The sequence below is a fragment of the Ruegeria sp. HKCCA4633 genome, from assembly GCF_013034605.1.
GTDB lineage: Bacteria > Pseudomonadota > Alphaproteobacteria > Rhodobacterales > Rhodobacteraceae > Ruegeria.
Genome location: NZ_WQGJ01000001.1, coordinates 964,267 through 1,020,489, shown reverse-complemented (window position 1 = coordinate 1,020,489; position 56,223 = coordinate 964,267). Strand labels below are relative to the sequence as shown.

The 56,223-nt window shown below is 56.2% G+C and carries 54 protein-coding genes, 2 tRNA genes, 1 other RNA gene and 1 pseudogene (2 of these 58 cut by a window edge); 22 read left to right on the top strand and 36 right to left on the bottom strand.

Annotated features, from left to right (window positions below; genetic code table 11):
- Positions 1–1,715: the 3' portion of a TniQ family protein gene (locus GOV85_RS05075; protein ID WP_217358268.1), read on the top strand. 376 nt of this gene lie to the left of the window's left edge; only the last 1,715 of its 2,091 coding nucleotides appear in the window; its start codon lies off the left edge, out of view; it ends in the stop codon at positions 1,713–1,715.
- A 258-nt stretch (positions 1,716–1,973) separates the two neighbouring features.
- Here GOV85_RS05075 and GOV85_RS05070 read toward each other — a convergent pair whose 3' ends face one another.
- The 3 genes from GOV85_RS05070 to GOV85_RS05060 are packed head-to-tail and all read right to left on the bottom strand — an operon-like array spanning position 1,974 to position 4,982.
- Positions 1,974–3,782 carry a DUF2326 domain-containing protein gene (locus GOV85_RS05070; protein ID WP_171175626.1) on the bottom strand — a complete coding sequence of 603 codons (1,809 nt, stop codon included), beginning with the start codon at positions 3,780–3,782 and terminating at the stop codon, positions 1,974–1,976.
- On the bottom strand, positions 3,772–4,023 hold the full coding sequence (locus GOV85_RS05065; protein ID WP_170352251.1) for an ABC-three component system middle component 8: 252 nt from the start codon (positions 4,021–4,023) through the stop codon (positions 3,772–3,774). Before GOV85_RS05065 ends, GOV85_RS05070 begins: the two co-directional genes overlap by 11 nt.
- A 2-nt stretch (positions 4,024–4,025) precedes the next feature.
- A complete protein-coding gene (locus GOV85_RS05060; protein WP_170495111.1) occupies positions 4,026–4,982 on the bottom strand; it encodes an ABC-three component system protein in 957 nt (318 codons plus the stop codon).
- A 345-nt stretch (positions 4,983–5,327) separates the two neighbouring features.
- On the opposite strand from GOV85_RS05060, the gene GOV85_RS05055 reads away from it, so the two are divergent.
- Entirely contained in the window at positions 5,328–6,131 is an 804-nt protein-coding gene (locus GOV85_RS05055; RefSeq protein ID WP_170352253.1) for a DUF1194 domain-containing protein, read from the top strand.
- Between the two features lie 209 nt (positions 6,132–6,340).
- Here the strand turns inward: GOV85_RS05055 and GOV85_RS05050 are convergent.
- The 3 genes from GOV85_RS05050 to GOV85_RS05040 all read right to left on the bottom strand — a co-directional run bounded on the left by GOV85_RS05050 (position 6,341) and on the right by GOV85_RS05040 (position 8,047).
- Positions 6,341–6,415, bottom strand: a tRNA-Gln gene (locus GOV85_RS05050).
- A gap of 89 nt (positions 6,416–6,504) precedes the next feature.
- Positions 6,505–7,494, bottom strand: a complete 990-nt coding sequence (locus GOV85_RS05045) for an NADPH:quinone reductase (protein ID WP_171175624.1) — start codon at positions 7,492–7,494, stop codon at positions 6,505–6,507.
- A gap of 91 nt (positions 7,495–7,585) precedes the next feature.
- The gene (locus tag GOV85_RS05040; RefSeq protein WP_171176250.1) at positions 7,586–8,047 is read right to left on the bottom strand and encodes an SH3 domain-containing protein; all 462 of its coding nucleotides are present in this window, start codon (positions 8,045–8,047) and stop codon (positions 7,586–7,588) included.
- Positions 8,048–8,245: 198 nt separating this feature from the next.
- Between GOV85_RS05040 and GOV85_RS05035 the strand changes: the two genes are divergently transcribed.
- The 6 genes from GOV85_RS05035 (at position 8,246) to GOV85_RS05010 (ending at position 16,051) form a co-directional block, all read left to right on the top strand.
- Positions 8,246–9,232: a D-glycerate dehydrogenase gene (locus tag GOV85_RS05035; RefSeq protein ID WP_171176248.1), complete on the top strand. Its 987-nt coding sequence runs from the start codon at positions 8,246–8,248 to the stop codon at positions 9,230–9,232.
- 20 nt (positions 9,233–9,252) lie between these two features.
- On the top strand, positions 9,253–9,636 hold the full coding sequence (locus GOV85_RS05030; protein WP_171175622.1) for a GFA family protein: 384 nt from the start codon (positions 9,253–9,255) through the stop codon (positions 9,634–9,636).
- 111 nt (positions 9,637–9,747) lie between these two features.
- Positions 9,748–11,535: a gamma-glutamyltransferase gene (gene ggt, locus GOV85_RS05025; protein ID WP_171175620.1), complete on the top strand. Its 1,788-nt coding sequence runs from the start codon at positions 9,748–9,750 to the stop codon at positions 11,533–11,535.
- Between the two features lie 91 nt (positions 11,536–11,626).
- On the top strand, positions 11,627–13,036 hold the full coding sequence (locus tag GOV85_RS05020; protein ID WP_171175618.1) for an FAD-binding oxidoreductase: 1,410 nt from the start codon (positions 11,627–11,629) through the stop codon (positions 13,034–13,036).
- Between the two features lie 86 nt (positions 13,037–13,122).
- Positions 13,123–13,401: a hypothetical protein gene (locus GOV85_RS05015; protein ID WP_171175615.1), complete on the top strand. Its 279-nt coding sequence runs from the start codon at positions 13,123–13,125 to the stop codon at positions 13,399–13,401.
- Positions 13,402–13,543: 142 nt separating this feature from the next.
- The gene (locus tag GOV85_RS05010) at positions 13,544–16,051 is read left to right on the top strand and encodes an FAD-dependent oxidoreductase (RefSeq protein ID WP_171175612.1); all 2,508 of its coding nucleotides are present in this window, start codon (positions 13,544–13,546) and stop codon (positions 16,049–16,051) included.
- Between the two features lie 34 nt (positions 16,052–16,085).
- On the opposite strand, the gene GOV85_RS05005 is transcribed toward GOV85_RS05010, so the two are convergent.
- The 3 genes from GOV85_RS05005 to GOV85_RS04995 all read right to left on the bottom strand — a co-directional run bounded on the left by GOV85_RS05005 (position 16,086) and on the right by GOV85_RS04995 (position 18,214).
- On the bottom strand, positions 16,086–16,421 hold the full coding sequence (locus GOV85_RS05005) for a carboxymuconolactone decarboxylase family protein (RefSeq protein ID WP_171175610.1): 336 nt from the start codon (positions 16,419–16,421) through the stop codon (positions 16,086–16,088).
- Between the two features lie 69 nt (positions 16,422–16,490).
- Positions 16,491–17,144, bottom strand: a complete 654-nt coding sequence (locus GOV85_RS05000) for a DUF938 domain-containing protein (protein WP_171175608.1) — start codon at positions 17,142–17,144, stop codon at positions 16,491–16,493.
- Positions 17,141–18,214, bottom strand: coding sequence for an FAD-binding oxidoreductase (locus GOV85_RS04995; protein WP_171175606.1), 1,074 nt, complete (start codon positions 18,212–18,214; stop codon positions 17,141–17,143). The genes GOV85_RS05000 and GOV85_RS04995 overlap by 4 nt, the downstream gene beginning before the upstream one ends.
- Positions 18,215–18,399: 185 nt before the next feature.
- Between GOV85_RS04995 and GOV85_RS04990 the strand changes: the two genes are divergently transcribed.
- Together GOV85_RS04990 and GOV85_RS04985 are read left to right on the top strand one after the other, a co-directional pair.
- Positions 18,400–18,804 carry a hypothetical protein gene (locus GOV85_RS04990; protein WP_216599108.1) on the top strand — a complete coding sequence of 135 codons (405 nt, stop codon included), beginning with the start codon at positions 18,400–18,402 and terminating at the stop codon, positions 18,802–18,804.
- A complete protein-coding gene (locus GOV85_RS04985; protein WP_171175602.1) occupies positions 18,801–20,033 on the top strand; it encodes an HlyD family secretion protein in 1,233 nt (410 codons plus the stop codon). Before GOV85_RS04990 ends, GOV85_RS04985 begins: the two co-directional genes overlap by 4 nt.
- Positions 20,034–20,091: 58 nt before the next feature.
- Here GOV85_RS04985 and GOV85_RS04980 read toward each other — a convergent pair whose 3' ends face one another.
- The 7 genes from GOV85_RS04980 to GOV85_RS04950 all read right to left on the bottom strand — a co-directional run bounded on the left by GOV85_RS04980 (position 20,092) and on the right by GOV85_RS04950 (position 27,943).
- Entirely contained in the window at positions 20,092–21,237 is a 1,146-nt protein-coding gene (locus GOV85_RS04980; protein WP_171175600.1) for an iron-containing alcohol dehydrogenase, read from the bottom strand.
- A 67-nt stretch (positions 21,238–21,304) separates the two neighbouring features.
- On the bottom strand, positions 21,305–22,687 hold the full coding sequence (locus tag GOV85_RS04975; protein WP_171175598.1) for an aldehyde dehydrogenase family protein: 1,383 nt from the start codon (positions 22,685–22,687) through the stop codon (positions 21,305–21,307).
- A gap of 90 nt (positions 22,688–22,777) precedes the next feature.
- The gene (locus GOV85_RS04970) at positions 22,778–24,139 is read right to left on the bottom strand and encodes a glutamine synthetase family protein (protein WP_171175597.1); all 1,362 of its coding nucleotides are present in this window, start codon (positions 24,137–24,139) and stop codon (positions 22,778–22,780) included.
- Between the two features lie 60 nt (positions 24,140–24,199).
- Complete coding sequence (locus GOV85_RS04965; RefSeq protein WP_171175595.1) at positions 24,200–25,237, bottom strand: TRAP transporter substrate-binding protein; 1,038 nt, start codon at positions 25,235–25,237, stop codon at positions 24,200–24,202.
- 57 nt (positions 25,238–25,294) lie between these two features.
- Positions 25,295–26,620, bottom strand: coding sequence for a TRAP transporter large permease subunit (locus GOV85_RS04960; RefSeq protein WP_171175593.1), 1,326 nt, complete (start codon positions 26,618–26,620; stop codon positions 25,295–25,297).
- Positions 26,620–27,141, bottom strand: coding sequence for a TRAP transporter small permease subunit (locus GOV85_RS04955; protein ID WP_171175590.1), 522 nt, complete (start codon positions 27,139–27,141; stop codon positions 26,620–26,622). The genes GOV85_RS04960 and GOV85_RS04955 overlap by 1 nt, the downstream gene beginning before the upstream one ends.
- Positions 27,142–27,157: 16 nt before the next feature.
- Complete coding sequence (locus GOV85_RS04950) at positions 27,158–27,943, bottom strand: N-formylglutamate amidohydrolase (RefSeq protein WP_245223221.1); 786 nt, start codon at positions 27,941–27,943, stop codon at positions 27,158–27,160.
- A 103-nt stretch (positions 27,944–28,046) separates the two neighbouring features.
- Between GOV85_RS04950 and GOV85_RS04945 the strand changes: the two genes are divergently transcribed.
- The 5 genes from GOV85_RS04945 to GOV85_RS04925 all read left to right on the top strand — a co-directional run bounded on the left by GOV85_RS04945 (position 28,047) and on the right by GOV85_RS04925 (position 34,033).
- Positions 28,047–28,919, top strand: coding sequence for a MurR/RpiR family transcriptional regulator (locus tag GOV85_RS04945; RefSeq protein ID WP_171175586.1), 873 nt, complete (start codon positions 28,047–28,049; stop codon positions 28,917–28,919).
- 105 nt (positions 28,920–29,024) lie between these two features.
- Positions 29,025–29,098 (top strand) — tRNA-Gly (locus GOV85_RS04940).
- A gap of 128 nt (positions 29,099–29,226) precedes the next feature.
- Positions 29,227–31,047 (top strand): ABC transporter transmembrane domain-containing protein, encoded by a 1,821-nt coding sequence (locus tag GOV85_RS04935; protein WP_171175584.1) that lies wholly within the window; start codon positions 29,227–29,229, stop codon positions 31,045–31,047.
- A gap of 160 nt (positions 31,048–31,207) precedes the next feature.
- Positions 31,208–33,097: an acyl-CoA synthetase gene (locus tag GOV85_RS04930; RefSeq protein WP_171175576.1), complete on the top strand. Its 1,890-nt coding sequence runs from the start codon at positions 31,208–31,210 to the stop codon at positions 33,095–33,097.
- Between the two features lie 12 nt (positions 33,098–33,109).
- Positions 33,110–34,033, top strand: a complete 924-nt coding sequence (locus GOV85_RS04925) for an alpha/beta hydrolase (RefSeq protein ID WP_171175574.1) — start codon at positions 33,110–33,112, stop codon at positions 34,031–34,033.
- 30 nt (positions 34,034–34,063) lie between these two features.
- On the opposite strand, the gene GOV85_RS04920 is transcribed toward GOV85_RS04925, so the two are convergent.
- The 16 genes and pseudogenes from GOV85_RS04920 to GOV85_RS04855 all read right to left on the bottom strand — a co-directional run bounded on the left by GOV85_RS04920 (position 34,064) and on the right by GOV85_RS04855 (position 49,155).
- Complete coding sequence (locus GOV85_RS04920; RefSeq protein ID WP_171175571.1) at positions 34,064–34,900, bottom strand: alkaline phosphatase family protein; 837 nt, start codon at positions 34,898–34,900, stop codon at positions 34,064–34,066.
- Between the two features lie 150 nt (positions 34,901–35,050).
- Positions 35,051–36,688, bottom strand: coding sequence for an ABC transporter ATP-binding protein (locus GOV85_RS04915; RefSeq protein WP_171175561.1), 1,638 nt, complete (start codon positions 36,686–36,688; stop codon positions 35,051–35,053).
- The gene (locus GOV85_RS04910) at positions 36,685–37,542 is read right to left on the bottom strand and encodes an ABC transporter permease (RefSeq protein ID WP_171175559.1); all 858 of its coding nucleotides are present in this window, start codon (positions 37,540–37,542) and stop codon (positions 36,685–36,687) included. The genes GOV85_RS04915 and GOV85_RS04910 overlap by 4 nt, the downstream gene beginning before the upstream one ends.
- Entirely contained in the window at positions 37,539–38,165 is a 627-nt protein-coding gene (locus GOV85_RS04905; protein WP_371809995.1) for an ABC transporter permease, read from the bottom strand. Before GOV85_RS04905 ends, GOV85_RS04910 begins: the two co-directional genes overlap by 4 nt.
- The gene (locus GOV85_RS21745) at positions 38,132–38,233 is read right to left on the bottom strand and encodes a hypothetical protein (RefSeq protein ID WP_371732307.1); all 102 of its coding nucleotides are present in this window, start codon (positions 38,231–38,233) and stop codon (positions 38,132–38,134) included. Before GOV85_RS21745 ends, GOV85_RS04905 begins: the two co-directional genes overlap by 34 nt.
- A gap of 37 nt (positions 38,234–38,270) precedes the next feature.
- Positions 38,271–38,495: pseudogene (locus GOV85_RS21740) on the bottom strand (ABC transporter permease); the annotation flags it as partial.
- Between the two features lie 12 nt (positions 38,496–38,507).
- A complete protein-coding gene (locus tag GOV85_RS04900) occupies positions 38,508–40,097 on the bottom strand; it encodes an ABC transporter substrate-binding protein (protein WP_171175554.1) in 1,590 nt (529 codons plus the stop codon).
- 244 nt (positions 40,098–40,341) lie between these two features.
- Complete coding sequence (locus tag GOV85_RS04895; RefSeq protein WP_171175553.1) at positions 40,342–41,445, bottom strand: DUF4147 domain-containing protein; 1,104 nt, start codon at positions 41,443–41,445, stop codon at positions 40,342–40,344.
- A complete protein-coding gene (gene dtd / locus GOV85_RS04890; protein WP_171175550.1) occupies positions 41,445–41,882 on the bottom strand; it encodes a D-aminoacyl-tRNA deacylase in 438 nt (145 codons plus the stop codon). Before dtd ends, GOV85_RS04895 begins: the two co-directional genes overlap by 1 nt.
- A gap of 43 nt (positions 41,883–41,925) precedes the next feature.
- Positions 41,926–42,594: a nitroreductase gene (locus GOV85_RS04885; protein ID WP_171175548.1), complete on the bottom strand. Its 669-nt coding sequence runs from the start codon at positions 42,592–42,594 to the stop codon at positions 41,926–41,928.
- Positions 42,595–42,671: 77 nt separating this feature from the next.
- Positions 42,672–43,778, bottom strand: coding sequence for a TFIIB-type zinc finger domain-containing protein (locus GOV85_RS04880; protein WP_171175546.1), 1,107 nt, complete (start codon positions 43,776–43,778; stop codon positions 42,672–42,674).
- Positions 43,779–43,824: 46 nt separating this feature from the next.
- Positions 43,825–44,973 carry an SPFH domain-containing protein gene (locus tag GOV85_RS04875; protein WP_171175544.1) on the bottom strand — a complete coding sequence of 383 codons (1,149 nt, stop codon included), beginning with the start codon at positions 44,971–44,973 and terminating at the stop codon, positions 43,825–43,827.
- A gap of 22 nt (positions 44,974–44,995) precedes the next feature.
- Positions 44,996–45,991: a DUF2927 domain-containing protein gene (locus tag GOV85_RS04870; RefSeq protein WP_171175542.1), complete on the bottom strand. Its 996-nt coding sequence runs from the start codon at positions 45,989–45,991 to the stop codon at positions 44,996–44,998.
- Positions 45,966–47,156, bottom strand: a complete 1,191-nt coding sequence (locus tag GOV85_RS04865; RefSeq protein ID WP_171175540.1) for a toxic anion resistance protein — start codon at positions 47,154–47,156, stop codon at positions 45,966–45,968. The genes GOV85_RS04870 and GOV85_RS04865 overlap by 26 nt, the downstream gene beginning before the upstream one ends.
- A gap of 30 nt (positions 47,157–47,186) precedes the next feature.
- Complete coding sequence (locus GOV85_RS04860) at positions 47,187–48,101, bottom strand: 5-bromo-4-chloroindolyl phosphate hydrolysis family protein (RefSeq protein WP_171175538.1); 915 nt, start codon at positions 48,099–48,101, stop codon at positions 47,187–47,189.
- Between the two features lie 175 nt (positions 48,102–48,276).
- Complete coding sequence (locus tag GOV85_RS04855) at positions 48,277–49,155, bottom strand: pseudouridine synthase (RefSeq protein ID WP_171175536.1); 879 nt, start codon at positions 49,153–49,155, stop codon at positions 48,277–48,279.
- Here GOV85_RS04855 and GOV85_RS04850 point away from each other — a divergent pair.
- A complete protein-coding gene (locus GOV85_RS04850; protein ID WP_171175534.1) occupies positions 49,154–49,618 on the top strand; it encodes a nucleoside deaminase in 465 nt (154 codons plus the stop codon). The two genes, GOV85_RS04855 and GOV85_RS04850, sit on opposite strands and share 2 nt — an antisense overlap.
- Before the next feature lie 8 nt (positions 49,619–49,626).
- Here the strand turns inward: GOV85_RS04850 and GOV85_RS04845 are convergent, their stop codons facing one another.
- On the bottom strand, positions 49,627–50,319 hold the full coding sequence (locus tag GOV85_RS04845) for a metal-dependent hydrolase (protein WP_171175532.1): 693 nt from the start codon (positions 50,317–50,319) through the stop codon (positions 49,627–49,629).
- Between the two features lie 60 nt (positions 50,320–50,379).
- On the opposite strand from GOV85_RS04845, the gene GOV85_RS04840 reads away from it, so the two are divergent.
- Positions 50,380–51,051 carry a ceramidase domain-containing protein gene (locus GOV85_RS04840; RefSeq protein ID WP_171175530.1) on the top strand — a complete coding sequence of 224 codons (672 nt, stop codon included), beginning with the start codon at positions 50,380–50,382 and terminating at the stop codon, positions 51,049–51,051.
- Positions 51,052–51,127: 76 nt separating this feature from the next.
- Here GOV85_RS04840 and GOV85_RS04835 read toward each other — a convergent pair whose 3' ends face one another.
- The gene (locus GOV85_RS04835; protein ID WP_171175528.1) at positions 51,128–51,691 is read right to left on the bottom strand and encodes a DUF4202 domain-containing protein; all 564 of its coding nucleotides are present in this window, start codon (positions 51,689–51,691) and stop codon (positions 51,128–51,130) included.
- Positions 51,692–51,843: 152 nt separating this feature from the next.
- Entirely contained in the window at positions 51,844–52,002 is a 159-nt protein-coding gene (locus GOV85_RS04830; protein ID WP_171092527.1) for a hypothetical protein, read from the bottom strand.
- 229 nt (positions 52,003–52,231) lie between these two features.
- Here GOV85_RS04830 and gatC point away from each other — a divergent pair, with 229 nt between their 5' ends.
- The 5 genes from gatC to rnpB all read left to right on the top strand — a co-directional run bounded on the left by gatC (position 52,232) and on the right by rnpB (position 55,937).
- Positions 52,232–52,519, top strand: a complete 288-nt coding sequence (gene gatC, locus GOV85_RS04825) for an Asp-tRNA(Asn)/Glu-tRNA(Gln) amidotransferase subunit GatC (protein WP_171092525.1) — start codon at positions 52,232–52,234, stop codon at positions 52,517–52,519.
- Between the two features lie 3 nt (positions 52,520–52,522).
- A complete protein-coding gene (gene gatA, locus GOV85_RS04820; RefSeq protein WP_171175526.1) occupies positions 52,523–54,010 on the top strand; it encodes an Asp-tRNA(Asn)/Glu-tRNA(Gln) amidotransferase subunit GatA in 1,488 nt (495 codons plus the stop codon).
- Between the two features lie 38 nt (positions 54,011–54,048).
- Positions 54,049–54,753 carry a hypothetical protein gene (locus tag GOV85_RS04815; RefSeq protein WP_171175525.1) on the top strand — a complete coding sequence of 235 codons (705 nt, stop codon included), beginning with the start codon at positions 54,049–54,051 and terminating at the stop codon, positions 54,751–54,753.
- Positions 54,737–55,420, top strand: a complete 684-nt coding sequence (locus GOV85_RS04810; protein ID WP_348540105.1) for an N-acetylmuramoyl-L-alanine amidase — start codon at positions 54,737–54,739, stop codon at positions 55,418–55,420. Before GOV85_RS04815 ends, GOV85_RS04810 begins: the two co-directional genes overlap by 17 nt.
- 123 nt (positions 55,421–55,543) lie before the next feature.
- Positions 55,544–55,937, top strand: an RNA gene (gene rnpB, locus GOV85_RS04805) — RNase P RNA component class A.
- A gap of 6 nt (positions 55,938–55,943) precedes the next feature.
- On the opposite strand, the gene GOV85_RS04800 is transcribed toward rnpB, so the two are convergent.
- Positions 55,944–56,223, bottom strand: partial view of a GYD domain-containing protein gene (locus GOV85_RS04800; RefSeq protein ID WP_171175521.1) — the 3' portion only. It continues 53 nt past the right edge of the window; the window shows 280 of its 333 coding nt (coding positions 54–333); the start codon falls outside the window, past its right edge; its stop codon occupies positions 55,944–55,946.

Below are 56,223 nucleotides of genomic sequence, written 5' to 3'. Positions count from 1 at the left end.
TTGCTTTGGACTACTTGACCACTTGCAGCGGGTTGACGGGAGCTGAGGTCGAAGAACTCGTTTCATGGACTGGAAAAGTTGCCGGTGACGTTAGGATGGTTTTTCGGGATGAAGTCCTCGGGTCTCGTTCACTTAGAAATCCGGTAATCCGAGGCTGCCCGCACTGTTTACGCGAAGACGCTGAGATTGAACAAATTAAACCTCTTGCTCACATGACCATGCGTGGGGATTGGCAGTTTCGGGAAGTTGATCTTTGTATTAAGCACTCACACCCGTTGGTTGAGCTTTGGGAACGCAATTCGCTAACTGAAAGATATGACCTTTCGACTCGTTTCTCGACGATTTTGGATGATATCCAAGAACGCCGGTTGGAGCGGCCTCGAGTCGAGATATCGCCCTACGATCATTGGCTCGATATCCGACTGCGAACCGGAGTCGATGACACGTGGCTGTCCGGCAATACTCTTCATGCCGCAACAACATTCTGCACGCTTCTTGGGACAGAGCTCTTACGGTTGGAAGACTCATCTGACTTGGACCAGTTTGCGCTGCTGCGGAGGGCCCGCGCTCTTGGGTTTCAGGCAGCAAGCCAAGGAGAGGCCAAGATCAATGGCGCATTAGATCAGCTTGCCAAGCTTGCAGAGGCTGCCAACGCCGGGCCACAGAAGGCCTTTGGCCGTATGTTTGTTGATTTTGGTCAAGCGCACTTGGAAAAAGTTGACTTCGCCCCATTCCGAAAAATTCTGCGGGACTGCATCATCCGCCACTGGCCGGTCGCTGCCGGAGAAACCGTATTGGGGATAGTACAACCAGAACGGAAACTGCATTCAATCATTACGGCTTCTCAAGAAACAGGCATCGGGCAATCGCTAATTGAGCAGTTTCTGGTTCACGCTGGCGCACTTGGTTCTGACGACGACAGGCCTGCGGCACGCAAGACTTTTGAAGCCGAAAAATATGCTGAATTGTTGGCTGAAATACCGGCGCTGGTGGGCCCAATCGCCATGCAACAAGCAATGGGTGCAACAAAAGGAGAGTTTGCATCGCTGGCTCAAAGTGAAATCCTAGTGCGACGGATTCCCAACGCAAAAGTAAAGTCACCTTGGCGCATTTCAGATGGTGTCGCATTGGTTGATGAACTCCACGAGCTCGCGATGTCAATCGAAGCAATTGACGAGAGCTGGGAGCGGATTCAAGACGCTAAAAACCGCACTAATCTGAGTTTAGCCGCTATCATCAAGCAGGTGCGAGTGCAGAAACTCCAACTAGGACGGCGGGTGGATCTTGAAGGCTACACCGCTTTTTGCGTTCTGAAAGAAGAAATCGACGCGATGAAGACCGAAGAGGTAGAGCGCACAGGCGGTCCAATGATGACTGCGGCTGCGTTTGGTCGTTCGGTTGGAATACGTACTCAGGGATGGTTTGAAAGGCTTTCTTCTGCCGGTCATACACCAGCAACTCGTAGGCCGCATCCAAAATACGGTGGTGACTGGATCTATGCCTCAATCGGAGACATTGAGGAGTTTCACAAACGCTTCGTGACTTCGAAGACAATTAGAGACGACTTTGGTCATTATAGGAGGTTTTTGCTAAAGAAATTGAATAGGTTTGCGCCAAACGGCGAGGACTATGGACCGCTCTTTCTGCGCGAGGATGTCGAAGCTCTGTTGCATCAAGATGGTTGGCTGGAGCCAAATTTTACACGAAATGGGTGAGAAGCCGGTGCTAAGTGAGTTTTGCTTGTTCGAGCGTAGTGCGCATGTTCCGGACTTTGCAAAGTTCGGTGGACGAACTGTGTGGCGTCCACTTTCCGATCAGCCGGTATCTGAGTTAACAAGCTGTGCCACTTAGAAGGCCCATACCAAGCATTCAACCTATCTCTGAAACGTTGCGACAAAGGGGTCATTCCGGATTAAGTTGGGGACACGGCATTATTAGATGTGAATGCGGTCGAAACGGTTACGTTTTATAATCTAGAATTCCGCTATTTTGAACAAACGGCCATCGCTACCATCGTCGTGCAGTCTGAGAATTACTTCTTCTTCTGAAAAACGAATAGGTTGGTCGTCTAGATTGCGAGGCAAATCAGTGTCGATCAACGTAAAAATGTACTGTAGCTTTCCCGAGCCGATCTGTTCTTTGATCACTTCCAGTAAATTGTTCTTTTTGCGATTGTCGAGGCCTTCGAAAACACCATCATGAAACACAAAACGGAAAAATGGCGCGTCTTCGTACACCTTCAAGAGCGCTAGGTCAAAGAGAACGCATATCAGCTTTTGGTAACTCGTGCCGTCCGATAAACTGGATGTTGTGGTCGAACTTCCTGGAAGCGACAATCCAATTTCATAATCGAAGTTATTCTGCTTGTTTACGCGGAAGTAGACAATACCATCGTGATTAAGCACTCGCTTGCAGTAGGCGTTGAAGTTATCTCTGAAGCGTTCAAAGAGGGGATTTGGCCTTTCGACCATTGCCTTCAACTCATCCGTTACTCTCCCGCGGTTTCTTTCAACTTCACGCAATTCTCTTGCAGCGGCTGCCACGAGCTCAAGTTTCCCTTTTTGCTCTTCGAGATAAACAAGGCGAGCTTTGTGTTCGGCCAACCCTTTTTGCAATTCTTTGAACTTTTCAAAGGTATCCGTTGCTTGCATGAACTTCAGGCGATGCGAACGCTCGGAATCTAGTTGACGCTTCCTCTCGGCAAGCTCACGTCTCTTTTCTTCGAGATTTTTTCGTTGTTTGCGAAGTGCGGCATTTCGCTCTCTGGTGATCTTCCGGTTAAACGCAACGAGTTGTTCGTAGTCATGAGAGAGCTGCTCTGGGAAGTGGATTTCCACCTCCTCGAAAATTGACCTAACATCGTTCAAGTCAAACTTGTCTTTGTGGGCAAGCGCTTCGTCGATCTGTTTGATATCAAATCTCAAGTTGTAAACGCTTGAAGAAATCTCGGCTATTTCCGCCTCAATCTCGTTAACGAGGTCACGGACCAGTTTTTGTTCTTCCTCGTCGAAGCTAAACGCATCTAATGCCGCTTCGCTTGAGTTAATATCTTGTACTAAAGAAGATATCTGCGCATTCAACTGAGGGAGTTCGTCCTCCATGAACTGAACTTCGCTCTGAAGATGTTCTAGTCTGGACTTCTTCTCAGTATGTTCTTCGTCAAGATTATACTTTTGCTGAACCAGCCCATCATCAAAGGCAAACAGTCTAGCAATGAATGGCTTCCAATACTGATCTTTGGACGAAGCGAATTTTTGAAGCTTTAGCTCATCATCCCAATCGCTTTGGGCACGTAGAAAATATGTAATTGCTTTCCTGTAGCTAAAGGGCTTCAAGACACGAAGATCGAGCCAGCTATCCAAAATAACTTCGGCGTCGCTTCTGCCCAGTTCAAAGTGGTCCCACCGATCTTCAGGCGCATCCACAAATGTTGAATCCGGTACGTCGTGTCGAACCAGTGAAATCAAGTTTGGGTCGTTCACTCCGCGACGCACAGTTGCGAACCCACCTGCATTTAGAGCAATCTCAATAAAAAACTCGAAGCCTTCAAAAAGGTTCTTGTTTTTCACAAAAAAGTGCCCTTGCCACATACCTTTCAACAGCAAGAAGTCGATCAGGTGCAGAAGTGTCGTTTTCCCAAGATTGTGGGAATCTCTTGCATGATCTGATGGATGACGGATCTCTCCTAGGACCACATTTAAGAATGTTGCGTCGTTTCCAAAATTGAAATCAATTGGTGTAAAAGCATCGTCGCGGTTACTATACAGTCGGCTAATTTGCATTGGAGACCCCAACAAGCTCGACCACATCGTTCTTAGAGTGGTAGTCCACACGCCCTAACAAAAAGAGAAAACGTAGAGCTGGTAGGAACATCAACTCACCATCTTCACCCACGCGACGAATGATCAACTTACGTAGAGCCTCAAAGGCGACGGCACCTTTACGTTTCAACTCCTTTAGGATCACAGCCGCGACACGTACCAGCGAGGTGTCAAGGTCTAAGTGTTTCTCTGCTGTCAACATGGTTAGGCCGCCAGTTCATCTTCGCTTTTGACGCCGATATCGCAGTTACAGTACATGTAGTGCAAGAGGATGCTGACCAACCTGCGCTTACCTTTCAAAGCTTCACGTTGGCTCTGCACTTTGTCGTACAAAAACGTAAAAACCCGGTCAAAATCCGCAAACTGATCTCGTTCTGCTATCAGCTTTTGTTTTAGCTCATCAGCAGCGTCATGGTAGAGCTCTCTGAATTCAGCGTTGCGTGGGTTCTTGAGAAAGCGCTCGATCTTGCCGAAATGGAGCATGGACTCTGCCTCTATGACCTGTTCGTAAAAATCTTTCGTCAATCCATTTATTGGGTTCTTCTTGGACTTGATCGAAATGGTGTCAAATGATTGCGCGCTGTCAAACGCCTCATCAATGTATGCATCCGAGTAAGAGTGGAGGGCAGAAATTACTTCAACTATGTCATCTGGTTGAAATGTGAAAGGCTGTACATCTCTGGAGTTTGGTAAAAGTTTCGCCAAGCTCGGCTTGCTTTCAAGCTCGAGGTTCAGGCGCTCTACACCAATGACATGTGCTGACTTCAATCCAAGAGCCATTAGCTCCTTATGGATTTTCCTTTCGGCCCCACCCGTTAGCTTCCGGTTGGCAAATAAAACATAGTGTTCACACATTTCATTGTTCACGAGCTTTTTGATGCGAGGGTATTCCTCTTTTTTCAGTGCTCTCTGAAATGACGTGTCCGAGTAGGAGGCGATTGGCGAAGCTGAGTGCTTCGCTTGCAGTACGAACTTTCCCTCCAATGGTAGGCTTTCGCTTGGGAATTTGTTTGCCGTACCTGTGAACTTGCCGTCTCTCCCACCGTCCGGGCCGGGTGCGAAAGGTGTTACGCCTTCGCCCAACCAATCAACTGATATTTTGACGCAAAGGTCTTCAAAATCATCGTCGCTGAGTTCGTATAGCCGGTAGTCTCTGCGCATAAATTGCCTGAATTTCAAGTATTCTGCTCAACTTTGACGTTAGGTGATGAGGAATCATGAAGTCAAACCATTTAACCATTTCAACTCATTGACCTCGATCTCATCATGAGTGCCCGCTCTACTCGTAGCCACCAACCGTTTTCAATCTCGTAGCGTATGACCGGTCCCGCTCTGCGTTAAGGTCGAGCATGTCCGCTTCGGGCTGAAAATAGTGACTTCGCTTAAGTGACATTCGTATCCTCAACGATTGAACCAAGCCGTCATGTTTTAGAGTTATTTGTCGCCAAAAGCTTGATCAACCACTTGAAGCTTGACTTAACAGCGCATCGCGCCATCCGTTAACTGATGCTACGTAACTTGCTCCTGACAATTGTCGCGATTGCCTCTCTCTCGGCAACTCCTGTCGCGTCTGAGAAAATTGAAGTCGACCTGGAACTGGCCCTTCTTGTAGATGTTTCAAGGTCGATGACTGAGCGAGAACTCGAGATTCAGCGGCAGGGTTACGCCGCAGCCTTGATGTCGGATGAAGTTTTCGCTGCTGTTCAGTCGGGCCCTTTGCAACGGGTGGCTTTGACATACGTCGAGTGGGCGGGAACACAAGACGTTATTGTTGACTGGATGCTGTTAGAAACACGCGCTGATCTGGATGAGTTTGCGGGTGTTCTGACCACGCGTTTCGATCCTGCCTTGCGCCGCACTTCAATCTCTGAGGCCCTGATCTTCGGGGCATCGATGATCGAACGGAACGAATTCGAAGGTCTGCGTAAAGTTATCGACGTTTCTGGCGACGGGCCTAACAATCAGGGTCGCCCGGTTTTGCAAGCCCGTGAGGCAGTATTGTCGAAGTCGATCACCATAAATGGGTTACCGCTGATGACCCGTGAAGGTATGGGGAGTCAGTGGCACCTCGACGATCTTGACGCCTACTACCGGAACTGTGTGACGGGCGGACTTGGTTCATTCGTAATCCCGGTGCTTGACTGGAAAGGCTTTGCGGAGGCCGTACGACGAAAATTGGTTCTGGAAATTGGATCAGCGCCAGCAATAGGAGAGGTTATGAAGGCGCAATACATCTCACCCTCAGACTATGACTGCCTGATTGGCGAGAAGATCTGGGAACGGAATCAACAAATCTGGAGCGAACCCTAGAAGCGGCCTTTGCATCAATCACCCGAGGCTCCATACTAAAAGCCAGCAGCAATTTCCTAAGGAAAACTAGTATTCTCCGCTTTCAATAGAAATGCACAGATGATGGTGAATCTTCCAAACGGTGTGAGTAGACAAACTTATTGACATCGATTTGCACGAACCGAGTGAAATTTGCACGCTTATGGGTAATTCGCATTTAGGGAAAATTATGGCTGGGGTGGTAGGATTCGAACCTACGATACACGGTACCAAAAACCGCTGCCTTACCACTTGGCTACACCCCAACGGTGAGCGGCTATCTACGATTGTTGTTGGCGGTGTTCAAGAGCTATTTGGCAAAAAAATGTGAGCGCCAGAAAATAATTTCGAGCACTCATTTGGTGCTGATCAAGACGGCCCCTACGCGATTTCCACCCTGAACCACGTCATGAGCAGCAGCGCAGTCCTCCAGTGCAAAGACGTTCTGGACCGGGCAGGTCAGCGCTCCTTCGACCAACGCACGATGAAGGGTTTCAACAGCGGCAGCGCGCAAGTTAGCAGGCAGCAGATAGATCAGGATCGTCTCAAGCGTTGCAGCTTTGAACATCATCGCTCCAAACGGAAAAACCGGTGCCATGTTTTGGGCAGACCCATACGCATTTATCCGGCCGTTCTCGGCGACCACAGTGGCGTTTGTTTCGATGTTTGATCCTAATTCGACATCTACGATACGATGGATCGCTTGTCCGCCGTTTGCGTCCAGAATCAGTTCCGTAAGATCTGGGCTGGCATAATCGAGTACGACATCCGCGCCTGCTGCGTGTACTCTGTCAAAGTTGCGTGGGCTTGCCGTTGTGATAACGCGCGCGCCTGCCCATTTTGCCAGTTGAACGGCAAGATACCCAACCGTGCCAGCCCCGCCATGAATCAGGATTGTTTGGTTTTTGGATAGCCCACCCGAAAACACGGCGTGGCAGGCGGTCAGTCCGGGGATGCCCAGAATCGCTCCGGTCTCAAGCGACACCGCGTCCGGCAGATCAACAGCCTGGTCGCTGGGTAAGGTGATGTAACTTGCAGCTGTTCCGAATGCGCGCTTCCATTGTCCATTCCAGACCCACACGCGCTGACCGATCCGGGATGTGGGTACGCCATCCCCGACGGCAGTGATCACACCGGATCCGTCACTGTGCGGGATGATCAGCGGAAAAGGAGGTTCCGTCACGCCTGGCCGGGTCCCAGACCGGGCCTTGATGTCCGAAGGGTTGACGCCCGAAAACGCCAACTCAACGGTGACCTCACCCGGTCCGGGAGGTATCGGAGGAAGGTCTTTCAGCTTCAGAACTTCGGCTGCGTCTCCGAAAGCGGAATAGGTCACTGCGCGCATAGGGTCCTCCGTTTGCCCTAGTTACATCGCAAACGAGTGGGGAATTCAAACCGCTTGTGCTTCGTGACCTGTGCAACAAGCGGCAGGTGCTTTATTCGCGGATTTCGGTTGGATCGACGCCCCAGAGATTCGATTTCAGCGTCCAGCCCCGATAGCCACCGGCCGTGATCCGGCACCAATCCAGCGAGCACGTGCCAAGGCGGGCCACGACGCCAGTCTCGAAATGTGCGTTCACAGGCGAATCCGGATCGGGGCGCACATATACAGGCAGCATGTCGGATTCGATCAGCACCGTGCGTACACCAGACAACAAAGCATAGTGAACCCACCCACCGGCGCCGTCGCGGTCCTGAACTTTGCGCCAGTTGCCGTATTCAGCCGTGACTTGCAGCGGCATCCCGCGCCGCTTGAATACCCAATCGATTCGATGGCTCAGCGACGGCCCGCGCCGAACGTTCCCTTCAGCGGCTTTCATTGAAACATAGCGGGGCAGGGGAAGGTTGGTAACCGATCCGCGCTTGTCCTCGGCATGCGCAGCCCAAGAGCTGAACATGACCAGAAATACGGATATCGCCGCCAGACATTGGCGTTTTACCGGTCGAATACCACTCACTGACTGCCTGCTCTTATGCCTGTTGATCCGGTTTTGAAAAAAGGTCGACTCAATGCCACTGGGGTTCTTGTGCCCCGCCTTATCCTGCGCCACGATGACATGGCGCGCGTCTGTTTGCAAAGCAGTGGGAGGGCCGAGGTGCCAAGAGAACGTCTGAGTGTTGTCGTTACGCGACGGTTGCCCGAAGCAGTTGAAACCAGGTTGAGCGAGTTGTTCGATGTGCGCCTGCGCGATGACGACACGCCCATGACAAGAGATGAGCTTGTGGCCGCGGTACAGGAAGCCGATGTGCTTGTGCCTACGGTGACCGACACGATCGACGGCGGCCTGCTGGGGCAGGCAGGTGAAAACCTTAAGCTGATCGCCAATTATGGGGCGGGCGTCGATAATATTGATGTGTCCACAGCCCGGCAGCGCGGCATTCTGGTTTCGAACACGCCGGGTGTGCTGACTGATGACACCGCCGACATGACAATGGCCCTGATCCTGGCCGTCACGCGCCGCATTCCCGAAGGGTTGAGCGTGATGCAGCAGGGTGATTGGACCGGCTGGGCTCCAACCGCCTTTCTTGGCGGGCGCATCGGGGGGCGGCGTTTGGGAATTCTGGGTATGGGTCGAATTGGACAGGCCGTTGCGCGGCGAGCAAGTGCGTTTGGAATGCAAGTGCATTATCATAACCGCCGCCGGCTGCGGCCCGAAATCGAGCAGGAGTTAGAGGCGACCTATTGGGAAAGCCTTGACCAGATGGTGGCGCGAATGGATGTGATCTCGGTCAACTGCCCATCGACCCCATCGACCTTCCACCTGATGAATGCACGCCGACTGAAGCTGATGAAGCCGTCAGCCGTGATCGTAAACACGTCACGTGGTGAAGTTGTCGACGAAAACGCCCTGACGCGGATGATCCGTGCGGGCGAAATCGCAGGGGCAGGGCTGGACGTCTACGAACAGGGTACTGATGTGAACCCGCGGCTGCGTCAGCTGCCCAATGTTGTGCTCTTGCCGCACATGGGATCGGCCACGCTGGAAGGGCGGATCGAAATGGGTGAGAAAGTTATCATCAACATCAAGACCTTCGAAGATGGCCACCGTCCGCCAGATCAGGTTGTGCCCTCAATGCTGTGAGCCGCCGGAAAGGAGCCTGAATGAACCTGTTTGAAGGGGGATGTCGCTGCGGACGTTTGCGCATTTCTGCTTCGGGCCGTCCCCTTCGGGTTGGGATTTGCCATTGCGTGGACTGTCGTAAGCATCATGGGGCTTTGTTTTATGCCGCAGCAATATTCCCTAGCGGTGCGGTCAAGATTTCCGGCCCCTCACAGGGCTATGCAGATCGGTTCTTTTGCCCAACTTGCGGCTCTCCGGTGTTTGCGCGCAGCGGTTCCGAGGTTGAGGTGCATTTGGGATGCCTCGATGAGCCTAACCAATTGACGCCGACCTATGAATGTTGGGTGTCGCGGCGCGAATGCTGGTTGCCCGAATTCATTGGAATGGATCGGTTTGAGAAGGATCGGGATGAGGCTGAAGCATAGCTACTGTCGCGAATCTCTGCCGCAACCCTGCGCTTGTGCTGCCAACTCTTGCAGTTCGGTTGCATTGCTTACAAGGCTGAAAATAAATAAAGTATTGGAGGATTTGACCAAATGAGATGTTTTTCCGCTTTATTGCTTTCGGCATTTGTTTTTTCAGCGCCAGGCTTTGCTCAGGAAGCAGCTGATGCCGTTGCGCCCGAAACCGCCACACAAGGGCAGGTGCAGGCTCTGACCGAAGAGGTCATCGCTGCGCTTGAAGCCAAGTTGGACGGCGTCCCGGTTACATCTGAGAACTGGATGGTGGCCGCCGCCAATCCACTGGCCGTTGAAGCCGGGGCCAAAGTACTGCGCGCAGGCGGGTCCGCTGCTGATGCAATGGTGGCCGTGCAGGTTGTGTTGGGTCTGGTTGAACCGCAATCCTCTGGCCTGGGCGGCGGCGCGTTCTTGGTTTGGTACGACGCAGCTACTGGTCGGATGACAACGCTGGACGGGCGCGAGACCGCACCGCAGGCAGCCAAACCAAGGCTGTTTCAGGATGAACAGGGCGAACCGCTGAAATTCTTTGATGCGGTCGTCGGAGGATTGTCCGTAGGAACGCCGGGCACGCCAGCCCTGCTTGAAGAGGCGCATCGCCGCTGGGGCCGCTCGTCCTGGCCCGGCTTGTTCGCCGATGGCATCCGGTTGGCAGATGAAGGTTTCCTGGTCTCGCCACGCTTGGCCAGCCTTGTTGAAAACGACGCCGAACGCCTGTCGCGTTTTCCCGAAACGGCCGCTTACTTTCTGCCGGGCGGAGAGCTTTTGCAGCAAGGGCAACGGCTGACCAATCCGGCCTACGCAGATACCTTGCGTGTATTGGCCAGCGACGGGGCCGCAGGGTTTTATGGCGGTGAGATTGCTGCAGATATTGTCCGCACGGTGCGGAACGCTCCGGGCAATCCGGGTGTTCTGTCCGGCATTGATCTGGCGCTGTATCAGGTGATCGAACGCGAACCGGTTTGTGCTGCATACCGCGCGTATGAAGTCTGTGGCATGGGGCCGCCATCCTCTGGTGCGCTGACCGTGGGACAGATTTTGGGGATGCTAAACAGCTATGATCTGGCAGCAATGGGCCCAGAAAGCGCGGAAGCTTGGCGGCTGATCGGAGACGCCTCGCGCCTCGCCTTTGCGGACCGAGGTCGTTACATGGCCGACAGTGATTTTGTTCCCATGCCGACAAAGGGGTTGGTTGATCCGGATTATCTTGCGCAGCGTGCGGCTTTGTTGAACACCGAAGCTGCGTTGGCGGAAACCGCGCCGGGCCAACCCGAATTCGACCATGCGCTGAACTGGGCGGATGATGTCTCGCTCGAGCTTCCCTCGACCTCGCATATCTCGATTGTGGACAGCTATGGCAACGTTCTGTCGATGACAACGACCATCGAAAACGGCTTTGGTTCGCGTCTGATGACGAACGGGTTTCTTCTGAACAACGAGCTGACGGATTTCTCGTTCAAAACCCATAGCGACGGTGTGCCGATTGCCAACCGGCTGGAACCCGGAAAACGCCCGCGTTCGTCCATGAGCCCGACCATTGTGATGCAGGACGGTGCACCGGTTCTGGCGATTGGATCGCCAGGTGGCAGCCGCATCATCGGTTATGTCGCGAAATCGATTATCGCCTGGGCCGATTGGGATATGGACGTACAGCAAGCGCTGTCCCTGCCGCATCTGGTCAATCGTTTCGGAACCTACGATGTCGAGGCGGGCACCGCAGCCGAAGGGTTCACGGATGCGCTGGTGCTGCAAGGTTTTGAGGTCAATCCGCGTGACCTGACATCGGGTTTGCATGCCATTGAAATCGGTGAAGGGCTAAGCGGCGGAGCGGACCCGCGCCGCGAAGGTATTGCGCTAGGCGAATAAGCCCCGGGTATGTATGAGGATTGCCACCGTTTGCGAGCCTTTCAGTCATGTCCTGAAAGGCAAGCCATGCGTTGGGGCAGAGAGGATGACGATGGTACAAGCAAAAGTCTTGCCAAGAAATGAAACAGGCATCGAAACGGCGATCAGCATTCTCAAACAACGTTTCGGTGACAGGCTGCAAACAAGCACCGCAATCCGCGAACAGCATGGTCACACCACGACATGGATCGAAAACCAAAGTCCGGATGCCGTGGTTTTCCCGCAGAACACGCAAGAGGTTTCAGACATCGTTAAAGCCTGTGCCGTGCATCGGGTGCCTGTGATCCCTTTTGGCACGGGCACGTCGCTGGAAGGGCACGTGAATGCGCCCGCAGGGGGCATTTCGGTCGATCTGATGCAAATGGACAGCGTGCTTGCTGTTCATGCCGAAGATCTGGACTGCGTCGTACAACCAGGCGTGACGCGCGAGGCGCTGAACACGCATCTACGGGATCAGGGTCTGTTCTTTCCGATAGACCCCGGGGCCAATGCCTCGCTGGGTGGGATGGCCGCTACCCGCGCCTCGGGCACCAATGCGGTGCGGTATGGAACAATGAAGGACAATGTTCTGAGCCTTGAGGCGGTCATGCCGGACGGTCAAATCATCCGTACCGGGCACCGGGCCAAGAAGTCGTCAGCGGGGTATGACCTGGCCCGCCTTTTGATCGGAGCTGAAGGCACGCTTGGGATCATCACTGAACTGACCTTGCGGCTGCAAGGCATCCCCGAAGCCATCAGTTCGGCCCGATGCTCGTTTCCAACGGTGGACGCGGCCTGCCGTGCTGTGATGATGACCATTCAGTATGGCATTCCGGTCGCTCGGATCGAACTTTTGGATGAGCTTTCGGTTCAGGCTGCCAATGCCTATTCGGGGCTCAGCCTTCCCGCTACGCCGCTCTTGTTGCTGGAGTTTCATGGCTCGGAAAGCGGCGCGGTTGAACAGGCTGAAACGTTTGGCCAGATCGCAGAAGAATTCGGGGGTACAGACTTTGCCGCCACATCGACCACCGAAGAGAGGAACAAGCTGTGGCAGGCGCGGCATGATATGTATTGGGCGTGTCTACAACTGCGTCCCGGTGCGCAGGGAATCTCTACGGATGTTTGTGTGCCGATCTCACGTCTGGCCGAATGTGTGACCCAGACCCAAAGAAAGGCAGCCGAACTTGGCTTGCTTGCTCCGGTTGTGGGCCATGTGGGGGACGGGAATTTCCACACGCTGTTGCTGATCGATATGGAAAATACAGAAGAGGTCGCTAAGGCCGACGCCTTTGTTGGCTGGTTGAATGATCTGGCCATTTCAATGGAAGGCACCTGCACTGGTGAACACGGCATTGGGCAGGGCAAGCAGCCTTATCTGATAAAAGAACTAGGGGGTGCAACGCGGTATATGGCAGCGATCAAGGCCGCGTTGGATCCTGACAACATAATGAACCCCGGCAAGATACTGTCTGGTCGTCCATAATAATTTTCCTGATCTGGTCCGTTTTGTGCCGTCAAAACGTCCAGTTGTTTTGGTTTTTAAAAGCCGAACGCAAACAGGTGGTCGATATGAGTGCAAAATACTTGGCAGGCTTTGTGGCAATCTGCGGATTGGCCGTCGCGGGGCTGGACTATCATCAGCAGGCCAAAGCATCGGAAAACGGTCTGAACATGAAAGGCTATCTGGATTCGGTGTCATCGCGTGTTGGTCTCGCAGACAGCGTAGATGAGGCAGAAGCCCGTGTTTCCAAACCACAGGAACCCGCAGCGCAGAAACCCAACGAGGACCGAGGCAAACTGGTCTGCATTACAGTCGGAACCAGTAAACGCTGCAGTTCAAGCGGGTGAACATTGCGGCGGAATGACCGATCTTGGACCTGCATTCGGGTTTAGGGTCGTTTTTTTCCCATCACTGGTCGGATGAATGTCGCGCGTCGCCCCTTAACTGCGCCATATGGTGTCAGCTGAATTCAAGGGGAGACGCCCGGTTATGAAAACCCAAGTCAAAGCACTGGTCGTTGGCGGTGGCGCCATTGGAACCTCGATTGCCTATCACCTGGCCAAAGCAGGCTGGGACGATGTGATGTTGATCGAACGGGACGAGCTGACCTCGGGCTCGACATGGCACGCAGCTGGCCTGTTGCCGCTGTTTAATATGTCTTACGCGACGACCCACATCCACAAGTATTCGGTCGACTTCTACAAGACGCTCGAAGAAGAAACCGGCCTGAACGCGGGCTTTGCGGTGGTCGGCAACCTGCGCATGGCACAGACGCAGGATCGTATGGACGAATACATGCTCTATGCATCCACTGCTGAGACATGCGACGTAAAATACGAATGGTTGACCCCGGATCAGATCAAAGAGCGCTGGCCGCTGATCGAAACCGGCGATTTGAAAGGTGCGATCTATCACACCGAGGACGGCTATATTAACCCCGCAGACGTCACGCAGGCCATGGCCAAAGGTGCCCGCCAACGAGGCGTTGATATCGTCCGCAAAATGCAGGCTGATGCCTTCCACTGGAACGGTACCCATTGGGAAGTCACCTGCACCAAGATGGTCGAACAGGGCGGCAACCTTGTCCCATCCGACGAGCAGGTCGTCATCACGGCCGAACACGTTGTGACTGCATCGGGCAACCATGCGCAGCGCACCGCCAAGATGCTGGGCATCAAGATGCCTGCAATCCCGGTCGAGCATACCTTCATCGTCATGGACAAAGACCCCGAGCTGGTCAAATGGCGTGAAGCCGGCAACCCCGAGCACCCCGTTGTGCGCGACGCCGACAACGAATCCTACGCGCGCGAAGAGCGCGGGGGCTGGATTCTGGGTATCTACGAGCACGGGGCACCAGCGCGCTTCGAATACGGCGTGCCGGACAGCTTCCGTGCCGATCTGTTTCCATTGGACATTGATCGTATCGCAGATCAGTATATGGCGATGGCAGAACGGGTGCCTTCCTGCGCTGACTCCGGCCTGAAAGATGATTTCAACGGCCCGATCTGCTATACCCCCGACGGCAACCCGCTGGTTGGCCCGGCTCCGGGTCTGCGCAACATGTGGCTGGCCGAGGGTTTCAGCTTCGGTATCACCGCTGCTGGTGGCACCGGTTATTATCTGGCGCAGATGATGGTCGATGGAGAAGCCGAGATCGACATGGCCTCGCTGGACCCCAAACGGTATTCGTCCAACTGGATGACAACCGAGTTTGCGGCGCGCAAGAACGAAGAGTGCTACGAACACGTCTACATCCTGCACCACCCCGACGAAGAGCGTGAAGCTTGCCGTCCGCTGCGCACCGTTCCGGCCTATGACCGTCAGAAAGCACGCGGCGCACAGTTCGGCTGGGTCAATGGCTGGGAACGTCCGAACTATTTCGGCCCCGTCGATGCGTCTGACAACTTCGACAAGGAAAGCCGGTCGTTCCGTCGTGGTGGCTGGTGGCAGTACGCCGTCGAAGAAGCCAAGGCGATCCGCGAAGGCGTTGGCCTGATCGACGCTTCGGCTTTCACCAAACATGTCGTCAAAGGCCCCGGCGCGACCCAGTTCCTGGATTGGTTCACTTGCAATAAGCTGCCCAAGGTCGGTCGCATCAACCTGACCTACGCGCTGACGTCGCACGGCACCACCCGCACCGAATACACCATCGTCCGCAATGGTGAGAACAACTACTATATCGTCTCTGCCGGTGCTTGGACCGAATACGACGCCGACTATCTGCGCAAGGCGGCCGAGGACAAGATGGAGGAGTTCGGGTATATCGAAATCCAGGACGTGACCACTCAGTGGGGCGTTTTTGCCATCGCCGGACCCAAGTCCCGCGACGTTCTGAAAGAGGTCATCAAGGACGCCGATCCAGAAACCGCGCTGTCCAACAAGCGCTTCCCGTGGCTGTCGGCCCGTCAGATCGAACTGGGCATGTGCCCGGTCAACGCGATCCGCGTGGCCTATACAGGTGAACTGGGCTGGGAACTGCATCACCCGATCGAAATGCAGAACTACCTGTTCGACCTGCTGGAAAAAGCGGGTGAGAAACACGGTATGAAGCTGGTCGGCGCACGTGCCCAGAACTGGCTGCGTCAGGAGAAATCCTACCGTGCCTTCGGCACCGAACTGGGCCGTGATGCGACCCCGCTGGAAGCTGACCTGCCGCGCTTTGTCGATCTGTCCAAGGACTTCTACGGCAAGGCCAAGCTGGAAGAGACCGGTGTACGCGTTAAGTGCTGCACCCTGCTGATCGACGGCCCAGAAGATGCTGACCCGTGGGGTCGCGAAGCGCTGTACACCCCGGAAGGTGAGCGTGTGGGCCGTCTGACATCGGGCGGTTACTCGGTGGCGTTCGAGAAATCCATCGGCATGGGCTATGTGAAGCCCGATCTGGCCGTCGAGGGTACCAAGCTGAAGGTCAAAATGCAGGACAAACTTTGGGATGCAGTTGTCACCTGCGACAGCCCCTACGACCCGAAAAACGAAACCATCCGTAAGGACGGTTGATCGAAGAAAGGCCCCGGCACCCCGGGGCCTTTTTTTACGCAGAAAGCGCGTCGAAACACTCCAGCGCCTTTGCGGCGTACATCATGGCTGGCCCGCCACCCATTTGAATGGCCATAGCCAGTACGTCCGACACTTCGTCTCTTGTTGCGCCTGCTTTGATCAGGGCTTCTGTGTGTAGGGTGATGCAAGGCTCGCATCTAAGTGTGACCGACATTCCCAAAGCGATAAATTCCTTTGATTTGTAGTCGAGCGTTCCGCCTTCCTTGACGGCCTTCCCGAGCGATCCGAAGGCGCGCGTTGTTTCGGGAATTGACCCGTTGAGATTGCGAAGGCTCTTGCGAGTTTCCGAGAGTTTTTCTTGCCAGTCCATTGCTGATGCCTTTTCATATTTCGCAAATGGAATATGAAGCGGGAGGCGGGGATCTGACTTTGATCTCGATCAGGTTGCTGGTCGCGATGTGATGAATGCAAGGTTGTTGGCGGGCATGTTGACCGTGTCCAAAACCTTCAGGCCGACATCCTCAAAAAGCGCAACAATATCTGTGTCGTCTTTGTAGCCAATGTCCGGGTCTTGCTGGATCAGAGCTTCGTGAAATCTCTTGTCGCCTTCGCTTGTAAGCAGGCCTGATCGCTTGAATGGTCCGTATAAAACAAATCGACCAGAGGACCCGAGCGCCGTGGCGGCCTCAGTGATGAGCGTTCGCGTTTCTTGCCAGCTGATTAAGTGTATCAGGTTAACCAAAACGATCATGTTTCGTTCGGGAAAGCGGGCATGCCACCCCGAGGCGGTCGCGTCCAGTTCTTCGGCGGTCTCAACGTTTGGCAAATCGCGCGTGTAGGCGTCGATACTAGCGCGTCGTTCAGGATCGATTTCCGTAGGTTGCCACGTCAGACCCGGCAGCAGGGTTGCAAAAGCCGCGATATGCTGACCCGTCCCGCTGGCGATCTCTAACGCCTGTCCCCGTTGCGGAGCCCAATCACGGAGCAATGCACACAAAGCGTCGGAGTTTCGCGTGGCTGCGGGCGCGACCAGTTTGCCATCTTGGGCTACATTGGCGACGCTGGCAGAGGAGGGGAGGTTGCGTTTGATCATCGTTTCAACCTGTCTGGGGACAACATCGCAACATTCTTTGCATCAAGGGCAGGAGGAGCTCCTGTAACCAGATCGCAAAGCAATTGAGACGCCGCAGGTGCGGTTTGGAAACCATAGCCACCCTGACCTGCGCTCCAGATGAAGGAGGGTTCCAGTGGGTCTCTTCCAAGCACCAAAGTTCCGTCCGGTGCAAAACTGCGCAACCCGGCCCAATTTGTTTCGACCCGCGTGACGGCTTCGGTCATCAATGCCTCATACCGGGCCAGACCTTCTGCCAGTACCATATCGTCGGCATAGGCGTCCTGCGGGGGAACCGGGTCGGCTTCGGACGGGGACACAAGCAGTTTCCCGGCGTCGGGTTTGGCGTACCATGTTTCCCCGACACCCAGCATCATGGGCCAGCCAGAAACATCATGCCCACCGGGGGCGGGCAATCGTGCCATCGAACGACGGCGTGGGGTAATGTCGATTGGGGGAAGGCCCGCAAGATCGGCAATCTGGTCAACCCACGCCCCGGCGGCGTTGACCACATTCCGGGCTTCAAAATTCTGACCCGCGGTGACGATCCAATGCACGTCCTTGCGGATCGCTGTGACTTTGTGCCTGGTCGAAATCGTCCCGCCGTTGTTCCGAATGGTTCGGGCAAAATCCTGCAGCAAACGATCTGTATCGATATCAAAAGCGGCTTCGCTGATGGCCGCAAAGCCCACCTGGTCGGGGTTCAGGATCGGAACGCGTGCGATGGCGTCATCCACCGATATGTGCGTCATGTTCAGGTCACGGCGATCGGCGGCAAACAGGTCAGACTGATCCTGTGCGCCGATCAGCATCAGGCCGCGCGGCGTCAGATACCCACCGTTCTGCGTGTGCAGGAAGGCAGCGCCTGCCTTGTTAAGAGCCACCACCGAAGGCGGCCCATAGCTTTCTTCAAACATCGCCGCAGACCGGCCCGATGCGTGGTAGCCCAGTGCATCCTCGGCCTCGAGCACCATCACGGTTCCGTGCTGCGACAGGCGCGCACCAGCGCTGAGACCGGCGATACCACCTCCTATGATCAAGAAATCAATCATGACGTTCACGCATTCTGGAAAAAATGCGTTTGGTGCTCATTGTTTGCAAATTACCCCCTAAGCCCTTCATTCGCCTTGCGTTTTGGTTTCCAGACTATAAGCAGCCTTGAATTTACGCTTCAACCCGGTCAAAGACGTATCAAAATTTTAAGGAGGGCAAGGTGACTGCAGCAGACCTTCATCCAATGGCCACTGGGCATATTCCCCGTTACGTTGTCGCAGCTGACGGAAGCGACTACTTGTTTTCAGCTATGGTCGTCTTTTTTGTCGTCTTGGTGGTGTTGATCGGTGTCGGGTACCTGACGCTCCATTCTGTGCCGGAAAAAATGGCCCATGAAAACAACCACCCGCAATTTCAATTGGTTGGTATTTTGGCGCTGCTTGCGCTGTTTACGCATAACGGTCTTTTCTGGGTTGCCGCCATTCTGGTCGCGGGTTTCCAATTCCCGGACTTTGCCACACCACTCAAGAACATTGCTGATGCCATTCGGTCCCTTGGCCGATCGCCTGTACCGGACCCCGTGCCCGAGGCTGTTGCTCCGGCTGCACCCGTTACAGAAGCAAGCGAAGCGCAGGAGCAAAGTAAATGATCGAGACCATGCTTTGCGCCCTGATTACGGTGCTGCCCGATTATTTGTTCCGTCGGTTTGTACAGGGTAAACGTATAGGCCACGAAATCACTTTGTTTACCATGTGGTACGAACTGCGTTGGGGCCTGACGACATGTGCCATTCTGGCGCTGACTGTGATTACCACGCTGTTTTACTTCCACCCGGCCAGCAAAACGGCTGCGTCCTATTTCCGTACAGTGACGATCCTGCCGCAGCTGGGCGGGCGTGTTTCAGAGGTTTTCGTCCAGAACAACCAGTTGGTCACAGCGGGTCAGCCGATTTTCCGGATCGAAGATTTCAGCCAAACCGCACAGGTCCAGGCGGCAAATGCACAGATCGCGCAGGTCCAGGCCTCGCTTAAGGTGGCGGAAACCGATTTGGCCGAGGCCGAAGCTGGAATTGCCGGGTCCAAAGCAACTCTTGCGCAGGCGCTTGAGGATTTGGAGCGTAACACGACTTTGCGGGACGAAGGCTCAAGTGCTGTAAGACTAGCCGAGATTGAGCGCCTGGAAAACCTGGTCGCCGAGCGAGAGGCGCAGGTTGTTGCCGCTGAAGCCAAACGTGCAGCCGTTGAGCAGCAGATCGAAGAACTGATCCCAGCCCAACTGGCCAGCGCGATTGCACAACTGGACGCCGCGCAAACCGAGCTGGACAAAACAGTTATCCTCGCCGGTGTTACCGGACGGGTTGAACAGTTTAGCTTGCAAGTCGGTGACTATGTGAGCCCGTTGCTGCGACCCGCTGGTATTCTGGTGCCGTCCCATACGGGACATGACCGGTTCCAAGCTGCGTTCAGCCAACTGTCTGCCCAAGTCATCAAACCGGGCATGATCGGTGAGTTGGGTTGTATGACAAAGCCGTTCACCGTGATCCCGACGGTTGTGGTCGAAGTTCAGGATGTCATTCCTTCCGGCCAACTCCGTCCTTCGGACGAGCTGCGCGATGTGCAGACCAACAAAAATCCCGGATCGATCCTTGTTTTTATGGAGCCGCTATACAAAGGAATGGCCGATGACATTCCACCGGGCAGCAACTGCCTGGCCAATGTCTACACGGACAACCATGAGCGGTTGGAGCACGAACACCTTGGGTTTTGGGAGGCCGCCTTCCTGCATGTGGTCGACACGATCGGTGTGGTCCATGCCGCAGGTCTGCGCCTGCGATTGATCCTGATGCCGGTGAATACTCTGGTGCTGACCGGGCACTGATCCGGCCCTGGGGAACCAAATGTAAAAGGCCCGGCAGGTATTGCCGGGCCTTTCTGTTTCAAAGTGCTGCTTTGAACAATTGCGTCAGGTTTTCTTTCGTCAACTCGATCGGGTTGCCCCCGCAAGAGGGATCAATGATCGCGCCTTCAACCAGCTCGGGGATCGAAGCTTCGGTGACGCCCAGATCAGAAAGGGTGCGCGGGATGCCGAGGCTGTCGTTGAATTCCTGCACAAAAGCGCGGAAGCCGTCAAAGCCACCATCAATGCCCAGATAAGCCGCTGCCTGTTGGAACCTGTCCGCGATGGCGGGGGCGTTGAACTCCAACACAGCGGGCATACAAACCGCGTTGGTGGTTCCGTGGTGGGTATTGAACACCGCACCAATCGGGTGGCTCATTGCGTGGATCGCGCCCAACCCTTTTTGGAAGGCCGTCGCGCCCATGGCTGCTGCGCTCATCAATTGGGCGCGGGCTTCAATATCGGTGCCGTCGGCATAGGCGCGCGGCAGGTAATCCTTCACCAGCCGCATCCCTTCCAAAGCAATGCCCTGACTCATCGGGTGATAATGCGGGCTGGAGAAGGCTTCAACGCAGTGCGCAAATGCATCCAAACCGGTACCTGCAGTGATGAATTTGGGCATTCCCACGGTAAGTTCGGGGTCGCAGATCACCACGGTTGGCAGCACCTTTGGGTGGAAGATGATCTTCTTGGCATGGGTTTCTGAATTGGTGATGACGCTGGCACGTCCCACTTCCGACCCCGTACCGGCCGTAGTTGGCACCGCGATGATCGGCGCAATCACATCCGCATCGGCGCGCGTCCACCAGTCACCGATATCCTCAAAATCCCAAACAGGGCGCGTCTGGCCGGCCATGAAAGCAACCATCTTTCCCAGATCCAGCCCCGAACCTCCGCCAAAGGCGATCACCCCGTCATGCCCTCCCGCAGTATATGCGGCGACGCCCGCTTCAAGGTTCTTCTCGTTCGGGTTGGGGTCCACATCACTGAACAGTCCGCGGCCCAAACCGGCAGCGTCCATGATATCCAGCGTTGCCGAAGTAATCGGCAGATCTGCCAAGCCCTTGTCTGTAACCAGAAGGGGTTTTTTCATTCCTGCCGCAGCACAGGCTTCGGGCAGTTCCTTGATACGCCCTGCGCCGAATTTGATTGCGGTCGGATAGGACCAGTTTCCAACAAGTGACATGTCAGGTTTCCTTTAGTATTCGAGGTCTGCTCGGGGGAGGGGGTCAAACCCGAGCAGACCATCGTCCTTAGACCGTGACCTTTTTCAGGTGGTAGGATTTGGGACGGGTGAGATTGTGATAGCCAATAACCGACAGACCGCCGCCGCGCCCGGTGTTCTTGCAGCCGGTCCAGCAAAGACCGGGGTCCAGATAATCCGCACGGTTCATGAACACCGTGCCGGTTTCGATCTGGTCGCCAACTCGCGTTGCGCGATCTACATCACGGGTCCAGAGGCTGGCGGTCAGGCCAAATTCACTGTCATTCATCAGCGCGATTGCTTCGTCATCAGACGAGACCTTCATGATGCCCACAACCGGTCCAAAGCTCTCATCCCGCATCACGCGCATGTCGTGGGTCACATTGGTCAATATTTGAGGGGTCAGATAAGCGCCGCCATCATCCTCAGGGAAGGCTTCGATATGCGCAACCGCGCCTGCCTCAATGGCCTCGGCAATTTGTGCCCGCACTTCATCGGCGAAACGCGCGTTGGCCATAGGTCCGATGGTGGTCTCAGCGTCCAGCGGGTTACCCAGCTTGTATCCCTTCACGATCTCCACCGCCTTGGCGACAAAATCGTCATAAAGGCTTTCGTGCACGTAAATGCGCTCGATCCCACAGCAGCACTGGCCCGAATTGAACATCGCGCCATCAATCAACGTATCGACAGCGGCATCCACATCGGCATCCTCCATGACATAGCCCGGGTCCTTGCCGCCCAGCTCGGTCCCGACGCCGGTAAATGTTCCAGCCGCTGCGCGTTCCATCGCCTGTCCACCGCCGACCGAGCCGGTGAAGTTCACAAAGTCAAACGCATTGCCCGCAATAAGGTCATGGGTGACGTCATGGCTCAGGAATACGTTCTGGAATACCTCTTCAGGGACGCCTGCTGCATGAAAGGTTTGCGCCATCCGCTCGCCAACCAATAGGGTCTGGGTGGCATGTTTCAGGACCACAGTGTTTCCCGCAATCAATGCCGGGGCGACTGTGTTGATCGCCGTCATATACGGATAGTTCCAGGGTGCCACCACAAACACCACCCCATGCGGAATGCGTTTGATGTAACGCTTGAATGTCTCGTCTTCCCCCACCGCGATGTCTGCCAGAGATGCCTCGGCAATCTCCGCCATGTGGCTCGCGCGTTCATTGAAGCCACCAAACTCACCGCCATAACGTACGGGACGGCCCATCATACGGGCCAGTTCTGGCACGATTTCGTCATTCATCGCACCCACGGCCGTTACGCCAGCCATGACTAGATCAATCCGTTCCTGCAAGGGCCGCGCTGCCCAGGCCGCTTGCGCGCCCCGCGCCTGACTCGCTACCCCAAACGCCTCGTCCCGAGACAACACCTCTCGTTCCGCAAAAACCGATCCATCAATCGGTGAGACACATTTCAACATCTGCCCCATGTTCACTCCATGTAGTAAATAAGCAGGATCCCTGCTTCATCTGGCCAAAAATACCTCGGGGGTCTGGGGGCAGAGCCCCCAGCCAGAACCCTACGCTCGCTCAAACCCGCGGGCGACTTCCCAGTCTGTGACCACGCGCTCGAACTCCTCGATCTCAACTTCCGCTGCACGCGAGTAGTGATCGACGACCTCGTCTCCCATCGCCTCCCGCAACATGGCCGAGCTGTGCAGAGCATCCCGCGCCGCGCGCAAGTTGCCCGGGATCATACCCGTATCACCCTGATAAACGTCTCCTGTGGTAGGCGGTTGCAGATCCAATCCCTCTTCAATCCCTGCGATGCCAGCGGCCAGCATCCCGGCCAATGCCAGATAAGGGTTCATGTCTGAACCCGGAATTCGGCACTCTATCCGAACGGCCTTGGTGCCGTCGCCGCACAACCGGAATCCGGCGGTGCGATTGTCGACCGACCAGATGATCCGCGTCGGCGCAAAGGTTCCCTTCATGAATCGTTTGTAGCTGTTGATGTAGGGGGCCATGAAATAGGTATAATCGGCGGCGTATTTCAGCAGACCCGCCATATAGCTTTTCATCAGATCCGACATGCCCAGCTCATCATTCGCATCAAAGAAAGCCGGCTTTCCATCAGCCCAAAGTGACTGATGCACATGGCTGGAGCTGCCCACCTTGTCATGATGCCATTTCGGCAGGAACGTTGCCGCATGCCCGTGCTGCCAGGCGATCTCTTTCACGCCATTCTTGGCGATCGAATGATACTCGGCCGTGTCCATCGCAGGCGCGTATTTTATATTCAGTTCTTCCTGCCCGGTCTCAGCCTCGCCCTTCGAGTTTTCGACCGGTATTCCCGCGTCCCACAGGTGATTGCGGATCGGGCGCATAACGTGTTCTTCCTTGGTCGTTTGAAGAATGTGATAGTCTTCATTGTAGCCCGAGATCGGTTCCAGATTGCGGAAGCCTTCCTTACGAATTTCATCAAAGCTCTTCTCGAACAGGAAAAACTCCAACTCGGTTGCGCACATGGCATCAAAACCCATGGCCTTCAGTCGCGCGACCTGCTTTTTCAGGATCGAACGCGGTGCGTGCGGCACTTCTTCGTGGGTGTGATGATCCAGCACATCGCACATCACCATGACCGTACCCTCAAGCCACGGAACCGGGCGCAGCGTGCTCAGATCGGGTTTCATGACATAATCACCATACCCCCGTTCCCAACTGGTCGAGGCATACCCGTCGGGTGTCGCCATCTCCAGATCGGTGGCCAGTAGGTAGTTGCAGCAATGTGTTTCTTCCCATGCGCCGGCGACGAAATGGCCTGCGTGAAAGCGCTTGCCCATCAAGCGGCCCTGCATGTCCACCAGGCAAACAAGAACAGTATCAATCTCGCCGTTGGCCACTCGTGATGTCAGGGTTTCAAAGGTCAAATTAGCGGTCATGGAGCAAACCTCATGCTTCTCAAAGGGGGCACTGGACGGCAATGCCCCCCGATTTTGATGTTAATCGAAAGTGTAAGGGGCACCGGCCTGGTTGATAACCGAGTTATACTCCCGGAATATGCCGACTATCTTCTGGTGAACTTCACCTTCCTGTGCGACCTCGTCCCAGAATTCGATGGCTGCGTTTTCGACTTCTTTCCATTCGGCGGCCGGAACCTGGCGCAGCTGCAGCTTGTCGCCATTCGCGCGCAAGGCCGCTTCACCACCCCAGTACCACTGGTTGCGATACGTGTGGCCCGCTTCGATACCCGCCATAACCACAGATTTCAGATGGTCCGGCAGTTCTGCCCAGCGTTCCTGGTTGGCGAACCACGATCCGATCCACGCGCCTGAAATGTTGTTGGTCAGGAAGTAATCTGTCACATCCGCCCAACCCACAGTGTAGTCCTCGGTAATACCGGACCATGCCATGCCGTCCAGTTCCCCGGTTTGTACCGCGACCTCGGCGTCTTCGTAAGGAATGTTTACCGGCACCACACCGAACTTGGCCAGGAAACGACCCGCGGTCGGGAAGGTGTAGAGTTTGAGACCATCCAGATCGGAAAGCGTTTTGATTTCCTTTTTGGTGTTAAAGTTGCACGGGTCCTGACCCGCAGCCGACAACCATGCCACGCCGACTTTTTCGTATTCCGAACGCCAGATATCGGCCAGACCGTACTGATTGAACAGCACAGGCACATCCAGAATGTGTTTGGTTGCAAACGGGAAATAACCACCGAACTGACGCAGGGGGGTCGGTGACGCCATCGAATCGTCATCCGAGTGTACCCCGTCAATCGTGCCGCGCTGCAGAGCCTGAAACAGTTCGCCTGTTGGGACGATCTGGTCGGCGTAGAACAGCTCGATCTCAAGCTCACCATTGGCGTTTGCGTTTATGTAGTCGATTGCGGGTTTGGTTACATGCTCTCCCAACGCGCCGCCGGCATAGGTCTGGAAGCGCCACTTGATGGCTGATTGCGCTTTGACAATTGCCGGGCTCGCCAACGTGGCAGCACCTGCCAAACCGGCGGAACTTAGAAATCTGCGTCTTGTTGTCATTGTCTTTCTCCTCTGTTTGATCTTGCAGAATTTCGCCCCTTTCCGGGGTCTTGTGACTTATTTTCCGTAAACATAATTCGGTAGCCAAAGCGCAATTTCCGGGAAGATTATGATGGTGGCCAAGGCGCAGACCATCACCAGAACAAAAGGAATGATGGAGCTGTAGATATCGCGCAGTGAAATCTCCGGAGGGGCCATCGCACGCATCAGAAAGAGGTTGTAGCCGAACGGCGGCGTCATGTACGCGATCTGCGTCGTGATGGTATAAAGAACGCCATACCAGATCAGATCGAAGCCCAGTGCCCCCACCAGCGGAACGTATAGTGGGGCGACAATGACGAGCATGGCAGTATCATCCAGGAATGTTCCCATCAGGATAAAGCTGAGTTGCATCAGGATTAGTATCATCCAAGGGGACAGGCCCAGTTTCTCGGTGAAAAGACTTTCAATAGCTTTGACCGCACCCAGCCCGTCGAAAACAGCGCCAAACGCCAGAGCCGCCAGAATGATCCACATGAACATACAGGAAATGCCCAATGTATGCCGAATGGAGTTTTCAAAGACCCTACGCGTCAGCCGACCTTTCAACGCCGCCGCTGCCATAGCCGTGATGGCTCCAATGGCGGAAGATTCCACCAGCGAGGTCCAGCCGTTCACAAACGGAACCATCATTACGGCGAAAATACCCAAAGGTAACAGACCAGACTGCAACAGGCGCAGCTTCTCCGGAAACGGAATGTCGCGCTCTTCGGCGGGTAGAACCGGACCGAGCGAAGGTGTTATGCGGCAACGGATGACAATATAGATGATGAACATCGCTGCCATCATCAGGCCCGGAAGCACGCCAGCGAGCCACAACTGGCCAACAGGTTGCCGCGCGATCATCGCGTACAGAACCAAAACCACTGACGGTGGTACAAGAATTCCCAAGGATGATCCGGCCTGTATGACACCCGTCACCATACGTTTGTCATAGTTCCGACGCAGAAGTTCCGGTAAGGCAATGGTCGCACCGATCGCCATTCCGGCTACGGACAGTCCGTTCATCGCCGAAATCAGCACCATTAGCCCGATGGTGCCAACGGCCAGCCCGCCTGACAAGCCACCCATCCAGACATGGAACATCTTGTACAAATCATCGGCGATCCGACTTTCGGACAAAATGTATCCCATGAAGATGAACATGGGCAGTGTCAGCAACGGATACCATTTCATGACCTTGATTGCGGCTGCAAACCCAAGGTCATAGCCACCCCGATCCCCCCACAGGAAGAGAGCCGAGACCACGGCGACAAAGCCGATTGCACCGAACACTCTCTGCCCGGTCAGCATCATCAGCATCATTGATGCAAACATCAGCAAGGCGATCATTTCGTAGGACATCAGATTACCTCACGCGGGATGTCGTCGCCACGCAGGCGCAAGATGTCCTTGAACAATTCAGATACGGCTTGCAGCAACATCAGGAAGATGCCGATAACCATGATCATCTTGACCGGCCACAAGTAAGGCCTCCAAATCGTCGCGCTGCGCTCGCCGCCATATTGGAACGAGTACATCAGACTGTCCCAACCACCCCACAGCAGAACGATAAGGTAGACGATCAGAAACAGGACAGTAAACGCATCGGTCCAGGCCTTGCGGCGATGAGACCATTCACCATACAGCAAGTCCATTCGTACATTCGACCCCATCTGAATCGAATACGGACCACCAAGCATGTAGTAGGCCACCATTGCGAACTGGGCCATTTCCAGTGTCCAGAGTGATGGCAGAAAGAAAGTTTTCGAGATCGAAGACCAGAGCAGAATGCCCATCATGACGAAAATGCCATACATGATCACGCGCCCGACCCAGCGGTTCGTGCGGTCGATTACCGCCACATATCCCCGCATAAACTTCATCTCGATACCTCTGTTTTCATAATTTGGCCTCCGTGCGCGAAAACGCCGTGATGACCGATTGCAGGACTGGCGTTAGCAAACCTGCCATGAGGTTCACACCTTTTGGAGTGTCGATCAGGTCGTTCCGCACTTCGATCATGACATTTGGAAGACCGCGTTTGATCGCATGTTCCCGCAAGGTGTGCGTGACGCCATCGGTGGCCGAATAAGGTTGGTTAAGCGCAACGCTCAGCCCTGATCCTTGCGCCTGTTGCAGCATGATCTGGGCTGCCCGATCATCTTCATCATGTAAAATGCCCAGCTCCACCGTCCTTTTTTGTCCCTTGTAGACTGGCGTGAAGCTGTGGATCGTGATGACAACCGGTCGTTCATGTCTTGCGTCCAGTGTTGAAGACAACAGCTGTCGGAACGGTTCGTACACCTCGTGAAGCCGTTGGGCGCGCTGGGCCGCGGTCAGGTTTATATTGCCGGGGACTGAGAACACTTCGCTGAGGCACGGCATGGAATCTTCGCGTTCCGGTGGGCGATTGCAGTCATAGACAAGGCGACTGACGCGCGAATACACCAACGGTGCATCCAGCGCCCCCATCAGCTCAATCGATAGCTCCATCGCACCGATATCCCATGCGACATGCGACCGGGCCGCATCGTCATCCAGACCCAAATTCTGCAAAGCCGCAGGTATGAAGCGACTGGCATGTTCGCACACCAACACTGCAGGCGCGCGGCCCCGTGCATTCAGCACACGGGCTGCCGGGGCTTCGGCAGATTGCAGCAGGGATGACTCGGTTTCTTGTCGCATAGGTAGCATTTGTTACAGCAACTTCGTACCTGTCAAGAAAATTACTGTAGACAAAACTACAGGCAGGAATATTCTGTAACAAATTTAAAAATCGAGGGTGTCGATGGCCGCCGTTGTAAAGCTGGTCAAACAGCGGATTCAGGACGAATTGGACGATTTGACCCGATCAGAACGTCAGTTGGCGTCTGTCCTATTGCAGGACTATCCGATGGCAGGGCTGCAATCGATCACCAAGCTGGCGGCTGCGGCTCAGGTCTCGACGCCAACTGTTATTCGCATGGCCCGCAAGCTTGGGTTCGATGGGTTTCCGGACCTGCAGGATGCCCTGCGCGAAGAAGTGGCAGCGCAGATCAAGAAACCGATCTCGAAACGAGATGCCTGGGTTGTCGATGACGATGCCGAACACCCGACAACGCGCTTTGCGCAGGCCGTCTGGACAAACATGCGCCACACGCTGGAGCGTCTGGACAAAGAGATGTTCGACACCGTCGCCCAGCTATTGGCTGAAACGGACCGGCATCTTTATGTGGTGGGTGGCCGCATCACCCGATCCAACGCGGATTATCTGTTCAATCACATGCAGATCATCCGGCCCAACGTAACTATGCTGGGCAATTCAGCGAATGTCTGGCCGCAATACCTTTTGGACATGGATGCGTCCTCGGTCCTGGTGATCTTCGACATTCGGCGATACGAAGCGCATTTGGAGAAACTTGCGCAAGTTGCTTCAAGCCGGGGCGTAACGGTTGTTTTGTTTACGGACCAGTGGGGTTCACCAATCGGTAAGACCGCCAACTACACATTCCACGCCTTGGTCGAGGCTCCCTCGAGCTGGGATTCGACGATAGCACTGCAACTGATTTCCGAGACTCTGATTGCCGAAGTACAGGAAGCACGGTGGGAGGAAAGCAAAGAGCGGATCGAAGAACTGGAGCAGTTTTTTTCTTCGACACGAATATTCCGCAACCAGGATTGAAGGGGCGAATACGACGGGGCGCTGTGGTTCTAAAACTGAGGCGCAAAATTTGCGACTTCCTGCTTGACGCGCCCGGGTGCATGACTTAACCAACGCAAACCATTTGCGGGTATAGCTTAATGGTAAAGCCCCTGCCTTCCAAGCAGGCTATGTCGGTTCGATTCCGTCTACCCGCTCCAAGATCCCAACCTTTTCTGCGTCAAATGGCCCTTTCGGGGTGCTGATCCTTGTTGTCATGCTTGACCAAAAGGGCGGCTGAGGCCAAGAAAGCGGTCACTTCCTAGAGTTCAATCCATAAGGGCCCGACATGGCAAGACAAACCGCCAGTAAACCAGCGCCAGCCGCTGCACCCGGTGCCAGTGAAGAGCGGGCCCGCTCAAAGAAAATTGGGGTGCTGGCCTCGCTCTGGCCATTCATGAAGCCCTATAAGTTTTTGATGATTGGCGCGACATTGGCGTTGATTCTGACCGCAAGCATGACGCTGACTCTGCCACTGGCGGTTCGGCGCGTGATCGACAACTTTCGCATCCAGGACGGCGAGCTGCTGGATTGGTATTTTCTGGCCGCGTTGGGCATTGCCGCTGTTTTGGCCGTGGGCACCGGCATCCGATACGCGCTGGTCACGCGCTTGGGCGAACGCGTTGTCGCCGATATTCGCAAGGCCGTGTTCGATCGCGTGATCGCGATGAGCCCGGAATTCTATGAACGCATCATGACGGGTGAGGTGCTCAGCCGGATCACAACGGACACGACCCTGATTCAGTCGGTTCTTGGGTCCTCGGTGTCGATCGCGTTGCGTAACATGTTGATGTTTTTCGGCGGGCTGGTGCTGATGCTGCTGACCTCGGCCAAATTGACGGGTTTGGTTCTGTTATTGATCCCGATTGTCATTGTTCCGATATTGGTTTTGGGTCGCCGTCTGCGTGTGATCAGCCGCGAGAATCAGGATTGGATTGCAGCCTCGTCCGGAAACGCAGGTGAAGCTCTGGGCGCTGTTCAGACGGTGCAGGCCTTTACCCACGAACAGGAAAGCCGCAAGCAATTCGGAGAGATGACCGAAACCTCGTATGTGGTCTCGCTGCGCCGCATTCAAACCCGTGCGGTACTGACGGTAATTGTGATCTTTCTGGTCTTTTCGGGCATCGTCGGCGTCTTGTGGATGGGTGCAAATGATGTGCGCAACGGCGTGATGACCGAAGGCGTGCTGGTGCAGTTCGTGATCTATTCGGTCATTATGGCCGGCTCGGTCGCGGCCCTGTCCGAAATCTGGAGCGAACTTCAACGCGCTGCCGGGGCAACAGAGCGTCTGGTCGAACTTCTCAATGCGCAAGACACCGTGACCGATCCTGCCAAGCCCATGATCCTGCCCAAGGATGTTCAAGGTGAAATCCGCTTCGAAGATGTCAGCTTCTGTTATCCGTCGCGTCCCGACACCGTTGCGCTGGATCATCTTTCGCTTCAGGTCAATCCGGGTGAAACGGTTGCCTTTGTCGGACCTTCCGGCGCGGGCAAGACGACAGTCATTCAGTTGATCCAGCGGTTCTATGACCCCAATTCGGGCCGGGTCACGTTGGATGGCCACGACCTGAGAGAACTGGATCGGGCAGATTTCCGTACGCATATGGCTCTGGTTCCTCAGGACCCTGTGATCTTTGCTGCCTCGGCCCGTGAAAACATCCGCTTCGGGCGTCTAGATGCAACCGATGCCGAAGTTGAAGCCGCGGCCCGTGCCGCTGCCGCGCATGACTTTATCGCTGCCTTGCCGGAAGGGTATGACAGCTTTGTTGGCGAACGCGGCGTGATGCTGTCAGGCGGTCAGAAGCAGCGTATCGCCATTGCGCGGGCCATTCTGCGCGACGCGCCGGTTCTGTTGCTGGACGAGGCAACTTCGGCTCTGGATGCGGAAAGCGAACGCGCGGTACAGGGCGCGGTGGACCAGATGCGGGCCGGACGCACAACCCTGATCGTTGCACACCGCTTGGCAACTGTGAAGAAAGCCGACCGCATTGTTGTGCTGGAAGAAGGCCGTATCGTGGCGCAAGGCAGCCATGACGATCTGGTTTCTCAGGACGGGCTCTATGCGCGTCTGGCCCGGTTGCAATTCACCGACGGTGTCGCCGCGGAATAAGGGTGACGCACGGGCATTTCCCTTTCCGCCGTAGCGTCATTCTACATTTTACTCACTGTCACAGCTAAGCCCTCGCTTGCGCGGGCTCGTTTTTGATCCCATCTTGGAGGCGAACAACAAGCCTGCGCAAAATGCGGGAGAAAATAACGGGAGGAACCACATGGCCTTTGTGGGATTGGAAGACAAAACGCGCATGGAACAGGAAATGCCGTGGGAGGATCGGGATCTGCCCGTCACCTTCCATCAGCTCTTGTCGCGCACGGCAGAGAAGTTTCCCAACCACAATGCCATCAGTTTTCAACTGTTGTCGGGACCAACCGACAAAGCCGAGACCCTGACCTGGTCACAATTGCAGGACAAGGTTAATCAGGCTGCGAACCTCTTCCGTTCACTGGGTGTGGGCGAAAAAGATGTGGTGGCCTATGTGCTGCCCAACTGTAACGAGACGCTGATCACCATGATGGGCGGCGCGGTAGCCGGGATCGTGAACCCAATCAATCCGCTGCTTGAGCCGGAACAGATTGCGGCCATCCTGCGCGAGACCGGCGCCAAGGTTGTGGTGACGCTGAAGTCTTTCCCAAAAACGGATGTGGCCCAGAAAGTGGAGGAAGCGGTCCGCCACGCGCCCAAGGTCAGCACCATTCTGGAAATCGACCTGAACCGCTATCTGACACCGCCCAAGTCCTGGTTGGTACCTTTCCTGCGCCCCAAGATGGGTGACAGGGAAAAACTCGCCCATGCGAATTACAAGAACTTTAATAAAGAGTTGGTCAAACAGCCGACGACGCTGACATTTGAAGACAGCAAGGAAGACCGTGTCGCGTGCTATTTCCATACGGGCGGCACGACCGGCATGCCAAAAGTGGCGCAACACAAGTATTCTGGTCTCGTCTATAACGGCTGGCTGGGACATACGCTGCTGTTTGACGAAAACGACGTCATCATGTGCCCGTTGCCCATGTTCCACGTCTTTGCTGTCCACGTGATTATGATGGCGGCCGTGTCCTCGGGCGCGCATGTGATCTTCCCCACACCAGCCGGGTATCGCGGAGACGGCGTTTTCGACAACTTCTGGAAGCTGATCGAACGCTGGAAGGTGTCTTTCATTATCACTGTACCCACTGCCATCTCGGCCAAAATGCAGCGCCCGGTTGATGCCGATATCTCAAGCGTGAAGACAGCTTTCTCTGGCTCGGCCCCGCTGCCGGTTGAGTTGTTCCGTCGCTTTGAAGAAGCCACGGGTGTGAAGATCGTCGAAGGCTATGGCCTGACCGAGGCCACGTGCCTGGTGTCGTGTAACCCTGTGGATGGTGAAAAAAAGATCGGATCGATCGGTATTCCGTTCCCCTATACGGATGTGAAAATCCTGCAAAGCGGGCCGGAGGGACCGGTCGAATGCGATACCGATCAAATCGGAGAAATCTGTATCTCGAACCCGGGTGTCTATGCGGGCAACACCTATACCGAGGCCGATAAGAACGTAGATCTCTATTATTATGACAAATACCTGCGTACGGGTGATTTGGGACGGTTTGACGAAGACGGATACCTTTGGATCACAGGCCGCGCCAAGGATCTGATCATTCGCGGTGGCCATAACATTGACCCAGCCGAAATCGAAGAAGCGCTATTGGGCCATGACGCAGTCGCGTTTGCCGGCGCTATTGGCCAGCCCGACGCGCATTCCGGTGAAGTGCCATGTGCGTTTGTCGAACTGGTCGAAGGCGCCTCGGTCACGGAAAAAGAGCTGATGGATTACTGCAAGGTTCATGTGCATGAACGTGCGGCGCAGCCCAAGCATATGACCATTCTGGACGAATTGCCCAAAACTGCGGTTGGTAAGGTCTTTAAGCCCGATCTGCGTAAACAGGCTATCACACGTATCTATAATGGTGCGCTTGAGACAGCTGAGGTATCGGCGCGTGTTGTTTCGGTGATCGATGATAAAAAGCGTGGCCTTGTCGCGCAGCTTGACGCGAATGGATCTTCGGAAGACGATGTCTCGAAAGTGCTGGGCGCATATACCCAGCCGTGGGAGTGGTCTGAGTAAGCCGGAGGGACAATGGATTATGAACGCCTGATTGACGAGGAAACCTGGGCGTTCATACGTCGCACGGCTGAAAGCTATCCTGATGATGCGGTTGATCTTTCAATCGAAGATCAGCGCCGCGTCTATGACACCATGTGTCAGGATTTCCGCCAACCGCGACCTGTCGGGGTGGAAACACAGGATCTGACAGCCGATGGAGTTCCTGTCCGCATCTACACCGCTGGTCAGCCCACCCGATCCGTCGTTTATTTCCATGGCGGTGGATTTGTGTTGGGTGGGCTGGACAGCCACGATGACGTCTGCGCTGAACTTTGCGCGCAAACAGGGTATCGTGTGGTCGCAGTTGACTACAGGCTGTGCCCTGAACATGTGCACCCCGCGCAGTTCGATGATTGTTGGACAGCAGTGATCTGGGCAGCGCGTGAATATGGTGACCCGTTGATCTTGGCGGGTGACAGTGCCGGAGGAAACCTTGCCGCTGCGGTGTCCCATCACGCGCGGGGCCGATTGGACGGCATTTTGGGCCAAGTGCTGATTTTTCCCCTGCTTGGTGGGGACCGAACCAATGGCTCCTACCTGGAACACGCCCACGCCCCGTTGCTGACTTTGGACGATATAAAGTTCTATGAATCCGTCCGATACGCCGGGGATCAGCCCGAAGGTGACCCAACCTATTTACCTTTGCAGGACAGTGATTTTTCGAACCTGCCGCCCACAGTAGTGGTGACTGCAGATTGCGATCCGATACGGGATGATGGGCCGAACTACTGCGAGAAGATAGCGGCGACAGGAGGTAAGGCCCATTGGATCAATGAGCCCGGCCTGGTTCATGGCTATTTGCGCGCTCGTACCTCGGTGAAACGCGCAGCAGAAAGCTTTGAGCGTATCTCGGTCGCTATCGAAGCGCTGGGGCAGGGGATCTGGTCTTACTACTAAGTCCTTTACCGCCTAAAAAGCGGATGAACGTTATCGCAAGAAAACTTCGCCCTTCATCGTTTCTGCGACGGGCGCGCCCATGCGATGCAGGATCGTGGGGGCCAACTGCAATTGGTCGATTATAGTATCTGCGTCGGGGCCGTCCGCGTTGCCGAAGTAATACAGCGCCGTTTCCTGCTGCAGCGGTCCTCGCCCACCGTGATGACCGCGTTCATCCTGACCGTGATCAGCGGTCACGATAACTTCGTAGCCCAGTTGCCGCCAACGGGGAATGAAGGGCGCCAGCATCTCGTCCGCGACAAAGCATGCGTGGTCCATTTCCTCGCAATCGTGGAAGAACCGGTGACCCATGCTGTCCAACGTGCAGGCGTGCAGGATGCCATAATCCAGCCCGAAGCGCAGGCAGAGATTCGTGAGGGTTCCGTACAGATCGACATCGGACGGTGTCATCTGATTGTCTTTGCCATAGCCGGTCATGGTGTGGAAACGACCGTGGTTGATGGTCTGGCTTTCGGGTTCGTCATATTCGATGTCACGGACATAGTCGAAGGGGTGGCGGTTGAAAAACTGCGACCAATAGCTGTGGGTGACCGCTCCGGTTACACCGCCGCCTTCGCGGACCTGGCTGAACACATCCTTGTGGCTCAGCCGAAAAACATTGCCGTTGCCGGTGCAGCCATGTTCCTGCGGTGTCACACCTGTATGGATCGATGCATAGCAGCTGGCCGAAGTAGAGGGCAGCACTGCGCGCAGCTTCCAAACCCGCGCGTCGCCGCTGTCGACCCAGCCTTCCAGATTGCCAAACAGGCGGCGAAAATTACGGTAGGGGACGCCGTCCAGAATGATGAGCAGAAGTTTGCGGTCCATGCCCGAGCCTTTCAGTAATTTCTTCAGCCGAGCCTAGGAGATTCGCGGCTCAAAACACGACTGTTCACGCCCCAATAGCAAAATCCCGACACCTGTCATTGGACAAAGCGCCGGGATTTTCAGATTTCATGGAACTGTCACAAGCGTGGATCAGTTCCCCGCGCTCTCCATCTTGCGATGGGCGACAACCTCTTCCAGCCAGCCCAGATGCATTTCGGGCACGGAACTGAGCAAAAGGTCGGTATAGTCGTCGAATGGCGGGCTGAGCACCTGCGATTTTGGACCGTACCGCACAACTCGTCCCTGATACATCACCGCAATACTGTCGCTGATTGCACGGACAGTTGCCAGATCGTGGGTGATGAACAGATAGGCCACATTCTCGATCTTCTGCAGGTCTAGAAGCAGCTTGAGAATACCATCCGCCACAAGTGGGTCGAGCGCCGATGTCACCTCATCACAGATGATCATCTTGGGTTTCGCAGCCAGGGATCGCGCGATGCAAACACGCTGTTTCTGACCACCAGACAGCTCGGCCGGATATCGGTCGATGAACTTTTCGCCCAGTTCGATTTCATCCAGCAATTCGATGATCCGCTTGCGCTTTTCCGCTCCGCGCATGTTGAAGTAGAACTCCAGCGGGCGGCCAATGATTGTACCAACCGTCTGACGCGGGTTCATCGCTACGTCGGCCATCTGATAGATCATCTGCAATTCGCGCAGGTCTTCGCGGGTTCGGCCTTTGAGGTCCGACGAGAGCTTGCGCCCGGCAAAGGTAATCTCTCCTTCGCGCGGTGGCAGCAGGCCAGTGATCACGCGCGCCAGCGTGGACTTGCCCGAGCCAGACTCGCCGACAACAGCCAATGTCTGCCCCGGATGAAGCTCGACATTGACGTTGTGCAACACGTCGAAATTCAGGCCCTTATAACGCGCAGTGATCCCATCAACGCTGAGCACGGGGTCCGCCGTTGGCTGTTTCTCTTCATGCTCGATCGAGCGTACCGAGACCAAAGCTTGCGTATACTCTTCCTGCGGATTGTTGATGATCTGATCCGTGTTCCCGTATTCAACGGTATTGCCCATTTTCAGGACCATGATGTCGTCGCTCACTTGCGCCACAACCGCAAGGTCGTGGGTGATATACAGCGCGGCAACACCAGTGTCGGCAATGGCCTCTTTAATCGCCATCAACACGTCGATCTGGGTGGTCACGTCCAGCGCGGTGGTTGGTTCGTCGAACACCACCAGATCAGGTTCGGGACACAGCGCCAGCGCCGTCATGCAGCGCTGCAACTGACCCCCAGAGACCTGGTGCGGGTAACGATCGCCGATATTGTCCGGATCGGGCAGACCCAGCTTGGCGAACAGCTCACGCGCGCGACTTTCGGCTTCTTTGCGGCTGAACTTTTTCTGTTCAACCGCAGCCTCGACCACCTGATCCATGATTTTTTTGGCAGGGTTAAAGGACGCAGCAGCGGACTGAGACACGTAAGTCACCTCGCCCCCGCGCAGCTTGCGAATATCCCGATGTGAAGTTTTTAGAATATCGCGCCCGTTGACCCAAACCTCTCCGCCTGTGATCTTCACGCCACCCCGGCCATAGGCCATGGACGCTAGACCGATCGTGGATTTACCGGCCCCGGATTCACCGATCAGACCGAGCACCTTACCAGGTGCCAGGTCGAAGCTGACCCCATGGACAATCTCAATGTCATGGGGTTTTTCACCCGGTGGGTAGACGGTTGCGCCGATTTTGAGGTCGCGGACCTTGAGAAGTGGATCACTCATCCCCGGCCTCCTTTCAGTGATGTGGTTCGGTTCAAGACCCAGTCGGCCACAAGGTTGACCGAAATCGCCAGCGTCGCGATGGCAACGGCGGGCAACAAGGCGGCGGGAATGCCATACACGATGCCTTCCTTGTTCTCCTTCACGATGCCACCCCAGTCAGCCTCGGGCGGTTGTACACCAAGACCCAGGAAGGACAGGGTTGAGACGAAAAGTACGGCAAAGATGAAACGCAAGCCCATCTCGGCAACCAGCGGTGAAAGCGCGTTGGGCAGGATTTCCCGGAAGATGATCCAACCGTTTTTCTCGCCCCGAAGACGGGCGGCTTCGACATAATCCATGACTGTAATGTCGACAGCGACAGCACGGGCCAGACGATAGACCCGCGTCGAGTCCAACAAGCCCATAACGACGATCAAAATCGGAACTGTCACAGGCATCACCGACAGTACCACAAGGGCAAAGATCAAGGTCGGTATCGACATGATCAGATCGACAAAGCGCGACAGCACCTGGTCGACCCAGCCCCCCATCACAGCCGCAAAGAAGCCCAGGACCGAGCCGGTCACGAAGGACAGGATGGTCGCAGCCGTTGCGATGAAGATTGTCGTGCGACCGCCATAGATCATGCGGCTAAGCAGATCGCGACCGATATTGTCGGTGCCCAGCCAGAAGTTTGACTCGGTGAAACCTGCGGGAGCGATCCCAAGCATGATCTCGATCTTTGAGGGTTCCCATACATCGCCGACCACTTGGGCCATGCCGTAGGGGGCGATGAGCGGCGCGAACAGCGCCATGAGAAAGTAGAGGGCCGTCAGGAACAACCCGATCAGTGCGGAAATAGGGATGTTCTTCATTTCGGGTGCCTCAGACGCGGGTTGGCCAGGATCGAGACGATGTCCGCGACCATATTGAGGCCGATGTAGACGGCCGCGAAGATCAGACCACAGGCCTGCACCACCGGAACATCACGTTTCGCAACATGATCGACCAGGTATTGGCCCATTCCAGGGTAGACAAAGACCACCTCGATCACCACGACACCGACCACAAGATAGGCCAGATTCAGCATCACGACGTTTACGATCGGGGCGATGGCGTTCGGGAAGGCATGGCGTGCAATCACCTGAAACCCGGTCAGGCCTTTAAGCTCGGCGGTTTCGATATAAGCCGATTGCATGACGTTCAAAATCGCCGCACGGGTCATACGCATCATATGCGCCAAAACCACGAGCGTCAGAACCATTACGGGCAGGGCGATAGCCTGAAGCTTTTGCAAAAGGCTCATATGGTCACCAATCATTGCGACCGATGGGAACCAGCCCAGTTTTACCGCGATGAAATACATAAGCAGGTAGCCGATCAGGAATTCCGGGATCGAGATTGAGGCCAGTGTCACTGCCGAAATCAGCTTGTCAGGCCACCGGTCCTTATAGCGTACGGCAATCAGGCCCAACATGATGGCCAGAGGCACCGAAATGATCGCAGCCCAGAAGGCCAGAAAAAGGGTGTTCGACATCCGCTGTCCGATGCTTTCAGCAATGTCACGGCCGTTGGTCAAAGCGGTCCCCAGATCGCCTTGCAGGGCCCCAAACAGCCAGTCGAAATAGCGGGTGAGCGGCGGATCATTCAGCCCGAGCTCTTCACGAAGGTTGGCCAGCGACTCCGGCGTAGCGGATTGCCCCAGGATCGATTGTGCCACATCGCCGGGCAAAATCATTGTCCCTGCAAAAATCAGTGCTGACGCCGCGATAAGGAGAAGGGTACTCAGCGCAAGGCGCTGAGCAACCAGTATTATGATGGGATGCATTGACCTGGAACCTTAGGCTTTCCAGGTGAATTTCGACGCGTACCAATACATCATGGCGCCGTTCGGGTCAGGAACATATCCTTGGACTTCGTTGCTGACTGCGTCAATGAAGTCGTTGAACATTGGCAGGATCAGGCCGCCTTCGTCACGCACCATCATGCCCATTTTCGAGTAGATTTCCTTGCGCTTCGCGTCATCCAGTTCGCTGCGTGCCGCCAGCAGCATTTCGTCAAACTCGGGGCGCTTGAAGCGTGTGTCGTTCCAGTCAGCAGTTGACAGATACGCGGTCGCGTACATCTGATCCTGAACCGGGCGCCCGCTCCAGTACGACGCGCAGAATGGTTGCACATTCCAGACTTCGGACCAGTACCCGTCATTTGGTTCGCGTTTGACCTCCAAAGGAATCCCCGCAGCCTGTGCCGTTTGCTGGAACAATGCGGCTGCGTCCACGGCACCGGGGAAGGCTCCATCGGCCGTGCGAAGGATGATCGGTGAGCCGTCATGCCCGGATTTCTTGTAATGCTCAGCAGCTTTTGCTGGGTCGTACTCACGCTGCGGAATACTATCGTCAAACAGCGGATAGGCAGCGTTGATTGGCATGTCGTTGCCGATACCGCCATACCCGCGCAGGATTTTATCAACCATTTCCTCGCGGTTGATGGCATATTTCAATGCCAACCTCAGTTCGTTTGCATCAAATGGTGCAGTATCCACATGCATGATGAACACGTAGTGGCCCCGCCCCGAGACATTCTGAACCGACAGATTTGGCGCCCGGTCCAGCAGTTGGGCAATCTTGGGCTCAACCCGGTTGATGATGTCTACCTGACCTGACTGAAGTGCGGCGGTCCGGGCTGTTGCATCGTTCAGCGTGATTACTTCGACACTGTCGTAATGGGCAAAAGCGTCGCCGCCCCAGTAATTCGGATTGCGGACAAACTGCATACGCACGCCTGGCTCGTCGCTCTCCAGAACATAAGGTCCGGTGCCGACGGCCGAGTTCGGATCATCAAAGCCACCGTCTGGCTGGATTTTCAAGTGATAGTCGGCAAGCAAGTAGGGTAGATCGGCATTGCCGATTTCCATTGTGACTTCAAAGGTGTCCCCGTCGACCCGCATCGATTCAATGCCCTGCACGATACCTAGTGCACCAGACTGAGAATCTTCATTTGTGTGGCGCTCCATCGTGCGCATGATGTCTTCTGGGGTGACTGTTTTACCATTGGAGAATTCGATACCCTGTCGGACTTTGAAGCGCCAAGTCTTTGCATCCGCAGACCCTTCCCAGCTTTCGGCAACCAACCCTTCAAGTTCGCCCTTGCCATTTACTTCGACCAGCGTCTCGCCCCACTGCTGGCCACCAGCAATCGGAACATCGGACGACCACAACGCCGGATCCTGCGTATTTGTGCTTTCGCCCCCTTGAACGCCCATTTTGAAGGTTCCACCCTTCACTGGACCCGCCGCACGAGCGGCGTCGGCAAACATAGTGCTGGCCATGGCAGCCGAAACACCCAATGCAGCTGCTTTCCCCATGAATTCGCGGCGGGTCATTTTCCCTGCTGTGACCTGACCGGCCATATGTGTGATTTGTTCGTTCATTTAATCTTCTCCCTATTGAGTGGTATTAGCCCTTTTCGGACTTTTTATTGACGCTTGAGTCAACGTTGGCTTATTTCTGCTAGTCGGGCAAGGATATTTCGTGCCGATATCAAAAACGATCGTCTGCACATGGACGACACGAAGGGATGTCACGAACGCAGTGTCCGTGATCTGTCTAAAAGAAAACTGGCAATTTTTGATATTTCCAGACGCTTGTGGATCACAATGTGGGCAAGGCGTCTAATTACCCTCGTATTGCGACGACCAGATCCATGACGTTGGTCCCGGTTGGTCCGGTCGTCAGCAACGCGTCAACTTTGTCCAGAAACGATCCACTGTCAGCATTTTGAAGATAGGTTTCGGCCCCATCGGCCCAGGTGGTGCCGCAAACGATTCCTCCGGCTTCCTTTGTCGGGCCGTCGGTTCCATCCGTGCCGCCAACAACAATTGCCAGGCCAGACTGCCCCGAGATTTCTTTGGCCAAAGCAAGCGCCAGTGCCTGATTACGACCCCCACGACCGGGTTTTTCCGGCAGGACTACAGTTGGTTCACCGCCAAAGATCATAACGCCTTTGTCCATGCCGCGCAGCATTGGCCCCAGTTTCGCGGCGACTTGCAAATAGTCGTCATGCAGGGCCTCTTCATTTGCAAAAACCGCAAGGCCCGCCACATCCGCAGCCGTGGCCGCCGCATTCCGCGCATGGGCATTGGAAGCCACGATCTGCGTGGTGGCGGTAAAGGTGTAGTTGTCCGGCAACGCGCCGATGCCCGAGCCAATGATATTCAGATCATCCCCTGGCACATCGGAAATCGCCAGCACAGTGGCACGCGCGCCTTTGAAATGAGACAGCAATCCGCCGCCTTTGATACGAGACAGCTTGCGCCGCTCGGCGTTCATGGCGCGGATGTCCAAACCTTCCGACAGCAGCTTGCGATTCAACGCCTCAAGATCACCCAAAGATGTTCCTGGCAACAGATCCTCGGCCAATGAGGATGCCCCGCCCGAAACCAGCAACAGGACATGTGACCCGGGGTGCATCTGCTCCATCGCCAAGCGCAGCGCCCGCCCACCGGCAAGGCTGCGGTCGTCTGGCACCGGGTGCGAAGCTTCGATTACCTCGACCGCGTCTGGCAGGTCGCGGCCGTGATCGTCCTTGGTCACGACAAGCGTGGGGACCGAGCCAAATTGCGCCAGCGCTGCACGCGCCATCGCAGCCGCGGGTTTGCCGACGGCCAGTATCCGGTCCGGTTTGGGAACACCAGGCAGTGCGGCTTTGGTGGCGGTATTTCCGTCAACCGCATCAACCCCGGCCTGCCAAAAATCTACCGCTTGTTTTGATATGTCCATCAGTTCTCGATCCAGATCGTGACAGGGCCGTCATTCACAAGTTCAACCGCCATGTCAGCCCCAAACTGTCCGGTTTCCACCGCAACGCCCTGTGCGCCAAGGTGAGCTGCAAATTCCTTGTACAGGTGCTCGCCCTGATCCGGTGGTGCTGCGTTTGAAAACCCTGGCCGGTTGCCGCTTGTTGTATCGGCGGCCAGCGTGAACTGGCTGATCACCAACGCTGATCCGCCAACATCCAGCAACGAGCGGTTCATTTTACCCGAGTCATCCTTGAAGATACGCAGTTTCGCGGCTTTTTCTGCAAGCTTTCTGGCCTGCATCTCATCATCGCCCTGCATTGCGCAAACAAGAATCATGAGGCCCGGCCCTGACGAACCTATGGCTGCGTCATCAACCGACACTTTGGCGTATGACACCCTCTGCAATACTGCGCGCACTCAGGTTACTCCCTTTAGATGACAAAACTGCCTGAGCGACCGTTTAACCGCGCCACTCCACAAAGTCACTTGGCTCGGCGCGATCTGTTCGAAAGTTATTTGCCGGATGATCCGGATCGGCAAAGCCAAACGAAATTGCGCAGAGGATCAGGCGATCCTCAGGGATTTGAAAATACCGATGCAGAAAGGGGCCGTAAGTGGCCAGGGCCGCTTGGGGGATTGTCGCCACACCCAGTGCCTGCGCGGCCAGCGTGAAGGCCGTGACAAAACCACCGCAATCCATCGCGCCATAGGGTCCAAGTTCTGCCGGACTTGATAGGATGGCGCAGTGTGGCGCGCCGAACAGGGAAAAGTTCTGCATCATCTGCTGCGCCGACCCGGCGCGATCCCCGCGTTCCACTCCAACAGCTTCGTAAAGCGCCCAGCCACAGGCGCGGCGGCGGTCTTGGTACACGCCAGAATAAGATGTTGGAAACGGAAGATCGGGAGCGGGCGTTCCGCTGACAGCCTCGTTTTGCATCGCTTCACGGAAAGTATCCGTTTCGTCTGCGCTGGTGATTGCCAACTGCCAGGGTTGCGCATTGCACCAGCTGGGAACGCGAGATGCGCTGGCGACGATCTGCTCGATCTGCGCGCGGGGGACAGGATCAGGCAGAAACGCCCGGCAGGAATGGCGGTCTCTCAGAAGGGTATTCAGTTCAGCAAACGACACAACAGGCTCATCCCTTTGTTTTCCGAACTGAACATGGCCGCGCTTCGTCGGATGCACAAGCCTGTCTGCAGGTCTGCCTATTGCCCGGTGGCCGCCAAATAGCCGACACCCGCAGCCAGCAGCAATCCCAGCACAACAGCGATGGTTATCTTGATGGCTGACCACGGGCGTTCGCCCTGAACCCGCCCGGTTCTGCCATTGACCACAAACCGATACGTCTGGCCGCGGTATTTGTAAGCGGCCATCCAAACCGGCAGCAGGATATGCTTGAACGTGACATCGCGCACGTCTGTATCGACCGCATGAATGCGCTGCCGGTCGCCGCCGATGTCAAAACGAACATCCCGCTCGATCACGCGTGCCATATGCGCGCGCGCTTCGACGTACCCTTCCCGCAGTTCAACGCTGTAGGCTTCAGCCCGGAAGCCTGCGAGGTATTCGGGCTGATAGGGCTCCAGCGCGGGCAGATCCCAGGGTTCCAACGCGTCGGTGTAGCTTTTGGGAAGCGACTTCGATGCCAACACCAGCACGTCGTCAAAAAACCGCGCGACGCGGCCGGACTTGGGGGTCCAGCGTACCTTTGGCACTTGTTGCTGAACCCGCTTGCCGTCTCGCATCACGGTGCGGGTTTCATAATAGACAGTACCGCGTTCGCCGCGATACGAAGACTTGGTGTCGGCATCGAAAGTCCAGTAAGGCACGTAAATGCCCTGCATCTTGCGCCCTTTGCGGGCATATTCCTTCAACCCGTTTGGTGCGAACCATAGTCGCCCCAACCAATCGCCCATCGCCTTGTGGGCTGATCGTTCGTCGAACGCAAAAGGCAATACGCCCTTTGGTTTGATATGCCGGTTGATCCCGGTATCTGTCACGACCGGCGTGGCACAGAACGGGCATTCGGCGGCATGGGTGTTTGGGTCAAACTCTACCTGCGCGGCACAGTTTGGGCACGACAGAACGCGGGTTTCCTCGATCTCGCTGTCCGGCAGGCGGTCAGCGATGGCGGCGTCAAAGTCCAGCTCTCGCAGACTTGCACCGCCCCACGGTCCGGCACTGATCGGCTCGGAATGTCCACAATGATCGCAGGTTAAGGTACCATCACCCGGATTGAACCGGTAGTCCGCGCCGCATTGGTCACAGGGGAAACGATGTTCTGCAATATCAGGAGCAGTGACGTGTGTCATGATTTACCCGGTGGTCACGATGAATATGAAAGAAGACCGTGTTTGTTCACGTCCCGGGCGGCGGCGGAGGCAAGATCGTGAACAACTGCGCCAGTTCCTGCACGTCGCCTGCCTTTTTCCAGCCGTCCTGTCCCGCAGTCCAGACATATGTGTCACGTGTCAGTTCGCCTTCGCTGGCCATGCGCCCCATCTTGGCTTTGGAAAACGGCCCGCTTGTCTGACCATCCACAGCGATATGCCACACATGCTCGACAGGTGGCGGAGGAGGCGGTGCCGCGTGTGCTGCCGCTTGCGGGGCAGCGGGGGCGGGCGATCCCCAAGGGCCGCTCGGCTGGCCCGCTGCCATGTTCGACATCTGATGCGCCATTGCCATCCCCATACCCATGCCAAGACCGGCGCCCATGCCACCGCCTTGACCCGGATTACTGGCCGCGGCCGTCATCGCCTCTGCTGCCGAATATTGAGTGAACTTGCCCAGATCGCCCGCCAAACCCATCGAAGTCCGCTTATCCAGAGCTGCCTCAACCGCCGGGGGCAGCGAGATGTTCTCGATGTAAAACTCCGGCATTTCCAGCCCATAGCTGTCCAAGACTGGTGAAACTTCGGCAGCGATCAGCTTGCCCAGATCGGCGGTGTTTGCGGCCATGTCCAGAACAGGAATGCCTGAGCCCGAGATGACGCGGCTGAACTCCTGTACGATGATATTGCGCACCTGGAAACTGATTTCGTCCATGGTGAATTCGCCATCTGTTCCGACGATTTCCACGAGGAACTTCGCGGGGTCCTTAACACGCACCGTGTAGGTGCCATAGGCGCGGATACGGGTTGGCCCGAACTCGGGATCGCGCAGCATGATGGGGTTCTTGGTGCCCCATTTCAGGTCGTTGAACCGAGTTGTGTTGACGAAATAGATCTCGGACTTGAACGGCGACTGAAAACCGTGATCCCAATGCTGAAGGGTGGTCATGATCGGCATGTTGTTGGTCTCAAGCATATAGAGACCCGGCGTGAATACGTCGGCCAATTGCCCTTCATGCACAAATACTGCTGCCTGACCTTCGCGCACGGTCAGTTTGGCACCGTACTTGATTTCGTGCCCTTCACGCTCAAACCGCCAGACCATCGTGTCACGGGTGTCATCCACCCAATGAATGACATCAATGAATTCTCCGGTCAGAAAATCAAAAATTCCCATTTGGGTTCTCCTGTCCTTGGGGTCAGAGCGGCTGCCCCATCAATTCACGCGCAATAATACGTACGACAGGGCGTGCTTCATCCACGCCCACACCGGGCTGCAATCGCTGGTCATACAGCATCGTCAGCAGTTTCTCGTCATGGCTGGTCAGCAATGCAAACTCATCATCATCGTTAAAAATCGAAGGCCGCGCCGCCGGGCTGTCATTGGACAGGCCAAGCCCCTGGGCGATTTCCTCGTGAATGCAGCTACGGCGCACCAGGTCCGTCAGTTCAGCGCGGATCAATGCAACCGCGCGCACATATTTGTAGGGCGACGCCTTGGTCGCAGACGCAAAGACCAGACAGTCGAAATTGGCGCGTGGGTTGGCGACCAGATCCAGCGAAGCCTGGCTGATATTCGGGATCAATTGCTTCAGGCGGGACGCGACATAGGCGCTGTCGTCCTTGCCTGCGAAAAAGACATGGAAATTGGCGTTTCGCGATACAACCGATATCGGGTGCTGGGTCAATCCGGCCAGACGACCCGCAAACACCCGAACCTGTTCCGCATCCTGTGTTCGTGTTTCGGGCAAAACCGAGGGGCCAAACTCGGTCTGGATACGAACGGGCCCCGACCAACGGCTCAGCTGCCCGTCCGTCTGGCGTGAACCAATCGAAACACTCTGCGTCGGATATTCGCTGTAGAACGCGATTGCTTCGAAATTCCGGGCCAAATCGTCCGCATCATAAGGCGTGTCCGGTCCGCCGCCGTCTGTACGCAACAGCCCCCGAACCAGAAGGTCACGTTCAACGCGCTGGTAAAACCGCGCCAGATCCTGACTGGCTGCCGAGGGTGATACATACGCATTCGCCGCCGTCGGTGCGGGTTCCGGGCGAGGCTGCGGCGCAACAGTAGATGTAAGGGTTTCATCGCAATTGGCCAACGCCAAAACCGAAGTCACACCCAACGCAAGTTTCAGAGAATTGAAGTGCCGCACACCGATCCTGCCTTTAGCCGGGAACTGCAGTGCCGGCATTGTCACCAACACCGTCCTGGCGCGCTTTGGCAGAGGCCAAAGTGTCGCGTAGTTCGGCTTCCATCTTTTGCAGTTCAACTTCGGCCGCAGCGCGTTTGGCCTTGCCTTCATCTGCAATTGCAAGACTTTCGTTGATGGTCCCGATCAGGTCAGCATTGGCCTGCTTGACGGCTTCAATGTCGAACACGCCGCGCTCCATTTCCTCGCGGATCATCTTGTTGGATTCGCGAAGATTCGCCGCGTTCGAGGTCAGCAGTTCGTTTGTCAGATCGTTGGCGTCACGCACGGCGGCGGCAGCTTCGGCGCTGCGCTGGATGGTGACAGCTTGCGCCAGCTGGGTTTCCCACAGAGGAACTGTGTTGACCAGGGTCGAGTTGATCTTGGTCACCAGCGACTTGTCGTTTTCCTGTACCAAACGGATCGATGGCAGCGACTGCATCGTAACCTGGCGGGTCAGTTTCAGATCATGAACACGGCGTTCCAGATCGTCCCGTGCGGCGCGCATGTCGCGCAGCTCTTGCGCTTTCATGACCTGTTGATCTTCGGGCGCGGCCTCTACCTCGGCCTCTTTTTCCGGAATGTCGTGGCTGTCCAGTTCGGTCAGCTTTTCCTCGCCTGCAGCGATGTAAAGCGCCAGTTCGTCGTAGAAGTCCAACGTCTTTTCATACAGCAGATCAAGCGATTTGATGTCTTTCAGCAGGGTATGCTCATGGCCCAGAAGATCGTCGGTGATACGGTCGATCTGGCCCTGAACTTCTTCGTACTGAGCGGTGAATTTGGCAAAAGGCGCGGCCTTGCCCAGCAGTTTTTCCCACCAGCTGCGTTCGCGGCGCACGTCCAGTTCACTGACCGAGAAGCCACGGATCGTGGTGACGATATTGCGCAGGCTGTCTCCGGCGGGGCCCACATCCTTGTTGCGCACATCCGCCAGCATCGCCTGACTGATTTCCTGCAACTCGGCCTGTGCAGATGACCCAAAAGACACGATCGAGTTGGTATTGCCAATGTCGATTTCATCCATCCGCTTGCGGATTTCTGCACTGACGGGTTCGTCGGCGTCTTCCAGCGACACGACCTCGGCCTGCGGTTCAGGCAAGGCAACGGCGGTGACTTCCTGCACCAGAGTTTCAGCCTGAACTGCCTTGTTCTTGATCTCATCGGACATGGGTATGTTCCTCGCTCAGATAATGGCCGGTCAGTCCAACCGGACGCCTTCGCGCTGCAGTCTTTCGCGCAACACGTCAATTTCAACCGTCAGATCACTGCGGTCATCCAATAGCATTTTGCGCGTACGCGCGGCGAAATTCTGTTCCAGATCGTCCAGCAAAGCAGAGTAATCCGCAAGCGCCTGCGCATCGCGGGTTCGGGCGTAGACGTCCGCAAACTTGACGGTCGCGTCCCGTGCGCCCTGCAAATACACGGTCAGGTACTTTCTGGCACCGGCCAGATCGCGGGGGTCTTCTTCGACTGTGCGGAACAAGTCCCGCGCAGTGTCCTGAAACCGTTCGACGCGGGCTTCGACCCTGCGGTCACCCGCGCGTTTGATGGCGTCCGTCATCTCAGACAGATGTTTCTCGGCATCGTCGACGACGCGGGCCACGCGATCCTGCTGAAAGGTGTCGATCCCTTCCATGCCCTTATCCTTCATCGGATCAATGCCGAATGAGACCGAGTGCAAAACGGTAGCCGCCACTCCAAAAAGCACCGGGGCCAACAAGCTGGCTTGTGCCGCAGTTTCTGCATCCAGAAACTCGGTCCTGTATGTGGCTAGCCCTGCACCCAGGCCCGTTAGAATGCTGGCAAATATCTTGCGCGGAAAAGCAGGCCGTCGGGCGGTCTTTCGGGCGTTATACGCGGCTTCGGCCCGCAAACCTTCGCGCAGCAGGAACGCGGCAGCTGTCAGGATACCAGCTGCGATCAGACCGATGGTCATGCCGATCGCGCCATCGTTCAGCGACAAAAACACCAAAGGAATGGCCGGAAGAAACAGAAGATTGGCACGGGCACCAGCGGGCTCGACCCGTGCACCGTCAAACTGTCCACGTGGCACAGGTGTATCGTCTGAGGTATCGCCCTGCGGGCTGTACTTGCCGCCAAACCGCTTTGCCATGGACTACAGCCCCCCGAGCAGGCCGGTGCAGACACCAAGCAATAGCAGCAACAAAACAGCGTAGGCGAGTTTTTGCACTCCGCTTCCGGACATCACGCCCCCCAAACAGCACCATTCCCTGAAAATTTAGGGGATGCGCGGGCTTAGCGCTAGGGGGAAGGTTGACGAACCTGCATCACTTGCGAGGTTTCTTGCCGATCGGTGCCCGTTTTCTTTGCGGTCGCGCCGGGCGCTTGGGTGCAGCATCTGGTTTCGCGTCTGCGTCCAGCCCAAGTTGTTCACGCATCACTCGGCGACGCACCTCTTCCACTTCACCCTGTTTCAGATCGCCCAACTGGAACGGACCGTAAGACACGCGCAAAAGGCGGTTTACTGTGAACCCGATATCTTCCATCGCACGGCGGATTTCGCGGTTCTTGCCTTCCCGAAGGCCAATGGTCAGCCAGGCATTAGCCCCTTGCTGGCGGTCAAGTGTAACGGTCATCGGCTGAAACCGCTCTCCTTCGATCACCAGCCCTTTGCGCAGTGGCTCGAAATCTTCATCTTTCGGTCGGCCATTCACCCGCACGCGATATTTGCGCAGCCAACCGGTCGAGGGCAGTTCAAGCTTGCGCTTGATCCCGCCATCATTGGTCAGCAACAGCAAGCCTTCGGAGTTCAGGTCCAGTCGCCCGACGCTCATCACCCGTGGCATGTCTTCGGGTAGCTTGTCGAAAATCGTTTCGCGGCCTTTTTCGTCGCGCGTGGTTGTCACCAATCCCGCAGGCTTGTGATACAGCCACAGGCGCGAGGGTTCCGGTTCCGAGACGGGCTTGCCATCAACAACGATCTTGTCTTTTGCCGTGACGTTCAGGGCAGGGCTGTTGATGGTCTTGCCATTCACGGCCACACGACCTGCTTCGATCATGCGCTCAGCCTCACGCCGCGATGCGATGCCAGCACGGGCCAGGACTTTGGCGATCCGGTCGCCGGGAGAAGGGGTCTTGTTCATGTCAGGCCCATAACCCATCCGGCGCGCTTGCGAAAGGCAGGTTTCTGATGCAGTCAGGGGCATGGTGTTCAAATCGCATATGGAGCAAGCCCTGGCCGAGGCGCGCGCAGCAGCAGATCGCGGCGAGGTGCCCGTGGGGGCAGTTCTGGTTGGTCCAGACGGAAAGGTCGTGGCTGCGGCTGGGAACCGGACGCGCGAGTTGAATGATCCAACGGCCCATGCAGAAATCTTGGCTCTGCGCGAGGCCTGTGCAAAGGCGGGGTCTGAGCGGCTGCCAGAACATGATCTATACGTGACGCTGGAACCCTGTGCGATGTGCGCCGCGGCCTTGGCGGCCGCGCGCATCCGGCGAATCTACTACGGCGCGGCTGACCCCAAGTCGGGCGGAGTGGCCCACGGCGCGCGCGTGTTTTCGCACCCGCAGGCGCATCATGTGCCCGAAGTCTATGACGGGATCGCCAGTGAAGACGCAGCGGCGCTTTTGAAAGACTTCTTTGCATCCCGCCGCAAGGACGTGCCGGACTGAAGCCCAGCCTACAGTTTGATGGGCTGCATCACCTGTGGCTCGATCACATCGACACCCGGAAGCTCGTCGACCAGCACCTGTGCAGACTGTTCGAGGATCGGGAAGGTCTTGTAGTGGCACGGAATAACCGTCTTGAAATTGAAGTATCGCTTGGCGGCATAGGCGGTGGCCTTCATGTCCATGGTAAAATGCCCGCCAGCTGAAAGGATCCCGATATCGGGTTTGTAGTAATCCCCCATCCAATCCATGTCAGCCATGATGTCTGTGTCGCCGGAGGCATAGAGCATTTTTTCCTCAGCAGCGATCATAAAGCCGACCTCACTACCGCCGGTGCGCAAACCGTCGGGCGTTGAAAAGGTAGAACTATGAGAGGCCGGGACCATTGTCACCATGACCCCGTTCAGGTTGACTGTGCCGCCCTTGTTGAAGCCTATCGTTTCTATTCCTTCGGCTTCGCTCCAATACCCCATCAGGTCATATTGCCCGACAACGGGGATTTTCAGATGTTTGGCCAGGGGCAGTACATCAGCCACATGATCAAAATGTGTATGAGTCAGAAGGATATGAGTCGCACCGTCCAGCGCGGCATCGTGCTGATCTTCGGGCAAGACCGGATTGCCGGTCAGCCAGGGATCGATCAATAGAACCTGCCCCTGCGTTTCAATGCGAAAACTGCCATGTCCCAGCCAAACAATATTCATTCCCAATTTCCTCCCAAATGGTGTCTTGGCAGTAGCCTAGCATCGGCTATGTAAAATTCCATGGACTGGATTCGAGAAATTGATGGCTATTGTGAACGTTTGTCACCGGAGTATTGGGCCGAGCCAATCAATGCGATTACAAACGCCGCCTTTCTGATTTCTGCTTGGCTTATGGGGCGGCGGGTGCGCAATCAGGACATGCCGCTGGCCATGATTCTGGTCGCGCTTTTGGCGATGATCGGAATCGGCAGCTATCTGTTTCACACGCATGCGCAGGCCTGGGCAGCGTTGGCAGATATAGTGCCGATCCTTCTGTTCATTCTGGTCTATATCTTTGCAGTGAACAGGGACATCTGGCGGATGTCTTCGCCGTTCGCGCTTGGGGGAACAATGCTCTTTTTTCCCTATGCTGCCGCGACCGTTCCACTGTTTCAGCTTTTTCCAGGGCTCGGCGGATCGGCGGCCTATGCGCCGGTCCCGTTGTTGATTCTGATCTATGCGATCCTGTTGCGGGGCCGTGATCCAATCCTGGCCAAAGGGTTGGCAATCGGAGCGTTGATCTTGATCCTGTCGATCACGTTCCGCGCACTTGATTTGCCGGTTTGCGGGCACTGGCCACTGGGTACGCATTTCATGTGGCACATCCTGAACGCCATCATGCTGGGCTGGATGATCGAAGTATATCGCGCGGCCCTGATACGGGGCCGCTTTTCAGCAGGTCTTAAAGCCTGAGAGCCGGGCGGGGCGATCCCTTTTAACTATCCTCTAATCAAGGAGTATCAGCCCCCGTATTTAGGTCGGTCCTGACTCAATCCTGAAAGGCGGCGGCCAGATGGTCGGGCAGGTCGAACTCAGCCAAAACCCGCGCACGGCCGTCGGATGACATCTTACGGGCAGTCTTTTCAACGATGCTCTGGATTTTCTCAGCCGAGCGTTTTGCGGCAAAGGGTTGGAAATACCATTTCAGGAACACAAAGCAGATTACATCTTCCAGCGCCTGCACCTCTTCATCGCGCTTGATGCCTTGCTTGCGCAACATGCGTCCTGCGGCCTCGACCTGTTCAGCGTCATAACCTTCACGCGTCATCAAACCCATGACCACCTCGGCGTGGTGCACAGCCTGCGCCTTGCGCCAGGCCAGATAACCTGCGCGGCCTTCTGGGTATTCGCTGCGGGCGAGTTTCCACCTCTCTACATGTTGGCCACGCGCCGCAATCCGTAAGGCGTCAGAGGCGTTCGGAAACAAACGGTCCAGCTCGGCGGTCATGCGTTCGCCGTAAAGCTGCGCTTCGGGCCGGCCGTCGTCGAGGTTGGGGTCATGTGCATTGGCTGCATCGATTGCGTCCAGAACCGCTTGTTTTTGCGCGCTCATTTCTAGCTCCATTGGCTTAGCTGCGCCACGAGAGTCCCGCGGCCGTTTTGGTCGTGTCGCTCATGCTAACGGCTCGCCATGGGAGATGCATCCTCGAAAATGCAAAGGGCCGGGTCAGAGAGGGGAAATCTGACCCGGCCGAGACCTGCGCTTTATTTGGCAGGTTTAACCTGATCCTGTGTGACGGGTTCCGCGACGGGGGACGGGAAGGTCAACGTGCGTGTCAGGTTGCTTGTGTCGATACCCAAAGCCATGGCCGGTGCGGCCAAAAACGTGGCGGACAAGACTGCGGCTGTGATCAGGGATTTCATTTTGTTTCTCCGGTTTGCGTTGTGTCGCATAATTCAAAATGAACAGAATAGTTTAGTTTTCAAGGTCGAAAATGAACTAAACAGTTTACTTATTTGTATATCCCTCATTCAGTTTTGAATGGCAGGTGAAAGACCGGGAATTTGAAACTCTGACCTGCCCGTGGCGCAGCGGTCTTGCGACTGCCGCAACAGACGGGTAAACGCCCCATAACGTAGATGAGGGAAGCCGATGTCGATTGACCAAAGCACCGCCGCCAAAGTGGCCAAACTGGCCCGGATCAAGGTCGAGGATGACGCGCTGCCGGCGCTGGCATCCGAATTCAACACCATCCTGGGTTTCATCGAGCAACTGAACGAAGTGGATGTCGAAGGGGTCGAGCCGATGGTTTCGGTCACGCCGATGCGCCTTAAGCGCCGTCAGGACGAAGTGACTGATGGCAACCAGCAAGACAAGGTTCTGGCCAATGCCCCCGACGCGCGCGAAGGGTTCTTCGCAGTCCCCAAAGTGGTGGAGTAAGACATGAGCGATCTGAACAAACTGGGCCTGGCCGAGGCCCGCGACGCGCTGCGCAAAGGTGACGTAACCTCGGTCGAGCTGACCGAATCCTGTCTGAAGGCCATTGATGAGGCCGACGCGCTGAACGCTTTTGTCCATAAGACGCCCGAAATCGCGCTGGAGCGTGCCAAAGCAGCGGACCAGCGGATCAAGGGTGGCGATGCGCCGTCCATCTGCGGCCTGCCGATTGGTATCAAGGATCTGTTCTGCACCAAGGGCGTGCCGTCACAAGCCGCGTCGGGTATTCTTGAAGGCTTCAAGCCTGAATACGAATCTACCGTGTCGCAGCAATTGGCTGATGCTGGTGCGGTGATGCTGGGTAAGCTGAACATGGACGAATTCGCCATGGGCTCGTCCAACGAAACCTCTGTCTATGGCAATGCGGTCAGCCCGTGGCGCCGTGGCAATGATGATGCACAACTGACACCCGGTGGTTCGTCGGGCGGGTCAGCCTCTGCCGTTGCGGCAGATCTGTGTCTGGCCGCGACCGGCACCGACACGGGCGGTTCGATCCGCCAGCCTGCCGCGTTTGTGGGCATCACGGGTATCAAACCCACCTATGGCCGTTGTTCGCGCTGGGGCATCGTTGCGTTTGCATCCTCGCTGGATCAGGCAGGTCCGATGACCAAAGATGTGCGCGATGCGGCCATCATGCTTGAGGCGATGTGCGGACATGATCACAAGGATTCCACCAGCGCCGAGTTGGCCGTGCCGAATTTCGAGGCGATGCTGACTGGCGATATCAAAGGAAAGAAGATCGGTATCCCCAAGGAATACCGCATGGACGGCATGCCGACCGAGATTGAAAAGCTCTGGGCCGAAGGGGCTGAGATGCTGAAAGCTGCTGGGGCCGAGATCGTCGATATCTCGCTGCCGCACACCAAATACGCACTGCCTGCGTATTATGTGATTGCCCCGGCCGAGGCGTCCTCGAACCTGGCCCGCTATGACGGTGTTCGCTATGGTCACCGCGCGCAGCTGGCACAGGGCGACGGCATCACCGAGATGTACGAAAAAACCCGCGCCGAAGGTTTCGGTCACGAGGTGCAGCGTCGTGTGATGGTCGGTACCTATGTGTTGTCGGCAGGTTTCTACGATGCTTACTACAACCGTGCGCGTCGCGTACGCACCCTGATCAAAAAGGACTTCGAGGATGTATTCGCCGCAGGCGTTGATGCCATCCTGACCCCGGCAACCCCCTCGGCGGCCTTTGGCCTGGGAGAAATGACCGAGGCGGATCCCGTTCAAATGTATTTGAACGACGTCTTTACAGTGACCGTGAACCTGGCCGGTTTGCCCGGTATTTCAGTGCCTGCAGGGCTCGACAAACAAGGTCTTCCGTTGGGTCTGCAGCTGATCGGACGCCCGTGGGAAGAGGGTGATCTGCTCAACACCGCCTATGCGCTGGAAAACGCGGTTGGTTTTGTGGCCAAGCCCGGGAAATGGTGGTAAGCCTCGGGCATCTAAAGCACGAGATACGGAGCCAAGTGATGCGCGTTTTGCTTTTGGTCCCCGCCCTGACACTGGCTGCGGCCTGTACGGATGTCGCGCCGCTGACCAGCACTGGGTTCAATACGCCCGAATACCAGGCACAGCGCGAGGCGCAGTTGGCTGGGCAAGGCGCAGCAGGCAACCCGCTGCTGGCTCCTGTCGATGTGTCCCAGCAGCCGCTGGGCGCGCCCGGTTCGGCAGGCTTCGCAACCGGTGAAAACGCTGATATTGCCAATCAGGCCGCTGCAGCCTTGGCCAGCACGTCAGGGCAGGGCTCTGGCGTTGTGCCTGCGGCACCAGCGTCAAACAACAGCGCAATTTCCGACGAGCAGGACTTTGCGGCGGTGTCCGAACGGCGCAGCATCGAATCCGACGCCGCGCGGATCGAGCAAAACCGCCAGACCTACGAAGTTGTGGCCCCGACCGCCGTGCCAGAGCGCAGCGCAAGCGGTCAGCCCAACATCGTACAATACGCCCTTAGCACCTCGAACCCGGTCGGTACGCAGCTCTACAGCCGCGCAGGCTTTAACCTGCAGGCAAAAGCTCAAAGGAACTGCGCGCAATTCCCATCCCCCGATCAGGCACAGATCGAGTTCCTGTCAAATGGCGGGCCACAGCGTGATCGCAAAGGGCTGGATCCCGACGGGGACGGCTACGCCTGCGGTTGGGACCCAAGCCCGTTCCGCAGTGCCGTCAACAACTGAACTCTCACCCATTTGGCACCCGTCGCCTAACTTCGGCGAACGCCGAGACGGTCTAACGCCGTCTTTGATCGTGATTCATTACACAGCCATGGGCAGCGCGCAGGCAGCTCTGGAGCGTCTCTGTGACCCGAAGGCCGAGGTTTCAGCCCATTACCTGATCGGCAATGATGGAACGCTTTGGCAGATGGTGCGCGAAGAGCACCGCGCGTGGCACGCCGGGGCAGGGGAGTGGGATGGCAAGGACGACATAAATTCGCGATCGATCGGGATCGAATTGGACAACACAGGATCACATCCCTTTTCCGAACCACAAATGACGACGCTCGAAGCCCTGCTGCCTCGGATTATGAAAAATTGGTCGATCACTGCATCGGGTGTGATCGGCCATTCCGACATGGCTCCGGGCCGCAAATCAGACCCCGGTCCACATTTTGATTGGCAACGGCTAGAGCGGCAAGCTTTGGCAAAGCCACGCGGTCCAGACATCGCGTCAGCCTCACCAAGTCCGGGGGAATTCCGCGCCGCCGCGCGACGGGCAGGTTTCACTGCCCCGGTGGATGATGTTGAACTATTGGCGGCAGTTCGGCTGCGATTTCGCCCCTGGGCAAGTGGCTCGCTTGAAACCGCGGATATGAAGGTGCTCGCCCCGCCGGACACAGTAACCTGATCCGCTCTTCATCTGGCTAAAAATACCTCGGGGTTGAATTGGCCATAGGCCAAGAAGGGGCTGGCCCCTTTGCCCGCTTTCCACTCTTGACGTCGCAGGGCGCAAAGCCTACCCATCCCCGGCGCGGAGGGCCGGATGGCCGCTGGGGTCGCAAGGCCCGAGAGGAAAGTCCGGACTCCACAAGACAACGGTGCCGGGTAACGCCCGGGCGGGGCAACCCGACGGAAAGCGCCACAGAAATCAGACCGCCACACGTGTGTGGTAAGGGTGAAACGGTGGGGTAAGAGCCCACCGCGCCACTGGCAACAGGGGCGGCACGGCAAGCCCCACCGGGAGCAATGCCAAATAGGGTCCCCGCGCGGGATGGTCGGCGTATGCCGATACCACCGCTAAGCGCGTCTTGGCCGAGAGGGACCGGGTTGGCAGCTTGAGCCGCGCAGCAATGCACGGCCTAGAGGAATGGTCATCGAAGGGGGCAACCCTGGAACAAGATCCGGCTTACAGGCCCTCCGCGCGTATTCCTTTACCCTCCGGGCGGTGTGTACGCTCCGGTCAGCCTGGCCGCTTTTTCAGTAATTGAAACAAACTCGTCAGCTGTCCAGGCGCGGACCGTTTCGACATTTGTCACCGCACCCGACGCCGCAACAGCCATGCCTACGGCCACAGCGTCGGTTCCGTCGGGGGCTTCGCTGATCACAACAACGTCGTTGCCGCCCGTTGTCATGTAAAAAGACAACAGCCTGCCGCCGACTTTCTCGAGCAAGGTTTTTACTGGGCCGGTGCGGTTCTCGGGCTTCTGCAAC

What these genes read in the sequence shown, in the direction of transcription:
- GOV85_RS05070 (WP_171175626.1), bottom strand. Translation starts at nt 3,782, where the DNA reads ATGCAAATTAGCCGACTGTATAGTAACCGCGACGATGCTTTTACACCA.
- GOV85_RS05065 (WP_170352251.1), bottom strand. Translation starts at nt 4,023, where the DNA reads ATGTTGACAGCAGAGAAACACTTAGACCTTGACACCTCGCTGGTACGT.
- GOV85_RS05060 (WP_170495111.1), bottom strand. Translation starts at nt 4,982, where the DNA reads ATGCGCAGAGACTACCGGCTATACGAACTCAGCGACGATGATTTTGAA.
- GOV85_RS05055 (WP_170352253.1), top strand. Translation starts at nt 5,328, where the DNA reads ATGCTACGTAACTTGCTCCTGACAATTGTCGCGATTGCCTCTCTCTCG.
- GOV85_RS05045 (WP_171175624.1), bottom strand. Translation starts at nt 7,494, where the DNA reads ATGCGCGCAGTGACCTATTCCGCTTTCGGAGACGCAGCCGAAGTTCTG.
- GOV85_RS05040 (WP_171176250.1), bottom strand. Translation starts at nt 8,047, where the DNA reads ATGTTCAGCTCTTGGGCTGCGCATGCCGAGGACAAGCGCGGATCGGTT.
- GOV85_RS05030 (WP_171175622.1), top strand. Translation starts at nt 9,253, where the DNA reads ATGAACCTGTTTGAAGGGGGATGTCGCTGCGGACGTTTGCGCATTTCT.
- ggt (WP_171175620.1), top strand. Translation starts at nt 9,748, where the DNA reads ATGAGATGTTTTTCCGCTTTATTGCTTTCGGCATTTGTTTTTTCAGCG.
- GOV85_RS05020 (WP_171175618.1), top strand. Translation starts at nt 11,627, where the DNA reads ATGGTACAAGCAAAAGTCTTGCCAAGAAATGAAACAGGCATCGAAACG.
- GOV85_RS05015 (WP_171175615.1), top strand. Translation starts at nt 13,123, where the DNA reads ATGAGTGCAAAATACTTGGCAGGCTTTGTGGCAATCTGCGGATTGGCC.
- GOV85_RS05010 (WP_171175612.1), top strand. Translation starts at nt 13,544, where the DNA reads ATGAAAACCCAAGTCAAAGCACTGGTCGTTGGCGGTGGCGCCATTGGA.
- GOV85_RS05005 (WP_171175610.1), bottom strand. Translation starts at nt 16,421, where the DNA reads ATGGACTGGCAAGAAAAACTCTCGGAAACTCGCAAGAGCCTTCGCAAT.
- GOV85_RS05000 (WP_171175608.1), bottom strand. Translation starts at nt 17,144, where the DNA reads ATGATCAAACGCAACCTCCCCTCCTCTGCCAGCGTCGCCAATGTAGCC.
- GOV85_RS04995 (WP_171175606.1), bottom strand. Translation starts at nt 18,214, where the DNA reads ATGATTGATTTCTTGATCATAGGAGGTGGTATCGCCGGTCTCAGCGCT.
- GOV85_RS04990 (WP_216599108.1), top strand. Translation starts at nt 18,400, where the DNA reads ATGGCCACTGGGCATATTCCCCGTTACGTTGTCGCAGCTGACGGAAGC.
- GOV85_RS04985 (WP_171175602.1), top strand. Translation starts at nt 18,801, where the DNA reads ATGATCGAGACCATGCTTTGCGCCCTGATTACGGTGCTGCCCGATTAT.
- GOV85_RS04980 (WP_171175600.1), bottom strand. Translation starts at nt 21,237, where the DNA reads ATGTCACTTGTTGGAAACTGGTCCTATCCGACCGCAATCAAATTCGGC.
- GOV85_RS04975 (WP_171175598.1), bottom strand. Translation starts at nt 22,687, where the DNA reads ATGGGGCAGATGTTGAAATGTGTCTCACCGATTGATGGATCGGTTTTT.
- GOV85_RS04970 (WP_171175597.1), bottom strand. Translation starts at nt 24,139, where the DNA reads ATGACCGCTAATTTGACCTTTGAAACCCTGACATCACGAGTGGCCAAC.
- GOV85_RS04965 (WP_171175595.1), bottom strand. Translation starts at nt 25,237, where the DNA reads ATGACAACAAGACGCAGATTTCTAAGTTCCGCCGGTTTGGCAGGTGCT.
- GOV85_RS04960 (WP_171175593.1), bottom strand. Translation starts at nt 26,620, where the DNA reads ATGTCCTACGAAATGATCGCCTTGCTGATGTTTGCATCAATGATGCTG.
- GOV85_RS04955 (WP_171175590.1), bottom strand. Translation starts at nt 27,141, where the DNA reads ATGAAGTTTATGCGGGGATATGTGGCGGTAATCGACCGCACGAACCGC.
- GOV85_RS04950 (WP_245223221.1), bottom strand. Translation starts at nt 27,943, where the DNA reads ATGCGACAAGAAACCGAGTCATCCCTGCTGCAATCTGCCGAAGCCCCG.
- GOV85_RS04945 (WP_171175586.1), top strand. Translation starts at nt 28,047, where the DNA reads ATGGCCGCCGTTGTAAAGCTGGTCAAACAGCGGATTCAGGACGAATTG.
- GOV85_RS04935 (WP_171175584.1), top strand. Translation starts at nt 29,227, where the DNA reads ATGGCAAGACAAACCGCCAGTAAACCAGCGCCAGCCGCTGCACCCGGT.
- GOV85_RS04930 (WP_171175576.1), top strand. Translation starts at nt 31,208, where the DNA reads ATGGCCTTTGTGGGATTGGAAGACAAAACGCGCATGGAACAGGAAATG.
- GOV85_RS04925 (WP_171175574.1), top strand. Translation starts at nt 33,110, where the DNA reads ATGGATTATGAACGCCTGATTGACGAGGAAACCTGGGCGTTCATACGT.
- GOV85_RS04920 (WP_171175571.1), bottom strand. Translation starts at nt 34,900, where the DNA reads ATGGACCGCAAACTTCTGCTCATCATTCTGGACGGCGTCCCCTACCGT.
- GOV85_RS04915 (WP_171175561.1), bottom strand. Translation starts at nt 36,688, where the DNA reads ATGAGTGATCCACTTCTCAAGGTCCGCGACCTCAAAATCGGCGCAACC.
- GOV85_RS04910 (WP_171175559.1), bottom strand. Translation starts at nt 37,542, where the DNA reads ATGAAGAACATCCCTATTTCCGCACTGATCGGGTTGTTCCTGACGGCC.
- GOV85_RS04900 (WP_171175554.1), bottom strand. Translation starts at nt 40,097, where the DNA reads ATGAACGAACAAATCACACATATGGCCGGTCAGGTCACAGCAGGGAAA.
- GOV85_RS04895 (WP_171175553.1), bottom strand. Translation starts at nt 41,445, where the DNA reads ATGGACATATCAAAACAAGCGGTAGATTTTTGGCAGGCCGGGGTTGAT.
- GOV85_RS04880 (WP_171175546.1), bottom strand. Translation starts at nt 43,778, where the DNA reads ATGACACACGTCACTGCTCCTGATATTGCAGAACATCGTTTCCCCTGT.
- GOV85_RS04875 (WP_171175544.1), bottom strand. Translation starts at nt 44,973, where the DNA reads ATGGGAATTTTTGATTTTCTGACCGGAGAATTCATTGATGTCATTCAT.
- GOV85_RS04870 (WP_171175542.1), bottom strand. Translation starts at nt 45,991, where the DNA reads ATGCCGGCACTGCAGTTCCCGGCTAAAGGCAGGATCGGTGTGCGGCAC.
- GOV85_RS04865 (WP_171175540.1), bottom strand. Translation starts at nt 47,156, where the DNA reads ATGTCCGATGAGATCAAGAACAAGGCAGTTCAGGCTGAAACTCTGGTG.
- GOV85_RS04860 (WP_171175538.1), bottom strand. Translation starts at nt 48,101, where the DNA reads ATGGCAAAGCGGTTTGGCGGCAAGTACAGCCCGCAGGGCGATACCTCA.
- GOV85_RS04850 (WP_171175534.1), top strand. Translation starts at nt 49,154, where the DNA reads ATGGTGTTCAAATCGCATATGGAGCAAGCCCTGGCCGAGGCGCGCGCA.
- GOV85_RS04855 (WP_171175536.1), bottom strand. Translation starts at nt 49,155, where the DNA reads ATGCCCCTGACTGCATCAGAAACCTGCCTTTCGCAAGCGCGCCGGATG.
- GOV85_RS04845 (WP_171175532.1), bottom strand. Translation starts at nt 50,319, where the DNA reads ATGAATATTGTTTGGCTGGGACATGGCAGTTTTCGCATTGAAACGCAG.
- GOV85_RS04840 (WP_171175530.1), top strand. Translation starts at nt 50,380, where the DNA reads ATGGACTGGATTCGAGAAATTGATGGCTATTGTGAACGTTTGTCACCG.
- GOV85_RS04835 (WP_171175528.1), bottom strand. Translation starts at nt 51,691, where the DNA reads ATGAGCGCGCAAAAACAAGCGGTTCTGGACGCAATCGATGCAGCCAAT.
- GOV85_RS04830 (WP_171092527.1), bottom strand. Translation starts at nt 52,002, where the DNA reads ATGAAATCCCTGATCACAGCCGCAGTCTTGTCCGCCACGTTTTTGGCC.
- gatC (WP_171092525.1), top strand. Translation starts at nt 52,232, where the DNA reads ATGTCGATTGACCAAAGCACCGCCGCCAAAGTGGCCAAACTGGCCCGG.
- gatA (WP_171175526.1), top strand. Translation starts at nt 52,523, where the DNA reads ATGAGCGATCTGAACAAACTGGGCCTGGCCGAGGCCCGCGACGCGCTG.
- GOV85_RS04815 (WP_171175525.1), top strand. Translation starts at nt 54,049, where the DNA reads ATGCGCGTTTTGCTTTTGGTCCCCGCCCTGACACTGGCTGCGGCCTGT.